48 protein-coding genes and 3 pseudogenes (2 of these 51 running past the window's edge) are annotated in these 57,245 nt (G+C 74.0%); 30 read left to right on the top strand and 21 right to left on the bottom strand.

Annotated features, from left to right (window positions below):
• The 7 genes from IG86_RS0110980 to fxsT form a co-directional block, all read left to right on the top strand.
• Positions 1-1,052, top strand: partial view of a VMAP-C domain-containing protein gene (locus tag IG86_RS0110980; RefSeq protein ID WP_030896515.1) — the final stretch only. Its footprint begins 1,147 nt before the window's first position; the window shows 1,052 of its 2,199 coding nt (coding positions 1,148-2,199); its start codon lies beyond the left edge, outside the window; the stop codon is at positions 1,050-1,052.
• 40 nt (positions 1,053-1,092) lie between these two features.
• The gene (locus IG86_RS0110975) at positions 1,093-2,193 is read left to right on the top strand and encodes an AAA family ATPase (protein ID WP_030896513.1); all 1,101 of its coding nucleotides are present in this window, start codon (positions 1,093-1,095) and stop codon (positions 2,191-2,193) included.
• A gap of 6 nt (positions 2,194-2,199) precedes the next feature.
• On the top strand, positions 2,200-5,562 hold the full coding sequence (locus tag IG86_RS0110970; RefSeq protein ID WP_051785085.1) for an SAV_2336 N-terminal domain-related protein: 3,363 nt from the start codon (positions 2,200-2,202) through the stop codon (positions 5,560-5,562).
• Positions 5,563-5,663: 101 nt separating this feature from the next.
• The gene (fxsA, locus tag IG86_RS0110965; RefSeq protein ID WP_030829434.1) at positions 5,664-5,861 is read left to right on the top strand and encodes an FxSxx-COOH cyclophane-containing RiPP peptide; all 198 of its coding nucleotides are present in this window, start codon (positions 5,664-5,666) and stop codon (positions 5,859-5,861) included.
• Between the two features lie 567 nt (positions 5,862-6,428).
• Positions 6,429-7,814 (top strand): FxsB family cyclophane-forming radical SAM/SPASM peptide maturase, encoded by a 1,386-nt coding sequence (locus tag IG86_RS0110960; RefSeq protein ID WP_244305827.1) that lies wholly within the window; start codon positions 6,429-6,431, stop codon positions 7,812-7,814.
• Positions 7,811-9,067, top strand: coding sequence for an HEXXH motif domain-containing protein (locus IG86_RS0110955; protein WP_045937311.1), 1,257 nt, complete (start codon positions 7,811-7,813; stop codon positions 9,065-9,067). The genes IG86_RS0110960 and IG86_RS0110955 overlap by 4 nt, the downstream gene beginning before the upstream one ends.
• A gap of 64 nt (positions 9,068-9,131) precedes the next feature.
• Complete coding sequence (gene fxsT, locus IG86_RS0110950) at positions 9,132-12,161, top strand: FxSxx-COOH system tetratricopeptide repeat protein (protein ID WP_030833004.1); 3,030 nt, start codon at positions 9,132-9,134, stop codon at positions 12,159-12,161.
• Positions 12,162-12,657: 496 nt separating this feature from the next.
• On the opposite strand, the gene IG86_RS42930 is transcribed toward fxsT, so the two are convergent.
• Positions 12,658-12,813, bottom strand: coding sequence for a hypothetical protein (locus IG86_RS42930; RefSeq protein ID WP_167751143.1), 156 nt, complete (start codon positions 12,811-12,813; stop codon positions 12,658-12,660).
• On the opposite strand from IG86_RS42930, the pseudogene IG86_RS41035 reads away from it, so the two are divergent.
• Positions 12,807-12,992 (top strand): annotated as a pseudogene (locus IG86_RS41035) (GNAT family N-acetyltransferase); the annotation flags it as partial. The gene IG86_RS42930 and the pseudogene IG86_RS41035 overlap by 7 nt on opposite strands.
• A gap of 17 nt (positions 12,993-13,009) precedes the next feature.
• Here the strand turns inward: IG86_RS41035 and IG86_RS38585 are convergent.
• The 6 genes from IG86_RS38585 to IG86_RS0110910 form a co-directional block, all read right to left on the bottom strand.
• Positions 13,010-13,420: an HIT family protein gene (locus IG86_RS38585; RefSeq protein WP_030833007.1), complete on the bottom strand. Its 411-nt coding sequence runs from the start codon at positions 13,418-13,420 to the stop codon at positions 13,010-13,012.
• Between the two features lie 72 nt (positions 13,421-13,492).
• Positions 13,493-14,215 (bottom strand): dienelactone hydrolase family protein, encoded by a 723-nt coding sequence (locus IG86_RS0110930; RefSeq protein ID WP_030833010.1) that lies wholly within the window; start codon positions 14,213-14,215, stop codon positions 13,493-13,495.
• 235 nt (positions 14,216-14,450) lie between these two features.
• The gene (locus tag IG86_RS0110925) at positions 14,451-18,317 is read right to left on the bottom strand and encodes a multifunctional oxoglutarate decarboxylase/oxoglutarate dehydrogenase thiamine pyrophosphate-binding subunit/dihydrolipoyllysine-residue succinyltransferase subunit (protein WP_030833012.1); all 3,867 of its coding nucleotides are present in this window, start codon (positions 18,315-18,317) and stop codon (positions 14,451-14,453) included.
• A gap of 271 nt (positions 18,318-18,588) precedes the next feature.
• Positions 18,589-19,629, bottom strand: coding sequence for a HAMP domain-containing sensor histidine kinase (locus IG86_RS0110920; RefSeq protein ID WP_030833015.1), 1,041 nt, complete (start codon positions 19,627-19,629; stop codon positions 18,589-18,591).
• 47 nt (positions 19,630-19,676) lie between these two features.
• Positions 19,677-20,417, bottom strand: coding sequence for a response regulator transcription factor (locus tag IG86_RS0110915; RefSeq protein WP_030028984.1), 741 nt, complete (start codon positions 20,415-20,417; stop codon positions 19,677-19,679).
• Positions 20,418-20,630: 213 nt separating this feature from the next.
• A complete protein-coding gene (locus IG86_RS0110910; RefSeq protein WP_030896505.1) occupies positions 20,631-22,388 on the bottom strand; it encodes a glycoside hydrolase family 3 protein in 1,758 nt (585 codons plus the stop codon).
• Between the two features lie 133 nt (positions 22,389-22,521).
• Here IG86_RS0110910 and IG86_RS0110905 point away from each other — a divergent pair, with 133 nt between their 5' ends.
• A complete protein-coding gene (locus tag IG86_RS0110905; RefSeq protein WP_030833021.1) occupies positions 22,522-23,157 on the top strand; it encodes a TetR family transcriptional regulator in 636 nt (211 codons plus the stop codon).
• On the opposite strand, the gene IG86_RS0110900 is transcribed toward IG86_RS0110905, so the two are convergent.
• Positions 23,144-23,731: a hypothetical protein gene (locus IG86_RS0110900; RefSeq protein ID WP_030896503.1), complete on the bottom strand. Its 588-nt coding sequence runs from the start codon at positions 23,729-23,731 to the stop codon at positions 23,144-23,146. The genes IG86_RS0110905 and IG86_RS0110900 overlap by 14 nt on opposite strands.
• 36 nt (positions 23,732-23,767) lie before the next feature.
• Here IG86_RS0110900 and IG86_RS0110895 point away from each other — a divergent pair, with 36 nt between their 5' ends.
• Together IG86_RS0110895 and IG86_RS0110890 are read left to right on the top strand one after the other, a co-directional pair.
• The gene (locus IG86_RS0110895; RefSeq protein ID WP_030896502.1) at positions 23,768-25,159 is read left to right on the top strand and encodes a glycosyltransferase family 39 protein; all 1,392 of its coding nucleotides are present in this window, start codon (positions 23,768-23,770) and stop codon (positions 25,157-25,159) included.
• A gap of 401 nt (positions 25,160-25,560) precedes the next feature.
• Positions 25,561-26,496 carry a sulfurtransferase gene (locus tag IG86_RS0110890; RefSeq protein WP_051785084.1) on the top strand — a complete coding sequence of 312 codons (936 nt, stop codon included), beginning with the start codon at positions 25,561-25,563 and terminating at the stop codon, positions 26,494-26,496.
• Here IG86_RS0110890 and IG86_RS0110885 read toward each other — a convergent pair.
• Entirely contained in the window at positions 26,458-26,802 is a 345-nt protein-coding gene (locus IG86_RS0110885) for a hypothetical protein (RefSeq protein WP_030896498.1), read from the bottom strand. The genes IG86_RS0110890 and IG86_RS0110885 overlap by 39 nt on opposite strands.
• Positions 26,803-27,044: 242 nt before the next feature.
• Between IG86_RS0110885 and IG86_RS0110880 the strand changes: the two genes are divergently transcribed.
• The 3 genes from IG86_RS0110880 to IG86_RS0110870 all read left to right on the top strand — a co-directional run bounded on the left by IG86_RS0110880 (position 27,045) and on the right by IG86_RS0110870 (position 30,911).
• Positions 27,045-27,803: a DUF4097 family beta strand repeat-containing protein gene (locus IG86_RS0110880; protein WP_030896496.1), complete on the top strand. Its 759-nt coding sequence runs from the start codon at positions 27,045-27,047 to the stop codon at positions 27,801-27,803.
• A gap of 122 nt (positions 27,804-27,925) precedes the next feature.
• Positions 27,926-30,331, top strand: a complete 2,406-nt coding sequence (gene lon, locus IG86_RS0110875) for an endopeptidase La (RefSeq protein ID WP_030896494.1) — start codon at positions 27,926-27,928, stop codon at positions 30,329-30,331.
• A 139-nt stretch (positions 30,332-30,470) separates the two neighbouring features.
• A complete protein-coding gene (locus IG86_RS0110870; protein ID WP_030658953.1) occupies positions 30,471-30,911 on the top strand; it encodes a MarR family winged helix-turn-helix transcriptional regulator in 441 nt (146 codons plus the stop codon).
• Between the two features lie 67 nt (positions 30,912-30,978).
• On the opposite strand, the gene IG86_RS0110865 is transcribed toward IG86_RS0110870, so the two are convergent.
• On the bottom strand, positions 30,979-31,752 hold the full coding sequence (locus tag IG86_RS0110865) for a protein phosphatase 2C domain-containing protein (RefSeq protein ID WP_030896493.1): 774 nt from the start codon (positions 31,750-31,752) through the stop codon (positions 30,979-30,981).
• Positions 31,753-32,151: 399 nt separating this feature from the next.
• Between IG86_RS0110865 and IG86_RS0110860 the strand changes: the two genes are divergently transcribed.
• From IG86_RS0110860 to IG86_RS0110840, 5 genes are read left to right on the top strand one after another with little or no spacing between them, the layout of a single operon-like run.
• Positions 32,152-35,118, top strand: coding sequence for a sensor histidine kinase (locus IG86_RS0110860; RefSeq protein WP_030896491.1), 2,967 nt, complete (start codon positions 32,152-32,154; stop codon positions 35,116-35,118).
• Entirely contained in the window at positions 35,115-35,603 is a 489-nt protein-coding gene (locus tag IG86_RS0110855) for a roadblock/LC7 domain-containing protein (RefSeq protein ID WP_030658957.1), read from the top strand. The genes IG86_RS0110860 and IG86_RS0110855 overlap by 4 nt, the downstream gene beginning before the upstream one ends.
• Positions 35,600-35,989 (top strand): DUF742 domain-containing protein, encoded by a 390-nt coding sequence (locus tag IG86_RS0110850; protein ID WP_030833049.1) that lies wholly within the window; start codon positions 35,600-35,602, stop codon positions 35,987-35,989. Before IG86_RS0110855 ends, IG86_RS0110850 begins: the two co-directional genes overlap by 4 nt.
• Positions 35,970-36,590, top strand: coding sequence for a GTP-binding protein (locus IG86_RS0110845; RefSeq protein WP_030833053.1), 621 nt, complete (start codon positions 35,970-35,972; stop codon positions 36,588-36,590). The genes IG86_RS0110850 and IG86_RS0110845 overlap by 20 nt, the downstream gene beginning before the upstream one ends.
• A gap of 13 nt (positions 36,591-36,603) precedes the next feature.
• Entirely contained in the window at positions 36,604-37,863 is a 1,260-nt protein-coding gene (locus tag IG86_RS0110840) for a styrene monooxygenase/indole monooxygenase family protein (RefSeq protein WP_030833056.1), read from the top strand.
• Here IG86_RS0110840 and IG86_RS0110835 read toward each other — a convergent pair.
• The 3 genes from IG86_RS0110835 to IG86_RS0110825 form a co-directional block, all read right to left on the bottom strand.
• Positions 37,815-38,975: a C40 family peptidase gene (locus IG86_RS0110835; protein WP_030896489.1), complete on the bottom strand. Its 1,161-nt coding sequence runs from the start codon at positions 38,973-38,975 to the stop codon at positions 37,815-37,817. The two genes, IG86_RS0110840 and IG86_RS0110835, sit on opposite strands and share 49 nt — an antisense overlap.
• 214 nt (positions 38,976-39,189) lie before the next feature.
• Positions 39,190-39,579, bottom strand: a complete 390-nt coding sequence (locus IG86_RS0110830; protein ID WP_030834068.1) for an SHOCT domain-containing protein — start codon at positions 39,577-39,579, stop codon at positions 39,190-39,192.
• Positions 39,579-39,986, bottom strand: coding sequence for a DUF6325 family protein (locus tag IG86_RS0110825; RefSeq protein ID WP_037850027.1), 408 nt, complete (start codon positions 39,984-39,986; stop codon positions 39,579-39,581). Before IG86_RS0110825 ends, IG86_RS0110830 begins: the two co-directional genes overlap by 1 nt.
• Before the next feature lie 106 nt (positions 39,987-40,092).
• On the opposite strand from IG86_RS0110825, the gene IG86_RS0110820 reads away from it, so the two are divergent.
• Both IG86_RS0110820 and IG86_RS0110815 read left to right on the top strand, forming a co-directional pair.
• Positions 40,093-41,463, top strand: a complete 1,371-nt coding sequence (locus IG86_RS0110820) for an FtsW/RodA/SpoVE family cell cycle protein (RefSeq protein WP_030834071.1) — start codon at positions 40,093-40,095, stop codon at positions 41,461-41,463.
• Positions 41,460-42,920: a penicillin-binding transpeptidase domain-containing protein gene (locus IG86_RS0110815; protein WP_030834073.1), complete on the top strand. Its 1,461-nt coding sequence runs from the start codon at positions 41,460-41,462 to the stop codon at positions 42,918-42,920. Before IG86_RS0110820 ends, IG86_RS0110815 begins: the two co-directional genes overlap by 4 nt.
• Before the next feature lie 126 nt (positions 42,921-43,046).
• Here IG86_RS0110815 and IG86_RS0110810 read toward each other — a convergent pair whose 3' ends face one another.
• Entirely contained in the window at positions 43,047-44,165 is a 1,119-nt protein-coding gene (locus IG86_RS0110810) for a ferritin-like domain-containing protein (protein WP_030834075.1), read from the bottom strand.
• A 168-nt stretch (positions 44,166-44,333) separates the two neighbouring features.
• Here IG86_RS0110810 and IG86_RS0110805 point away from each other — a divergent pair, with 168 nt between their 5' ends.
• The 3 genes from IG86_RS0110805 to IG86_RS0110795 all read left to right on the top strand — a co-directional run bounded on the left by IG86_RS0110805 (position 44,334) and on the right by IG86_RS0110795 (position 46,346).
• Complete coding sequence (locus tag IG86_RS0110805; protein WP_030834077.1) at positions 44,334-45,263, top strand: AurF N-oxygenase family protein; 930 nt, start codon at positions 44,334-44,336, stop codon at positions 45,261-45,263.
• 86 nt (positions 45,264-45,349) lie between these two features.
• Positions 45,350-46,063, top strand: coding sequence for a TetR/AcrR family transcriptional regulator (locus tag IG86_RS0110800; protein WP_030834079.1), 714 nt, complete (start codon positions 45,350-45,352; stop codon positions 46,061-46,063).
• Between the two features lie 10 nt (positions 46,064-46,073).
• Positions 46,074-46,346 carry a hypothetical protein gene (locus tag IG86_RS0110795; RefSeq protein WP_030834081.1) on the top strand — a complete coding sequence of 91 codons (273 nt, stop codon included), beginning with the start codon at positions 46,074-46,076 and terminating at the stop codon, positions 46,344-46,346.
• Positions 46,347-46,482: 136 nt separating this feature from the next.
• Here the strand turns inward: IG86_RS0110795 and IG86_RS0110790 are convergent, their stop codons facing one another.
• The 3 genes from IG86_RS0110790 to IG86_RS0110780 all read right to left on the bottom strand — a co-directional run bounded on the left by IG86_RS0110790 (position 46,483) and on the right by IG86_RS0110780 (position 49,471).
• A complete protein-coding gene (locus tag IG86_RS0110790; protein ID WP_385872672.1) occupies positions 46,483-47,769 on the bottom strand; it encodes a histidine kinase dimerization/phospho-acceptor domain-containing protein in 1,287 nt (428 codons plus the stop codon).
• Entirely contained in the window at positions 47,766-48,650 is an 885-nt protein-coding gene (locus tag IG86_RS0110785; protein ID WP_199814513.1) for a hypothetical protein, read from the bottom strand. Before IG86_RS0110785 ends, IG86_RS0110790 begins: the two co-directional genes overlap by 4 nt.
• A 164-nt stretch (positions 48,651-48,814) precedes the next feature.
• Positions 48,815-49,471 carry a hypothetical protein gene (locus tag IG86_RS0110780; RefSeq protein WP_030834094.1) on the bottom strand — a complete coding sequence of 219 codons (657 nt, stop codon included), beginning with the start codon at positions 49,469-49,471 and terminating at the stop codon, positions 48,815-48,817.
• Positions 49,472-49,657: 186 nt separating this feature from the next.
• On the opposite strand from IG86_RS0110780, the gene IG86_RS0110775 reads away from it, so the two are divergent.
• Positions 49,658-50,512 (top strand): nuclease-related domain-containing protein, encoded by an 855-nt coding sequence (locus tag IG86_RS0110775; RefSeq protein WP_063761509.1) that lies wholly within the window; start codon positions 49,658-49,660, stop codon positions 50,510-50,512.
• A gap of 486 nt (positions 50,513-50,998) precedes the next feature.
• Here the strand turns inward: IG86_RS0110775 and ku are convergent, their stop codons facing one another.
• A complete protein-coding gene (gene ku, locus IG86_RS0110770) occupies positions 50,999-52,117 on the bottom strand; it encodes a non-homologous end joining protein Ku (RefSeq protein ID WP_030896484.1) in 1,119 nt (372 codons plus the stop codon).
• A 31-nt stretch (positions 52,118-52,148) separates the two neighbouring features.
• Between ku and ligD the strand changes: the two genes are divergently transcribed.
• Together ligD and IG86_RS0110760 are read left to right on the top strand one after the other, a co-directional pair.
• Positions 52,149-53,045 carry a non-homologous end-joining DNA ligase gene (ligD, locus tag IG86_RS0110765; protein WP_030826935.1) on the top strand — a complete coding sequence of 299 codons (897 nt, stop codon included), beginning with the start codon at positions 52,149-52,151 and terminating at the stop codon, positions 53,043-53,045.
• Entirely contained in the window at positions 53,045-53,938 is an 894-nt protein-coding gene (locus tag IG86_RS0110760; RefSeq protein WP_030896482.1) for an ATP-dependent DNA ligase, read from the top strand. Before ligD ends, IG86_RS0110760 begins: the two co-directional genes overlap by 1 nt.
• A gap of 48 nt (positions 53,939-53,986) precedes the next feature.
• Here IG86_RS0110760 and IG86_RS0110755 read toward each other — a convergent pair whose 3' ends face one another.
• A complete protein-coding gene (locus tag IG86_RS0110755) occupies positions 53,987-54,382 on the bottom strand; it encodes a DUF6479 family protein (RefSeq protein WP_030826928.1) in 396 nt (131 codons plus the stop codon).
• A 78-nt stretch (positions 54,383-54,460) separates the two neighbouring features.
• Positions 54,461-55,333: an XdhC family protein gene (locus tag IG86_RS38580; RefSeq protein ID WP_244305825.1), complete on the bottom strand. Its 873-nt coding sequence runs from the start codon at positions 55,331-55,333 to the stop codon at positions 54,461-54,463.
• A gap of 347 nt (positions 55,334-55,680) precedes the next feature.
• On the opposite strand from IG86_RS38580, the gene IG86_RS0110740 reads away from it, so the two are divergent.
• Entirely contained in the window at positions 55,681-56,328 is a 648-nt protein-coding gene (locus IG86_RS0110740) for a hypothetical protein (RefSeq protein ID WP_045937464.1), read from the top strand.
• Between the two features lie 80 nt (positions 56,329-56,408).
• Positions 56,409-56,888 carry a DUF4240 domain-containing protein gene (locus tag IG86_RS0110735; RefSeq protein ID WP_030826911.1) on the top strand — a complete coding sequence of 160 codons (480 nt, stop codon included), beginning with the start codon at positions 56,409-56,411 and terminating at the stop codon, positions 56,886-56,888.
• On the opposite strand, the pseudogene IG86_RS44260 reads toward IG86_RS0110735, so the two are convergent.
• Positions 56,878-57,216, bottom strand: a pseudogene (locus tag IG86_RS44260) (UTRA domain-containing protein); the annotation flags it as partial. The gene IG86_RS0110735 and the pseudogene IG86_RS44260 overlap by 11 nt on opposite strands.
• On the opposite strand from IG86_RS44260, the pseudogene IG86_RS44255 reads away from it, so the two are divergent.
• Positions 57,190-57,245, top strand: a pseudogene (locus IG86_RS44255) (tyrosine-type recombinase/integrase) (its annotated part continues 367 nt past the right edge of the window); the annotation flags it as partial. The pseudogenes IG86_RS44260 and IG86_RS44255 sit on opposite strands and share 27 nt — an antisense overlap.

The raw sequence follows: 57,245 nt of genomic DNA, 5'->3' as shown, positions 1-57,245 counted from the left end.
AGGAACTGTGGGACTGGGTACGGGCCACCGCCGAGCGGCTGTGGCGGCCCCTGCGGCGGGAACTCGGCGAGCGCCACGAGCGGGGCCTCGCGGAGCGGGAGCGCCGCCGCCGGGCCTCGGCCGGACGGGCGGCGGGCGGCCCGGCCCGGCGGGCCGGCGGACTGCCGCCCGGCGCCTCGGTCCTGCTGGAGGTGTGGGCGCACGGCTGGGAGCACCTCTACGACTGGCGGGTCTCCGTGCTCGCCGGCCCGGCCCACCCCGGGCGGCTGACCCCCGTGGACTCGGGCGTACGGGCCACCGTGGCCGGTCTGCCGGAGCGGTTACGGGCCCCGCTCGCCGAGGCCTTCCGGCGGTGCGACACCCACGTCGCGGCGGCCCTGCTCGAAGTGGCCGTGGCCCCCGAGCTGTTCGGGCTGGCGGTGGAGGACTGGGTGGTGGCCGGCGGAGTACCGCTGGGCGTGCAGAGGCCGGTGGTGCTGCGCCACCCCGGAGGCCGCAGCGCCGCCCCCGGTCCGGCCCTCGGCCCGAACGGCCCGGGCACCGGCCCGGGCGGTCCGGACATCCCTCCGGGCGGTCCGCAGGCGCACCCGGCGGACCACGAAGCCGGCCGGGCCGCCGCCCGGTGGGCCCGGGTACAGGCGGGACCGCTCCAGGACGAACGGGCCGACTGCGCCGGGGGCCGCCCGCGCGCACCCTCCGCCGAATGGCTGTCGGGCCTGCCGGACACCACCGTCCCCGTCCACTGCCGGGCCGCCGACCAGGAGCCCACGCTGGGGTCGCTGCACGCCGTACGGGACGCCGGCTACGGGGTGGCCGTGACCCGCAGGCCGCCGCCGGACCCCGGGGTGTCGTGCGCGCCGTTCCACCGCGGGCTGCGGGAGGAACTGGCCGACGCGGGAAGGGCGGAGGTGCTGCCGGTGCGGCTGCAGACGTTGCGGGGCCGGGCGTACGGGGCGGACCCCGACGCGTACTGGGCGGCCGGGGCGGGGCTGGTGTGGGAGGACCCGGCGCGGCCGCTGCCGGACGTCGAGCCCCTCCACGGCGACCTGTGACGGCGCCGGGCCCGGCGGATTCGAGGGAGGGACACGCACCATGAACGACGAGTGGCTCATCTACCGCGGGGCCGGCGAGCCCCACGACGGGATCGACGCCCTGCCCGACCCGCCGCCCTGGCGCGACTTCGACGGCGGGCCGCTCGTGGACCCGGGCCGCGCGGCCGTGGCCGCCGAGGGCAACGTCGCCCGGCGGCTCGGGGCCCACCGGCAGGCCGCCGAACTGCACCGGCCGGAACCGGAGGAACTGGAGGTCATCAACGCGGCCCTGTACCTTCGGCGGCCGCTGCTGGTGACCGGCTTCCCCGGAACGGGGAAGTCCACCCTCGCGCACTCCGTCGCCCACGAGCTGAAGCTGGGGCGGGTGCTGCGCTGGCCGGTGGTGTCGCGGACCGTGCTGCAGGACGGGCTCTACCGCTACGACGCCCTCGCCCGGCTCCAGGACGTACAGCTCGCGGCCGGCGGCGCCGCGGCCGCGGGGGCTGCGGGGGCGGGGGCTCCGGGAGCGGGGACTCCGGGCTCGGGGACTCCGGGCTCGGCGGGAACGGGGCCGGGGGGAACGGTCGCCACCGTCCCCGGCATCGGGAAGTACATCCGCCTCGGCCCCCTCGGCACCGCCCTGCTGCCCACCGCACGGCCCCGCGTGCTCCTGATCGACGAGCTCGACAAGAGCGACATAGACCTCCCCAACGACCTCCTGAACGTCCTGGAGGAAGGGGAGTTCGCCCTCCCCGAGCTGGAGCGGGTCGCCGACACCGAGCCCGAGGTCGAGGTGCTCACCGACGACGGCACGAAGGTGACCGTACGGGGCGGCCGGATCCGCTGCAGCGCCTTCCCCTTCATCATCCTCACCAGCAACGGGGAACGGGACTTCCCCGCCGCCCTGCTGCGCCGCTGCATCCAGCTCAAGCTCGGGCAGCCCGGCGAGAAGCGCCTCGCCACCATGGTCCGCGCCCACCTCGGCGAGGAGGCCGCCCGGCTCGGCGGCGACCTGATCCGCGAGTTCCTGGGCCGCTCCCAGTCCGAGCTGGTGGCCGCCGACCAGCTCCTCAACGCCGTCTACCTCACCCACTACGCCTCCCCGGCGACCCGGGAGGACCTCGCGGACCTGCTCATCCAGCGCCTCGACCGCCCGAGGTGACGGACCGTGCCCGAACCCGCCCTGCCCGAACCGAGCGTGCCCGACCCCGCCGTGCCCGAACCCACCGCGCCGTCGTGTTCCCGCGCACCGGCGCCGCAGCCGCCCGCGCCACCCGCCGCGCCCGGCGTCCGTGAACTGGCCGCGCTGCTGCGGGCCGCCGGCCTCGACCCGTCCGCCGAGGAGCTCGCCGACGCCCTGTGGCTCGCCGGGCACATCCGCGGACCCGGACCGGCCCTGCCCGGCGCCCGGGGACCGGGCCCCGAGACGGACCCCGAAGACCCGGCCGCGGAACCCGCCGAGCCCGTACGGGCGGACACGGACGCCGAGGACCCCGTACGGCTCTACGCCCCCGGGGCACACCACGCGGGCGAGGCCGAGGGCGGGACGCCGGACGAGTCGCCCGAGGAGTACGGCATACCCGTACGCGTGCCCGGGGCCGCCGCCCTGCCCCGCATCCTCGACGTGCAGCGGGCCCTGCGCGCCCTCCAGCGGCACCGCCCGCCGGCCCCGCCCACCCGGCTGGTCATCGACGAAGGCGCCACCGCAGACGCCAGCGCCCGCGCCCTCGGGCTGCTCATCCCGGTGCTCCGGCCGGAGAGCCGGCGCGAGGCGACCGTACGGCTCGTGATGGACGCCTCCCCCTCGATGGCCGTCTGGCAGGACATGTTCGAGGAACTGCGGTCCGTCTGCGAGCGGCTGGGGGCCTTCCGGGACGTCCAGGTCCACTACCTGCACCGCCGCCCGGACGGCACGGCCGCGCTCGGACGCGGCCCCGCACCGGGCGCCGGGCTGCGCTCCGGGGACCAGCTGCGCGACCCGACCGGCCGCGCCCTCACCATGATGGTCTCCGACTGCGCCGGACCGCTGTGGCGCGAGGGGGCGGCGCAGCGGCTGCTGCACCGCTGGGCCCAGTGCACGCCGTGCATGGTGGTCCAGCCCCTCCCGCAGCGGCTGTGGGGGCGCAGCTGGCTCCCGACCGAGCGCGGCACCCTCGCCCGCCTGGAGGGCGCCGGACAGAAGCTGCGGTTCCGTCCGGACCGACCGGCGATGCCCGGGCGGCCCACGGGCGGACTCGCCGTACCGGTGCTGCCGCCGAGCCCGGCCGCCCTCGGGGCGTGGGCCCGCCTCGTCGCCGGCCTCGGCACCGGGCCGGTGGCCGCAGAGGTCGGCCGCGTGCTGGCCGACCACCCCGCCGCCCCCCTCCCGCCGCCGCCCGCGGTCCGGCCCCCGCGCGAACTCGTCGCGCGGTTCCGCTCCTCGGCCGCGCCCCGCGCCGTACAGCTGGCGGTGTACCTGTCGGCGGCTCCGCTGACGCTGCCCGTGATGCGGCTGGTGCAGCGCACGATGCTGCCCGACTCCGAACCCTCGGACCTGGCGGAGGTGCTGCTCAGCGGGCTGCTGAGGCGCAGCGGACCGGGGCCGGGGCACTGGTACGAGTTCGTCCCCGGGGTACAGGACGTGCTGCTGGGGCCGCTGGGACGGGACGAGGCGGCGCTGGTGCTCAAACACTGCTCGGAGTACGTACGGGCGCACTTCGGGTCGGGCGTACGCAACTTCCCCGCGCTCGCGGTCGCCCAGCTGACCGGCGTACCGCCGACGGCGACGACGGAGGGCCCCGGGGGCGACGACGAGGAACGCTATCCCGAGGGGCGCCTCCCGCAGGCCTTCGCGCAGGTTTCGGCCAAAGTCGTACGCCGCTACCTGCCCGGGATGCCGCCGGACGGGCAGCCCGTACGGCAGCCACGGGCGGCCCCACCGATCGCCCGGGCCGGGGCGGTGCGCGCCGCCCGCGACCGGCTCGCCGACGCGGACGCCGACGGCGACGCGGGAGCACGGGCCCTGCACGAGGCCGTGGCGGTCCTGCGGCGGGCCGTGACGGCCCCGGCCGGGCCCGCGGACCCGCCGGAGGAGGCCGAGACGGAACTGGCGGGGGCGCTGCTGAGGCTGTGGGCCGCCGAGCGGGATCCGGAACTCCTCGCCGAGGCGGAGCGGGCCCTGACCGGGCTGCGGACGGCCGCGGCGTGGGCGGCGCGCGGGCGGGTCCTGTACGAGCGGGCGCTGGCCGCCGGCCCGGACCCCGAACTGCTCGCGGCGGCCGACCGGGAGTTCGCGGCGGCGGCCGCGGCCGCCACGGCCGAACCGGAACTGCGGCGGGACTGCGCGGTGCGGCGGGCCGAGACCCTGATCCGGCTCAGCGGGCTGCGCGAGGACCCGGGCGCCCTGCGCGAGGCCCGCGCGGCCCTCGAACCACTGGCGGGCCCGGTACCGGGCGGCCCCGGCGGGGACCCCGGCCCGGACCCGGACGCGGACCCGGTGGCCTCCGCCGGGCCGTATCCCGAACTGCACCTGGCCCTCGGCCGGGTCCTGCTGGCGCTCCTGCCCCGCACCCCCGACCCGGCCGAGCGCGCCGCCCTGGCCGAACAGGCGGCGGCCCGCCTCGCGGCGGTCCTGGCCGCAGCCCCGCCGGGCACCGCGCAGGTGCGCGTGGAACTCGCCGACGCGCTGCGGTACCTGCCCGCGCGGCTGGAGGAAGCCACCGGTCAGCTGGCCACCGCCCTGGAGGAGACGGGCGGCGAGCCGGAGCTGCGGGTGGCCGCCCTGCTGTGCCTGGCCCGGGTCCACCGCGAGCGGTACGCGCGGGACGCCGACCCGGCGGCGCTGGAGGAGGCGGCCGAGGCGTACGGCCGCGCCCGGCGGCTCGTACCCCGCGACGGGGAGGCCTTCGGGGAACTCCTCCCCGAGTGGGGCGACGTACTCCTGGACCGGGCCCGCAGCGCCGGCGGACGCCGGTTCACCGGGGCGGCCGTGCGCGTCCTGCGCGAGAGCCGGGCGGCGGTCCCGCAGTCCGACCCGGGGGCCGCGCACCGCCTGATGCGGCTGGCCACAGGGCTGCGGCTGCGGCACGCCTACGAGAACGACGCGGTGGACCTGCGGGAGGCGGAGTACCTCCTCGAACTGGCCGTCCGCAACAGCCGCGGCCCGCTGGAACGGGCCCGCGCCTGGCGCGACCACGGCGACGTCCAGCAGGAGATCCACGGCCACACGCGGGCCGCGGACCGCCTCGACCGGGCGGCCGAGTCCTACCGGCTGGCCTGGCGGGCCGCCCTGGAGGCCGACCGCGAGGGCCGCGACGACCACGAGGGCCGCGAGGAGCACGACGGCCGGGCGGGCCGCGAGGACACCGCCCTGCGGCTGGCGGCGCGCGTGCAGGAGTCCCGCGGGGAGGTGCTGGAACGGCTCGCCCGGCCCAGGGCCGCCCTGGAGGAGTACCGCGCGGCACTGCAGCTGTGGAAGCGGATCGGCACCGACCCCGACGCCCGCTCCGAGGGGCTCCGCGCGCGGGTACGGGCCCTGGAGGCGGGACGGTGACGACCGCGCCGCGGGCGGGGCGGGCTGTTTCCGCCGACCGGGCGGAGGGCAAAGGGCAGGGGACCGTCCGGAATGCGACGCGACAGGGGGAACGGCGGCACATGGTGACGAAACGTCGGGACACGGCACCGGCCACCGCCCCGGGATGCCCCGGCCGGCTCCCGGACCTCTCCGGCCTCGACCTGGCCGCCCTGCGCGGGATCGACCACCCCGTACTGGCCCGGGTGATCGAGGGCCTGGTCGAACGCGTGACCCACCCGGCCGAGATCCTCAACGCCTTCGACTCCAGCGCCGCCTAGCTCCCGCTGGGGGTGCCGACTCCGGTCGGCCGGTGGTGCTGGGGCTCTGCCCCAGGCCCCGCGCCTCAATCGCCGGCGGGGCTGGGTGGTGCGGGGTGGTGCCCCGCCGGAGTGTCTCCTCGGCTCGCGCGGTACCGCATCTCGCGGCTGTGCTCGGTGGTGCGCGCTCGTCCTGCGGGGACACTCCGCCGTGTCCCCACCCCACGGCAGTGCTCCGGCAGTGCCCCGGAGCCCGCCCGACGCGTGGGAGCGGGGACGGGGAGGGGTGTCCCCGCAGGACGAGCGCGCGACCGCCGGGTACTGCCGCGATGGCCCGCACGCGCCGAGCCGAGGAGACACCCCTCCCCGTCCCCGCGACCGACCCGCACCATCAAGCCCCGCCGGCGATTGAGGCGCAGGGTCTGGGGCGGAGCCCCAGCAGCACCGGGGCCGGGGCCGCCCCGGACCGCTACCCCCGCGGGAGCGGCCGGGTTGACCACTTTCCGCCGTTAGCCGGGACCGGCGGAAGGGCAGGGATGGACCGTCCGCCGGGGCGCCCCCGGCGGCGGGGCGGGGAGGAGTACGGCGATGCGGCGAGCGATCACGAACGGCTCCCCGCTGCCCGCGCCCGCCCAGCCGGCGGATGCCTCCGGGGGTCCCGGCGACGGCCCGCGGTCCGGTCCCGCCGCGCACGCGGCCCGGCACGCCCGCAACGCCCCCTGGCCCTACACCCGCCTCGACGTCGCCGCCGCGCGCGCCGCAGGCCATCCGCCCCGTCCCATCCGGCAGTTCGTACTCAAGACCCGCAGCCGCTGCAACCTCGCCTGCACCTACTGCTACGTCTACGAGATGGCCGACCAGGGCTGGCGCGACCAGCCCGTCGCCATGGCCCCCGCCACCACCGCCCGCGCCGCCCAGCGGATCGCCGAGCACGCCGCCGCCCACGACCTGCCCCGCGTCGACCTGGTCCTGCACGGCGGCGAACCCCTCCTCACCGCCCCCGCCGCGCTCGCCGCACCCGTCGAGGCCGTACGGGCCGCGCTCGCCGCCACCGCCCCCCGCACCCGCGTCACCGCCACCGTGCAGACCAACGGCACCCTGATCACCCGCGGCCGCCTCACCGCCCTGGCCGCCGCCGGCATCCGCGTCGGCGTCAGCCTCGACGGCGGGCTGCCCGCGCACAACTCCCGCCGCGTGGACCACGCCGGACGCCCCGGCTTCGGCGCCGCCGCCCGCGGCCTGCGCCTGCTGGCACGCCACCCGGACAGCTACGCCGGGGTGCTCTGCGTCGTCGACCTCGACCAGGACCCGGTCGAGACGTACGAGTCCCTGCTCGCCTTCGCCCCACCCACCGTCGGGCTGCTGCTCCCGCTCGCCAACTGGAGCGCCCCGCCGCCCCGCGGCCCCGGCCGGCGCCCCGGCGGGCCGGGGACCCCGTACGCCGACTGGCTCCTCGCCGTCTTCGAGCGCTGGTGGCACGACGGGGAACGACGCACCCGCATCCGGCTCTTCGAGGAGATCATCGCCCTGCTGCTCGGCCTGCCCGCCACCACCGAGACCCTCGGGCTCGCGCCCGCCGCCACCGCCGTCATCGAGACCGACGGCTCCATCGAACAGGCCGACTCCCTGAAATCCGCGTACGAGGGGGCCGCCGCCACCGGCATGGCCCTCGCCACCCACAGCTTCGACCAGCTCCTCGACCACCCCGGCTTCGCCGCCCGCCAGCTCGGACGCGACGCGCTCGCCGCCGGCTGCCGCGCCTGCGACCTCGTCGAGGTGTGCGGCGGCGGCCACTACCCGCACCGCTACCGCGCCGGCGAGGGCTTCCGGCAGCCGTCCGTCTACTGCGCCGACCTCCAGGTCCTGATCCGGCACATCGCCACCGCCGTCCAGCACGCCGCCACGACCGCCGGCCGCCGCCACGCCACCGCCGCACACCCCCCGGTCGCCCACCCCCCGGCGGCCGCCTCATGACCGCCGCCCTCGCCGCCTTCACCGTCTCGTCCCACACCCTGCGCGCCCTCGCCTCCACCGAGCCCTCCCCGGAAGGCACCCGCCTGGTCCGCGACGTACGCCGCTCCAAGCGCCTCGTCCTGCTCCGCGCCGTCCTCGACGCCGCCCCCTGCGGCCGGTCCGGCCAGACCGCCGACCACTGGGCCCTGCTGGAGGAGGCCGAACGCCACGACCCGGCCGCCGTACGCGACGTACTGCACTACCCGGCCACCGGCGTATGGGCCGAGGAAACCCTGCGCCGGCTGCACGCCCCCTTCGGCCCGCCGCCGGACCTCGCCCACCTCGGCGCCCTCGCCGCGGCCGCCGCCCTGCGCTCCGGGATCCCCTTCACCCACACCCTGCGGCCCGTGCACGGCCGCCTCGTCCTGCCCACCCTCGGCCTGCTGCGCCCGGACCGCCCCGGCCCCCTCGTCCTCACCGAACGCTCCTGGGACCCCGACGACCCCGCCACACTGCCCCTGCACGCACTGCCCGGCGGCCGCACCGCCCTCGACGACCTCGACCCCTACCGGGCCCCCGGCCCCGCACAGCCCGCCCCCCTGCGCCCCGCCCGCCGCCTCACCCCCAAGGGCCACAAGCGGTGGGACACCCAGTGGTCCGGCGCCCTCACCCTGCTCCAGCGCTACGACACCGTCCGCGCCGAGGAGACCGGACAACTGCTGCGCTCCCTCGTACCGCTCGCCGGCGGCTCCCGCTCCAGCGGCGCCACCCTCCCCGCGGCCGCCGGCTCCGTACTGGCCCGCGCGCAGGCCCCGCCCGCCCTCGCCGCGACCCTCGTCCACGAGGTCCAGCACGGCAAACTCACCGCCCTCGCCGACGTCCTGACCCTGCACACCGCCGACGCCGTGCCCCGCCACTGGGCCCCCTGGCGCAGCGACCCCCGCCCGCTGGAGGGACTCCTGCACGGCACCTACGCCCACCTGGCCCTCGCCGGGTACTGGCAGCGCGCCGCCCTCTACGGCGCCCGCGGCGCCTGGGCCCAGCACGCCCGGATCCGGGCCCAGGTCGCCGCCGTCCTGCCCGCCCTGCGCGCACACGACCGACTGACCTCCGCGGGACGGGAGTTCACCGACGGCATGGCCGCCGCCGAACGGGCCATGGACGACCTCCCGCCCCCCGGCGACCAGCACGCCGCGGCCCGCCGGGCCGTCGACCGCGAGCGCCGCGCCTGGTGCGAGGCACACCCCGAACTCGCTCCGTTCGCACAGGTCTGACGGACCGTCCGCTGCGGTACCTTTTCAGTCCCGTCCACTGCCCGCAGCCCAGGGAGACGGCCGCATGACCACCGGTAGCCGGCAGGACCGCGAATCGGCGCAACAGCCCCAGCAGCCACCCCAGCCCCAGCGGCCGCAGCGCTTCGTCATCAGCTTCGCCGGCTTCAACCGCCCCTGGGCCGTGTGGATCGCCCACCGCCTGGAAGAACACGGCCACCGCGTCGCCCTCCAGCGCTGGGACCCGCAGAACAGCCCCGGCCTCACCCAGGCCCTCGACGACCTCGCCCGCTCCGGCAGCCGCGTCCTCCTCGTCCTCAGCGAACGCTACTTCTCCGCCGGCACCCACACCGACGAAGAGTGGAACACCGCCCTGCGCGCCGTCACCGACGACCACCCGGACCGGTTCGCCGCCGTCTGCCTCACCGACGCGCCCCTGCCCAGCGCCGTCGCCGTCCTGGAGAAGACCGACCTGTGGGGCCTGGACGCGTACGAGGCCGAATACCGCGTACTGCGCCGCCTGGAACTCCCCACCGAACGCATCGGCACCGAAACCGGCCGCCGCGGCCCCCGCTTCCCCAACGACCCGCCCGAGATCTGGGGCCGCGTCCCGCGCCGCAACCCCCGCTTCACCGGCCGCAACGACGTCATCGGCACCCTGCGCCAGGCCCTCGCCGAAGCCCCGCCCGGCGCGTCCACCGTCACCCTGCTCGGCCTCTCCGGCGTCGGCAAGACACAGGTCGCCACCGAGTACGCCTACCGCTTCGCCTCCGAGTACGACGTCGTGTGGTGGGTCCCCGCCGAAGACCGGCCCACCCTCCGCGAGCGCCTCGCCGACCTGGCCCCCGCCCTCGGCCTCCCGCGCGGCGCCGGCAGCTACGGCGAGCAGATCCGGGCCGTCCTCGAAGCGCTGCGTCGAGGAGCCCCGTACAGCCGCTGGCTGATGGTCTTCGACGGCTGCGACAACCCCGACGACCTGATCGACCTGCTGCCCTCCGGCGGCGCCGGCGACGTCATCATCACCTCCCGCAACCGCGAATGGGCCGCCCGCCACACCAGCCTCGTCGAGGTCCCCCTCTACGCCCGCCCCGAGTCGATCACCTTCATCCGCCGCCGCGCCCTGCGCCTCACCGCCGACGAGGCCGACCAGCTCGCCGAGGCCCTGGAGGACTACCCCCTCGCCCTCGACCAGACCGCCGGCTGGCTCGCCGACTCACCGCTGCCCGTCGGTGACTACCTCGCCCTGCTCCAGCGCCGCATGGACTCCCGCGAGGCCGTCACCCTCTCCGAGGACTACCCGCTGCCCTTCCCCACGGCCCTCGCCATACTCCTCAACAACGTCCGGGAGAACTTCCCCGACGCCCTCGCCCTGCTGCGGCTCTTCGTCTTCTTCGCCCCCGGCCCCGTCCCGCTGCGCCTGCTGCGCGAGTTCCCCGCCGACGACGTCCCCGAACAGCTCGCCGGACTCATCAACGACCAGATCCGCTGGAACGCCGCCCTCAACAAGCTCGTCCAGTTCTCCGTCGTACGGCTGGAGTACTCCGACCTCCCCGTGGAGGAGGGCGGCGGGCTGGAAACCGTACAACTGCACCGCATGGTCCACGGCATCGTCCGCGAGAACCTCTCCGAGGACGAGGCCGAACCCCTCGCCCGCGCCGTCCGCCAGGTCCTCGCCGCCGCCGACCCGGGCCGGCCCTCCGACTCCCGGCTCTGGCCCCGCTACGCCGAGCTCGTCCCCCACCTCACCCCCTCCGGGGTGATCACCAGCAGCAACCCCCGCATCCAGAACTTCCTGCTGCACTGCCTGCGCTACCTGATCCTCGCCGGGGAGTACCGCACCTGCCTGCGCCTGTGCGAGGAAACCGACCAGATCTGGCGGGCCCGGCTCGGCGAGGACCACCCCAAGGTCCGCGAGCTCAGCTACCAGTACGGCAACTCCCTGCGCAACCTCGGCCTGTTCCGCCGCGCCGAGATCCTCACCAGGGCCGTCGCCGACCGGCTCACCGGCGAACGCGGCGACCAGGACCTGGAGAGCCTGCGCGCCACCAGCGCCTACGGAGGCGTCCTGCTGTGCATCGCCAAGTTCGAACCGGCCCGCGAGATCTTCGAGCACTGCCTGGCCACCTACCGCGAGCTCCTCGGCGAGGACGACTCCATCACCCTCGACGCCCAGAACAACCTCGCCGCCACCTACCGGCTGCTGGGCCGCTACCAGGACGCCTACGACCTCGACCTCGACACCCTGCGCCGCCGCGAACGGGTCCTGATGCCCCTGCACATCTCCACCCTCGCCTCCGGGATCGCCTGCGCCATGGGGCTGCGCCTCATGGGCCGCTACCGCGAGGCCCAGACCCGGCAGGAACAGGGCGTCAAGCTCAACACCCAGGTCCTGGGACTCGGCCACCCCCAGACCCTGCGCGCCGAACACAACCTCGGCCTGTGCCTGCGCCGCTCCGGCGACATCCCCGGCGCCGGCCTGCGGCTGCGCACCGTCTGGGAGCGGGCGACGCGCGTCTTCGGCGTGGACTACCCCTGGACGCTGATGGTCGCCTCCGACTACGCCACGTACCTCAGGGAGTACGGCGACATCGGCGAGGCCCGCCGCATCTCCGAGGACGTGGTGCGCGGCTACCAGTCGCAACTCGGCCTCGCCCACCCGTACAGCATCGGCACCGTCGGCAACCTCGGCCTGGTCCTGCGCGCCCAGGGCGAACGCGCCGAGGGCCTCTCCCTCGCGGAACAGGCCCTCGTCGGCATGCGCGGCGCGCTCGGCGGCCGCCACCCCTGGACGCTGGGCTGCGCCCTCAACGCCACCGGCCACCGCAACATCACCGGGCGGCTGGAGGACGCGCTGGACCTGAGCCGCGAGACGCTCCGCACCGCAGAACGCGTCCTGGGCCCCGACCATCCGATGACGCTGAGCGCCCAGATCGCCCTGGCGGCGGACCTGCGGTCCGTACGGGAGGACACGGAGGCGGGCAAACACGAGGAGGCGGGCATCAAGGGCCTCACCCGCACCCTGGGCCCGCAGCACGTCCACACGGTCTCGGCGAAACAACGGGCGCGCCCGTACTGGGACTTCGAACCGCAGCCGTAGGGGGGTACGGGGGTTCGCGTGCTCGGCGCCTTCACCCCCGCGGCCCCGCCGGTGTCGGTCGGTGGCTGCCCACCCGCCCCCATCAGTGCCGGGGCGGAGCCCGGTCGGCTGCTGGACGGGGGCTTCGGTGAGGCTCGTTTGGCCAGCCGGGATCGGAAGGTGCTGGGGGTTTCCCGTCAGTCCCATCGTCTCTCCGTGTCGGGCCGGTCCCTCAAGGGCGCTCGTTCCTCGCGTCGCTGCGCGATGGCCTTCGGCCACCCTTGACCGACCGTCCCGCCACGGAAATCCGAAAGACTGCCGGGAAGCCCCCAGAGGGACGGGCCGGGGGACCGAGACAGGGGAGGGGCGTCGGAGATGCCCGGCCGGAGCCCCGGGCGCCCCAGATCGCTACGCGCTCCTGTCCGACGGCGTCTGCGACCCCCTGTGGCTGGGCATGGGCCGCCCACGATCGCTACGCGCTTCTCCCTGACCGCGTCCGGCCCTCGTTCGGGGCTGGTCAGGTGAGTTGATGCGGGTGCAGTTCGACCGGCTCGATGTTGTCCACTGCTGTGGAGAATTCGCGGCCGCACGGGCCACGGACGTAGGCGAGTGCAATCCAGTGGGGGTGGAGCCCGGCGGACACGTTTTCGTTGATCACGGCCATCAGTTCCAAGGCGTCTGCACGACGGCCTGCTCGACGGTGTCGGCGTGGAGCGGGTCCTGCTCAATGTGCACCCGGCGAGCGGTGCGGCCGTGGCCGCCTATCGGGCCTGGGGGTACCGGAAGGTCGGCGAGGCGCGTCCCGGGGGTGGCGTGGACCTGTTCGACGTGATGCTGCTCGATCTCCGTTGACCTGCCTGGGGTTTGCTTCAGGCCTGCTTGAGGGCGTCGGCCAGTAGCGTGCTCGGGTCGCCGGTGGAGTGGCGGCGGGAGGGGCCGGACGGCCACGTGGTGATCCCGTCGTCCTCCCAGCGCGGGACGACGTGGAAATGCAGGTGGGGAACGGACTGTTCGGAGCCCGGGCCGCTGGCGTTCAGGATGTTGACGCCCGTGGCGTCCAAGGCGGTTCGCATGGCTGCCGCGACGCGCTGGACCAGCGCCATCGACGTGGCCAGGACATCGGGCGGCGTGTCGAAGACGCCGACGTGGTGACGGGTGGGAACCACCAGGGTGTGCCCCGGTGCCAGCGGGTTCAGCGGGGCGAAGGCACACGCCTCGGGCTCTCGGGCCACCCAGCGGGCGGTGCCCTCACGTATGAGGCGGCAGAAGACGCAGTCCATGCGGCCAACACTGGCACAGGACGCTGCGGCCGTCGGGCCGGCACCGAACGGTGTCGGCCCGACGGTGCGGGCTCACTTCAGGTGGCGGTCCAGGAAGCGGCAGCCGTCCTCCAGTTCGAACCAAGGGGTGCCGGTGTGACCGCCCAGGTTGGCGTGCAGCGTCTTCTCCTTCGTGCCGAAGGCGTCGAACAGTTCCAGGGCCCGCTCTCGGGGGTTGCCCTCGTCGTCCCACTGCAGCAGGAACAGCAGTGGGATGGCGACCTGCCGGGCCTCCTCGCGCTGGGCGCGGGGCACGTAGCCTCCGGCGAAGAAGCCGGCGGCCTTGATGCGCGGTTCCACCACCGCCAGCCGGATGCCGAGGGCGGTCCAGCCCCCGGAGTATCCGACCGGGCCGCCGATGCCGGGGAGGGCGAGGACGGCGTCCAGCGTGGTCTGCCATTCCGGGACCGCGTTCTCGACGAGGGGGCCGATGAAGGACTCGAAGATCTCGTCGACCGGCTCACCCGCCCGCATCGCCCGGCGGAGTTCGGTGCGAGCCTGCTCGTCGGCGGCGGAACGGGGCCGCTCGCCGCATCCGGCGGCGTCGATGGTGGCCACCGCGTAGCCGCGCGCCGCGGTGTACCTGGCGCGGGCCACCAGCCGGGGGTCCGACTTGGGCAGGCCGTTGTTGTGCGCCATGAGGACCAGCGGGACCGGGCCGGCGGATTCAGGGGTCCACAGGGTGCCGGGGATCTCGCCGAGGGTGAATTCGCGTTCGAGGACGTTGTCGTCGAGGCGTTCGGAAGTGAACTGCACGGTCGTGCCTTTCGGGAGTGCGCTTGAACGGCGCTCCCGGGCGACCTATCGCCCGACCGTGACCCCGCAGGAGAGCACCCATGTCGATACTGCGTTCACGGGTACCACCTCCTCGTTCTCTCGCACGGCCACCGGCAAGGTAGCAGTGGCCGTCGTGGACCACCAAGGGAATTGAAGCCGGAAGGCCCGGTCCCCTCGTGGGGGCCGGGCCTTCCGTGAACCGGTGCACCGAGGCTTACGCCTCGAAGACCTCGTTCAGCAGGAGCTGCTGCTCCGCCTGGTGGCGCTTCGCGGAGCCCACCGCCGGGGACGAGCCGTGCGGGCGCGAGATGCGCCGCAGGCGCTCGCCCGCCGGGACGTCCGCGCCGACCGCCAGGTCGAGGTGGTCGATCAGGTTCAGCGCGATGAACGGCCACGCACCCTGGTTCGCCGGCTCCTCCTGGGCCCAGATGTACTTCGCCGCGTTCGGGAACTTGGCGATCTCGGCCTGGAGCTCCGCACCCGGGAGCGGGTACAGGCGCTCGATGCGGATGATCGCGGTGTCCGTGATGCCGCGCTTCTCGCGCTCGGCCTCCAGGTCGTAGTAGACCTTGCCGGCGCAGAAGACGACCTTGCGGACGGCGTTCGGGTCCACCGTGCTGTCGCCGATGACCGGACGGAACGAACCGGTCGTGAACTCTTCCGCCTTCGACGCCGCGGCCTTCAGGCGCAGCATCGACTTCGGGGTGAAGACGATGAGCGGCTTGTGGTGCGGGTTGTGGACCTGCCAGCGCAGCAGGTGGAAGTAGTTCGACGGCAGGGTCGGCATCGCGACCGTCATGTTGTCCTGCGCGCACATCTGCAGGAAGCGCTCGGGACGCGCGGACGAGTGGTCCGGGCCCTGGCCCTCGTAGCCGTGCGGGAGGAGCAGCGTGACGCCGGAGGTCTGGCCCCACTTCTGCTCGGCCGAGGAGATGAACTCGTCGACGACGGTCTGCGCGCCGTTGACGAAGTCACCGAACTGGGCCTCCCAGAGGACCAGCGCGTCCGGGCGGGCCAGCGAGTAGCCGTACTCGAAGCCCATGGCCGCGTACTCGGAGAGCAGCGAGTCGTAGACGTTGTAGCGGGCCTGGTCGTCGGACAGGTAGAGCAGCGGGGTGTAGTCCTCGCCGGTCTCCCGGTCGATGAGGACCGCGTGGCGCTGGCCGAAGGTGCCGCGGCGGGAGTCCTGGCCGGACAGGCGGACCGGGGTTCCCTCCATCAGCAGCGAACCGAAGGCCAGGGTCTCGCCCATGCCCCAGTCGATGGTGCCCTCGTCGATCATCGCCGCGCGGCGCTGCAGCTGCGGCAGCAGACGCGGGTGGACGGTGACGCCCTCGGGGATGGTGACCTGGGACTCGGCGATCCGCTTGACGACGTCCTGCGAGATCGCGGTGTTCACCGCGACCGGGAAGTCGGCCCGGTCGGGCGCCGGCGCCGCGGAGACCGCGGGCTGCGTGGCGGCCTCGCGGACCTCCGCGAAGACCTTCTCCAGCTGGCCCTGGAAGTCCTGGAGCGCCTGCTCGGCCTCTTCCAGCGTGATGTCGCCGCGACCGATGAGGGACTCGGTGTAGAGCTTGCGCACCGAGCGCTTCTTGTCGATCAGGTCGTACATCAGCGGCTGCGTGAAGGCCGGGTTGTCGGACTCGTTGTGGCCGCGGCGGCGGTAGCAGATGAGGTCGATGACCACGTCCTTGTTGAACGCCTGGCGGAACTCGAAGGCCAGACGGGCAACGCGGACGACGGCCTCGGGGTCGTCGCCGTTGACGTGGAAGATCGGCGCCTCGATCATGCGGGCCACGTCGGTCGCGTACATCGAGGAACGCGAGGACTCCGGGGCGGCGGTGAAGCCGACCTGGTTGTTGATGACGACGTGCACGGTGCCGCCGGTGCGGTAGCCGCGCAGCTGCGACATGTTCAGCGTCTCGGCGACGACGCCCTGGCCGGCGAAGGCCGCGTCGCCGTGGAGCGCGAGCGGGAGGACCGTGAAGTCCGTGCCGCCCTTGTTGATGACGTCCTGCTTGGCGCGGGCGACACCCTCCAGGACCGGGTCGACCGCCTCCAGGTGGGAGGGGTTCGCGACGAGGGAGACCTTGATCTGCTCGCCGTCGAGGCCGGTGAAGGTGCCCTCGGCGCCCAGGTGGTACTTGACGTCGCCGGAGCCGTGCATGGACTTCGGGTCGAGGTTGCCCTCGAACTCGCGGAAGATCTGCGCGTACGACTTGCCGACGATGTTCGCCAGGACGTTCAGGCGGCCGCGGTGGGCCATGCCGATGACGACCTCTTCGAGGCGGGCCTCGGCGGCCGAGTCGATGACGGCGTCGAGCAGCGGGATGACGGACTCGCCGCCCTCCAGGGAGAAGCGCTTCTGGCCGACGTACTTCGTCTGCAGGAAGGTCTCGAAGGCCTCGGCGGCGTTCAGGCGGCGCAGGATGCGCAGCTGCTCCTCGCGCTCCGGCTTGGTGTGCGGACGCTCGATGCGGTCCTGGATCCAGCGGCGCTGCTTGGGGTCCTGGATGTGCATGAACTCGACGCCGGTGGTGCGGCAGTACGAGTCGCGCAGCACGCCGAGGATGTCGCGGAGCTTCATCATCGACTTGCCGGAGAAGCCGCCGACGGCGAACTCGCGCTCCAGGTCCCACAGGGTGAGGCCGTGCTCGGTGATGTCGAGGTCGGGGTGCTTGCGCTGCTTGTACTCCAGCGGGTCGGTGTCGGCCATGACGTGGCCGCGGACCCGGTAGGAGTGGATCAGCTCGAAGACGCGGGCGGCCTTCGTGACGTCGTCGTCGTGCGAGGCGTCGATGTCGCGGTTCCAGCGGACCGGCTCGTACGGGATGCGCAGCGACTCGAAGACGGAGTCGTAGAAGTCGTTCTCGCCGAGGAGCAGGTTGGCGACGATGCGCAGGAACTCGCCGGAGGCGGCGCCCTGGATGACCCGGTGGTCGTAGGTCGAGGTCAGGGTCATGACCTTGGAGATGCCCAGCTTGTTCAGGGTGTCCTGCGAGGTGCCCTGGAACTCGGCGGGGTAGTCCATGGAGCCGACGCCCATGATGACCGACTGTCCGGGCATCAGGCGGGGCACGGAGTGGACGGTGCCCAGGCCGCCGGGGTTGGTGAGGGAGCACGTCACGCCGGTGAAGTCGTCCATCGTCAGCTTGCCGACGCGGGCGCGGCGGACGATGTCCTCGTAGGCCTGCCAGAACTCGAAGAAGTTGAGGGTCTCGGCCTTCTTGATGCCGGCGACGACGAGCTGGCGGTCGCCGTTGGGCTTCACCAGGTCGATGGCGAGGCCGAAGTTCACGTGGTCGGGCTTGACCAGGGTCGGCTTGCCGTCCTTCTCCGCGAAGGAGTGGTTCATCGACGGCATGGCCTTGATGGCCTGGACCATCGCGTAGCCGATGAGGTGCGTGAAGGAGATCTTCCCGCCCCGGGCCCGCTTGAGGTGGTTGTTGATGACGATGCGGTTGTCGAACAGCAGCTTCACCGGGACGGCGCGGACGGACGTGGCCGTCGGGACGTCGAGGGAGGCGTTCATGTTCTTCGCGACGGCAGCCGCCGGGCCGCGGAGCGTCACCAGCTCGGGGCCCGCGGGGGCCTCGGTGGCGGGCGCGGCCTTCTGCGGGGCTACGGAGGCGGGGGCGGGCGCGGCCGGTGCGGCGGCCGGGGCCTGGGAGGTGACAGTCACAGCAGGGGCACCAGAGGGGATGGCAGGAGCAGGGGCAGGAGCTGACACAGGCGGAGGAGTCGGCGTCGCGGAGTGCGCGGGCGCGGCGTCCGCCGCCCCCGTGGCGGCGTCGGCGACCTGCGGGGTCCGGGCGACGGCGGTGGCGGCCTGTGCGGAGGCGCCGTCCGTCGGCGTGGACTTCTCGGGACCGGCCGACGTCACCGGAGCGGCAGCGCCCCCCGGCTTGTAGTCGGCGAAGAAGTCCCACCAGGCCCGGTCGACCGATTGCGGGTCCTGGAGGTACTGCTGATAGATCTCGTCGACGAGCCACTCATTCGCGCCGAAGCCTGAGGCAGGGTTCTTCCCGCCCTCTGCTGCTTCGGTCGTGGTGCTCGAGTTACTGGGGGACTGTGGCGACACGGCGGCAACCGCCCTCTTCCGCTTCACAAGGTATGGACAGCGGGAATAAAGGCTACGCCTCCTCGGCCGCTGCATGCAGGCCGGGCGGGACTTACGTCGTGCAGGTCACATCGAACGGCGGGTTTCGTGACGTGGAATGGCGGGAAACCAGCCTGGTTCGGGTAGGGGGCACCGAGGTTGCGGCCCCCTTGGCTTCGCACCCCTGACGGACCCCGGGTACGTGTGGCCGAGATCATGTCCTTCCCACTCGAACCCTACGTCAACACGGCACCTATGAGCTGCCCGGAAGCGTGACGAGGATGCGGCAGCCACGTGACGATTCGGCCACCCCGATCCGGCCGCCGTGCAGCTCCACGGCCCAGCGGGCGATCGCCAGGCCCAGTCCGGTGCCTCCGTCGCCGCCGCGGGCGCTGCCCCGGTTGAACCGCTCGAAGACCCGGTGGCGCTCGGCCTCCGGGATGCCGGGGCCCTCGTCGCGGACCTCCAGCACCAGGCCGCCGGGCGCCTCGCCCGCCCGGGCCCGGACCGTGACCCGCCCGTGCGGGGGGCTGTGCTTGACCGCGTTGTCGATCAGATTGGCGACCACCTGGTGCAGGCGTTCGGCGTCGGCGTACGCGCACAGTTCCGGCGGGAACACGTCCAGGTGCAGGTGCACGTCGTTGCGGGTGTGCCCGCCCGAGCCGGAGAGCAGTCCCGGCCGGCCGGCGGCGGCCAGCCCCGACTCCTTCAGCACTCCGGAGAGGTACGGCCACACCTCGAAGCGGCGGGCCTTCAGCGGCACCACTCCGTTGTCCACCCGGGAGAGGTCCAGCAGGGTCTCCACGAGCCGTCCGAGGCGCTCGGTCTGCTTCAGCATGGTGCGCATGGTCTCCGGGTCGGCGGCGGAGACGCCGTCGACGACGTTCTCCAGCACCGCCCGCAGCGCGGCGATCGGGGTGCGCAGCTCGTGCGAGACGTTGGCGACGAGCTCCTTGCGGTGCTGGTCCACGGCCTCCAGGTCGTCCGCCATCAGGTTGATGGTGGAGGCCAGGTCGCCCAGCTCGTCGCGGCGTCCGGCGCCCCGCACCCGACGCGTGTAGTCGCCGTGGGATATCGCCCGGGCCACCGTGGTCATGTCGTCCAGCGGGGCCGTCAGGCTGTGCGCCACGAACTGGGTGATCAGCATCGAGGCGATCACCGAGAAGACGGTGATGAACCGCAGCTCGGTGTCGGTGCGCAGGGCCACCAGCAGCAGGCCGGTGGTGATGAAGACCGAGACCACCACGAGCGTGCCGAGCTTGGTCTTGATCGAGAACGGCGAGAAGGGCCGCAGCCCTCCGGTGGGCCGCTGGCGCTGGCGCTGCCCCTCCGCCCTGCCGTTCACGGCTGGGCCGGGGTCTCCAGGGCGTACCCGACGCCGTGGACCGTGCGGATCCGCTCGGCGCCGATCTTGCGCCGCAGGGCCTTGATGTGGCTGTCGACCGTACGGGTCCCGGACGCGTCGGCCCAGTCCCATACCTCCGCCAGCAGCTGCTCCCGGGAGAGCACCGCCCGCGGGGTCCCGGCCAGGCACACCAGCAGGTCGAACTCGGTCGGGGTCAGGTGCACGTCCTCGGTCTGCACCCGGACCCGGCGCTGGGCGTGGTCGATCTCCAGGTCGCCCAGGCGCAGGGTGGCGCCGCGCGGGGTGTGCGCGGCGATCGTGGCCCGCTCGACCCGCCGCAGCAGTACGTGGACCCGTGCGGCCAGCTCGCGCATGGAGAACGGCTTGGTCATGTAGTCGTCGGCGCCGACGCCCAGCCCGACCAGCATGTCCGTCTCGTCGTCCCGGGCGGTGAGCATCAGCACCGGGACCGGGCGCTGGGCCTGGACCCGGCGGCAGACCTCCAGCCCGTCGAAGCCGGGCAGCATGACGTCGAGGACCAGCAGCTCGGGCAGCCAGCTCTCCGCCGCGGCGACGGCCGCGGGGCCGTCGGTGGCCGTCTGTACCTGGAAGCCCTCGGCGCGCAGCCGGGCCGCGATGGCCTCGGCGATGGTGCGGTCGTCCTCGACGACGAGCACACGCCGCTGGGCGCCGGGTGTTGCCGCGGCGCCGGTGTGGGTGGTGTGTGTCTGTTCCATGTCCGCCCCTGAAGATCCCGCTGAATGGGGTGCAGCGTAGAGGAGGCTCCGGCCTGCGGCTACGTGGGGTTCGGACACGGCATATGCGTTGGACCTGAGTAAATGGAATGGGATGTACCGGGTGCCGGACCCCCCACGGGACCGGCACCCGGCGGGTGGGGCGGTCAGGTGCCCCACCGGCTGTGACCTCGTCGGATCCCTCTTGGAGGGGACCTACAAGGCCAGTCCGTGGCCGTGCGGGAAGACCGGGTCGTGAGTGTCGTTCGGCACATCCGCCCGGGAGGCGGCGACCGCGGCCATGGAACGGGGCAGTTCGAAGGGCAGCCGGCCCTCGGCGGCGGCCCGGCCGAAGGCCACGTCGAGCAGTGCCGCGTCCGAGGCGCCGTAGTCGGCGATCAGCGCCGCGGCGCGTTCGGCGATCTCCGGGATGACGGCCGCCCGCTCCAGATTGATGCAGACCAGGGTGGGCACGCGGTCCAGGAGGTCCAGGATCGCGGCCAGCTCGGGCTCGGGGAAGGCCAGGGAGCCGGAGTGGAAGAAGGACTCGAAGACGTTCTCCCGCGGCTCGTACGGGGTCCGCAGCCGCAGGACGGCCAGGTCGGCGTCGGCCGGGTCGGCGACGACCTCGCCGTAGGCGGCGGCCACGGCCTCGTCCACGCCCCGTACGCAGAGCCTGGGCCCCGCGGCGAGGGGGAGCAGGCCCGAGGGGTTGGTGAGGACGGTGAGGGAGCGCCGCTGGGCGGCCGCGCCCAGCGCCGTGAAATCGGCCCGGCCCACCGTCTCCTCGGCCAGGTCCGGGTCCACGTACGGGTTCTCGAACAGGCCGAGCGTGAACTTCTCGCGCAGCAGCCGGCGCACGGACGCGTCGATCCGGGACGCGCTGACGCGGCCCGAGCGGACCAGCTCCACGACGACCTCGGGGCACTGCTCGCCGCCGAACTGGTCGCAGCCGGCCTCCAGGGCGCGGGCCGCCCGCTCGGCCGTGCTCAGGTGCTCCAGGCCCCACGCGCGGGCCGGGTGCGTCTGCCCGAAGATCGTGGCGTCGTTGAGCAGGCCCCAGTCGGTGCACACGATGCCGTCGAAGCCGAGCTCCTCCCGGAGCAGGCCGGTGACCACGCCCTTGTTGAAACCGAAGCCGACCTCCTCCCAGTCCGTGCCGACCGGCTGGCCGTAGTACGGCATCATCTGCGCGCATCCGGCGGCGATCGCCGCCCTGAACGGCTCCAGGTGGTGCTCGCGCATGCCGCCCGGGTAGACCTGCTCCTTGCCGTGCGCGAAGTGCGGGTCCTCGCCGTCCTTCTGCGGGCCGCCGCCGGGGAAGTGCTTGACCATCGCGGAGACCGAGCCGGGCCCGAGCGCCGGGCCCTGCAGGCCGCGTACGTAGGCGCGTACGAGCTCGCCGGTCAGGCGGGCGTCGGAGCCGAAGGTGCCGGACTGGCGGGCCCAGCGGGGCTCGGTGGCCAGGTCGATCTGCGGGTGCAGGGCGACGCGGAAGCCGACGGCGAGGTACTCGCGGCGGACGGTGTCGGCGAACCGGTGGACGAGCCCGGGGTCGCCGATGGCGGCCAGGCCCAGGGCCTCCGGCCAGGCGGAGAAGGCGCCGGCGTTGAAGGAGGCGCCGATGTTGTCGGTGAAGGTGTGGCGCGGGTCGGTGGACAGGGTGACCGGAATGCCCAGGCGGGTGGCGGCGGCCATCTCCTGGACGGCGTTCTGCCAGCGGGCCATCTCGCGGGCCCCGTAGGTGCCCAGCAGGTTGAAGTGGGAGAGGAAGCGGTCCTCGATGAGCTCGGGCGTGGTGAAGGGCAGCATCGAGCCGTCGGTCTCGGTCACCGGGGTGCCGTCCGCGTTCATCATCAGCATGGAGTGGAAGAGCTGGCCGGCCTTCTCCTCCGGCGTCATCCGCGCGAGCAGGTCCTCCACGCGCCGGTCGACGGGCAGCGAGGCGTCCTTGTAGGCGGGCGTTGCGTTCATGGCGGCTCCTGGACCACGTGACCTGCGGCGGATCGGCAGGGTCAACGCAGAACCGAAAACCGTGTGGGTGCTAGGTTTTCGTGGGTGACGCGGGTCACAGGCCCCGGGTGCCGGCGCCCGTAGGGTGGGCCGCATGGCACAGGACAGGCCGCGAGCGGCCGCGAAGGGCTCGGGGCGGGGGACCTACGCCGTCGGTGACGCGCGCCGGCAGAAGATCCTCGACACCGCCGTCGAGCACTTCGCGCTGTGGGGCTTCCACGCCTCTTCGCTGGCCCGGATAGCGGCCGCCTGCGGGATCACCCAGGGCGGCCTGCTGCACCACTTCCGCGGCAAGGAGGACCTGCTGCTGTCGGTCCTCGCCCAGAGCGAGCAGCACGACGTCCAGCGGCTGTTCGCCACGCCCCCCGAGTCGGTCGCCGCCCACTTCGCCACCGTCGTCGCCCTCGCCGAGGACAACGCGCGGCGGCCCGGCCTCGTCCGCATGTTCAACACCCTGGTGGGCGAGGCGGCCAACCCCGGCCACCCCGCACACGAGTACTTCAGGCAGCGCTACGCCCGGGTGCTCGACCACACCGTGGAACTGCTGCGGGCGGGCGTCGCCCGCGGGGAACTGCGTCCCGGCACCGACTGCGAGGCCGCCGGCCGGGAGATCCTCGCCGTCATGGACGGACTCCAGATCCAGTGGGTGCTCGCACCCGAAAGCGTGGACATGCCGGCCCGGCTGCGCGGCTTCCTGGACCGGCTGCTGCGGGAGCTCAGCGCGCCGTGAACGGCGGCAGCGCTTGCGCCACCCGCTCCAGGGCGGGCGGCAGGGACCCCTGCTCGCCGGCGACCTCGTACCCGCCGTGCGCGAAGGCGTAGAAGAACCCGTCGTAGATCTTGGGACCGCCCGTCGCGATCCTGGGCAGACGGGCGAAGTCGGCCTCCCGGAGCGCCGTGCGCAGGGCCGCCAGCTCCTGCTCCGACAGCTTTCCGGTGCCCTCCGGCTGCGCCTTCCCGTCCAGCCGGGACCACGAGCCGTCGCCCTTCACCACGAGGGTGTGGGTCTCGCCGGCGAAGCCACCGCTGCGGGTGACCCGGACCAGGGTGTCGCCGGGGGCGGGAACCGCGCTCGGGCCGGTGCCGGTGCCGGTTCCGGTGCCGGTTCCGGTGCCGGTGCTGGGGCTCGGGCCGGTGCTCGGGCTCGCGGCGGGGCCGGCGCCCGTACTCGTACCCGTACTCGTGGCCGGTTCCGCGGAGCCCCCCGGCCGTGCGTCGTCGGCGCCACCGGAACCGGACGGTCCGCACCCCGCCAGGACCACCGCGCTCAGAAGTACCGCCGCCACCGCCCGGAACGCGCGCACACCCACCTCCGCAGACACTCGGGTCCACCCCCGAGTATGGAGTCCGCACCCCCGATCCGACAGCTTCAGGAGGCCGCCATCCGCCGCATCGCGCCATGGCGCCCGCTCCCGCCGCTGCTCGCCGCGGTCCTCGGCCTCTGGGGCCTGGAGCGGGGCGGCGGCATGTGGCGCGACGAGTCCGTCACCTGGCAGGTGGCGCACCGGTCGCTCGGCGGGATAGGGGACCTCCTCGGCCGGGTCGACGCCGTGCACGGCCTCTACTACGTCCTCATGCACGGCGTGTTCCAGACCTGGGACGGCGGCCTGTGGGCACTGCGGCTGCCCTCCGTCGCCGCCACCGCCCTCGCCGCCGCGGGGGTGGCCGCCGTCGCGCACCGGCTCGTGGGGGAGCGGGCCGCCCTCATCGCCGGCTGCGCGTACGCCGTGCTGCCCCCCGTCCAGATGTACGCGCAGGAGGGCCGCTCGTACGCGCTGGTCGCCGCCGCCGTGGTGTGGGCGACGTACCTGATGCTGCGCGAGCGGTGGGCCGCCTACACCGTGGTGCTGCTGATCGGCTGCTGGCTCCACGAGTTCGCCGCGCTCGCGCTGCTCGCCCACGCCTTCACCGCCCGGCACTCCCGGGGCTGGCGGCGGAGCGCCGCGACCGTCGCCGTCCTGCTGCTGCCGCTCGCCGTCGTGAGCGTGCGCCAGGCGCACCAGCAGCTCGGCTGGCTGGGCAGGCCGAGCTGGCAGGACTGGGCCGCGTACGCGGTGGTCGGCGCCGCCTCCCTGCTGCTCGCGCGGGGCGCACCGAAGGACCTCGTACGGGTGGCGCTGCCCCTGGTCCTGCTGCCGCCCGGACTGCTGATGGCGATCTCGCTGCTCAACCCCTGGTACGTCGACCGGTACGTGCTCTACGCGCTGGCCGGGCCCGCCCTGCTGGCCGGCGCACGGCTGGCCGCCGTCCGCGGATGGCGGCCGTGGGCGGCGGCGGTCGTCCTCCTCGTGCCGTTCGGCCTGTGGTCGGCGTGGCTGCGCACCCCCGAGAGCCGCAAGGACGACGTCCTCGCGGTGGCCGCCGCGGTACGGGAGCGGGCCCGGCCGGGGGACGCCGTGGTGTTCATGCCTTCCCGCAGGCGCGAGTGGCTGCTGTCCTCGCCGGACGTCTACGCGGGCCTGCGCGACCCCGCCCTGGCAGCCTCCCCGGCGGCCTCGCACAGCCTCCAGGGCACCGAGCTGCCCCCGGAACGGATCCGCGCGGCCCTGCTCGCGTCGCCCCGGGTGATCGCCCTGCTGGACCCGGTGGGCGAGCCGCTGGACCCGTACCCGCGCGAGGCGGCCAAGCGGGAGGTGCTGGCGGGCTCGTTCGACCTCTGCTCGGTCACCGGCGTGCGCGGAGCCCGGGTAGCGGTCTACGCCCGCCCCGGCGGCTGCGCGGACACTTCCTAGGGCGTGATCTGCGGACCGGGCCGGGTTCGCACCGCCGGTACCCCCTCGTCCCCGGACTCCGTCAGGAGGGATCCCGGGCCGCCCCCGGTCTGCGCGTCCCGCGTCGCCCCCGGCCCGCCAGGCGTCGGGCACGCCCCGACGCGTCCGGTGGACGCGCGCGGCCCCTGGCCTTGCAGGGGTTTCGCCCGGGGTGATCCCCCGGCGTCCGCCGTGCCGGTGCGCGCACGGACTTCGCCGGGTCCCCGCGCGGGTGGACGGTGCGGCAAGCCCGCGCCGCACGGGGGCGGTTGCCCGCCGGGTGGGGGCGCGCCGGAGGATGGGGGCGACCGCGTCGCTCAGCCGGCGGGCCGCCCCGCCCCCCTCGGGCGGGTGCGGCAAGCCGAGCCTCCAGGAGGTGCCGTATGCCCACGTCCGACCACCCCGCGTCCCGCGCGCCCGGGCCCGCGAACCCCGGACCGCTGGTCGGGGCCGACTGGCTGGCCGCCCGGCTCGGCGCTCCCGGACTGGTCGTCTTCGACGCCTCCGTCGGCGCCCACCGCGCCGCGGGCCACCGCATCCCCGGCGCCCGCCCCTTCGACCTCGACGGAGCCCTCTCCGACCACGCGGCGCCCGCCCCGCACACCATGCCCGGGCCCGCCGGGTTCACCGACGCGCTGCGGTCCCTCGGCGTCGACGACACCGACACCGTCGTCGTCTACGACGGCGCCGGCATCTACTCCAGCGCCCGCGCCTGGTGGATGCTGCGCGCCATGGGCTTCGACCGGGCCGCCGTCCTCGACGGGGGACTGCCCGCCTGGACGGCCGCCGGCCTGCCCGTCGAGGCCACCGCCCCGGCGTACGGGGGCCCGCGCGGCACCTTCACCGCCCGGCCCCGCCCGGGGCTGTTCGTCGACGCCCGGACCGTCGCCGCAGCCCTGTCCGACCCGGCCGCGGCCGTCCTCGACGCCCGTACCCGCGAGCGCTTCGAAGGCACCGCCCCCGAACCCCGTCCGGGCCTGCGCGGCGGCCACATGCCGGGCGCCGCCGGCCTGCCGTTCGGCGAACTCCAGAGCCCCGACGGCCTGATGCGCCCGGCCGGGGAACTCCGCGCGGCCTTCGAGGCGGTTACGGGCGGGCGCGAACGACTCCGCTTCAGCTGCGGCTCCGGGGTGACCGCCTGCGTGCTGGCCCTCGGCGCCGAACTCGCCGGCTACCGGGACCTGGCGGTGTACGACGGCTCCTGGAGCGAGTGGGGCCTAACCTCCCCGCTGCGCCCGGTCGTCACCGGCCCGGGCGCGGGCGTGGGCGCCGCCCCGGCGTCAGCCGAAGACGACGGAGCGCACCTTCAGGCGCTCTGACGCCCCGCCGGTGTGGGGCCGCAGCCGGAAGGAGGGCCCCTCGCAGTCGGTGTCGGCGAAGACCGTGGCCCAGGCGTCGGTGCGGTTCCTCGGCGAGTGACCGGGCTCGGGGTTCTCCTGGCCGACGCCGGGGAGGTTGAAGCACTGGTCGTCCGCCGGGTCGTTGAGGAAACCGGTGGCCTCGTAGCCATCGACGGTCACGTACTCGTACAGGAACCGCCCCGAGGCGGCGGAGGCGGAGGCCGGGACGGCGACGAGGAGCAGGGCGGCGCCGAGAACGGCGGTGAAGGCGGAGCGGAGACGCATCAGCTGTTCTTTCTACGGGTGGGAACGTTGCCGCAGCCACCTCTGCCCGGGCGGCGGGCGCGCATCCACGCGTCACGCGTACGGATGAGGAGGAAACGACCCTGCTCGGACCGAACGGCCGAAGCCGGCCCGGCCCGGCCCGGCGCGCCGGGTCCGGCCCGCCGGACCCGGGGGATAACCCCACACCGGATCCGGGTACCGGCACCATCGGCCGCGCGGCGCCGGCACCGCAGGATCGGGGCATGACTTCCCACCCCACCGCGGCCCGGGCCGCCCGCGCCACGGCCGTCGCCCTCGCGGCCGGCCTCGTCCTGGCCGGATGCTCCTTCACCGACGGCCCGCGCAGGACGGCGAGCGCCGACACCACGGTCACCGAGGCGGTCACCGCCGTCGAGGTGACCGGCGCCCGGGCCGGGTCGATCGAGATCACGCCGGGGACCGGTCCCGGCGTCACGGTCCGCCGTACGGTCCACTACCGCGGCGACACCGTTCCCACGCCCGGCCAGCAGGTCAGCGGGGGCGTGCTCACCTTCACCAACGGCTGCTCGGCGAGCTGCTCCATCGACTACCGGCTGGAGGTCCCCGCCTCCGCGAAGGTCACGCTGGAGAGCGACAGCGGCGACATCAGCGTGACGGGCGTCGCCGCCGCCGAGGTGGAGGCCGACTCCGGCGACGTCCGGGCCGAGGGCATCACCGGACCCCTGGAGATCAGCACCAGCTCGGGCGAGATCACCGCCACCGGACTGTCCGGCCCGGACACGTCGGTGCGCTCCGACTCGGGCGACGCGCGCCTGGACTTCGTGAAGGCACCCTCCTCGGTGCTCGCCGAGACGACCTCCGGCGACGTCAGCCTGAAGGTGCCCCACGCCCCCTACCGGCTCGCGGTCTTCACCACCTCGGGCGCCCGCCACGTCTCCGTCCCCGACGACGCCTCCGCCCCCTCCCGCCTGTCGGCGAAAACCACCTCCGGCGAGGTCACCATCTCCCCCCTGAACGGCTGACCGCCCCCGGTCCGGGAGGCGGCCCGGGCGCGTTCGCCCCCGGCGAACGGGCGTTGGGGAACATCGGCAGGCGCAGATGCATTGAGTCGGGATAGCTCAACTTCACTGCCGGAGGGAAGATCATGGCTTCGACGTCCGTAACGCTCACCCTGCCCGTACTGCCGCTCGACGACGAGGTCGTGCTGCCCGGAATGGTCGTTCCGCTGGACCTGTCCGACGCCGAAGTGCGCGCCGCCGTGGAGGCCGCGCAGGCCGCCGCCGGAAAGAACGGCAGCGGAAAACCCCGGGTGCTGCTCGTGCCGCGGATCGACGGGAAGTACGCCGCGACCGGTGTGCTCGGAACCGTCGAGCAGGTCGGCCGGCTCTCCGGGGGCGACCCGGGCGCGCTCATCCGCGGCCTCGGCCGCGTCCGCATCGGCGCCGGCACCACCGGGCCCGGAGCGGCGCTCTGGGTCGAGGGCGAGACCGTGGACGAGACGGTCCCCGATCCGCTGCCGGGCGCCGTCGCCGAGCTCGTCAAGGAGTACAAGGCGCTCGCCACCAGCTGGCTCAAGAAGCGCGGTGCCTGGCAGGTCGTGGACCGCGTCCAGCAGATCGAAGGGGTCTCCGCCCTCGCCGACAACTCCGGATACTCGCCGTTCCTGACGGTCGAGCAGAAGGTCGAACTCCTGGAGACGGCCGACCCGGTCGCCCGCCTCAAGCTCGCGATCAAGGCGCTCAGCGACCATCTCGCCGAACAGGACGTCGCCGAGTCCATCGCCAAGGACGTCCAGGACGGCGTCGACAAGCAGCAGCGCGAGTTCCTGCTGCGCCGCCAGCTGGAGGCCGTACGCAAGGAACTGCGCGAGCTGAACGGCGAGAAGGACGGCGAGGAGTCCGACGACTACCGGGCCCGCGTCGAGGCCGCCGACCTCCCCGAGAAGGTCCGGGAGGCCGCCCTCAAGGAGGTCGACAAGCTGGAGCGCTCCAGCGACCAGAGCCCCGAGGGCTCCTGGATCCGCACCTGGCTCGACACCGTCCTCGAACTGCCCTGGAACGAGCGCACCGAGGACCAGTACGACATTCAGGGCGCCCGGGCGGTCCTGGACGCCGAACACGCCGGTCTCAGCGACGTGAAGGACCGCATCACCGAGTACCTGGCCGTGCGCAAGCGCCGCGGCGAGCGCGGCATGGGCGTCATCGGCGGCCGCCGCGGCGGCGCCGTCCTCGCGCTCGTGGGCCCGCCCGGGGTCGGAAAGACCTCGTTGGGCGAGAGCGTGGCCCACGCCATGGGCCGCAAGTTCGTCCGCGTCGCCCTCGGCGGTGTCCGGGACGAGGCCGAGGTGCGCGGCCACCGCCGGACCTACGTCGGCGCCCTGCCGGGCCGCATCGTCCGGGCCGTCAAGGAGGCCGGGTCGATGAACCCCGTGGTGCTCCTCGACGAGATCGACAAGGTCGGCTCCGACTTCCGCGGCGACCCCGCGGCCGCCCTCCTGGAGGTCCTCGACCCCGCCCAGAACCACACCTTCCGGGACCACTACCTGGAGGTCGAACTGGACCTGAGCGACGTCGTCTTCCTGGCCACCGCCAACGTCCTGGAGGCCATCCCCGAGGCACTCGCCGACCGCATGGAGCTCGTCCGCCTCGACGGCTACACCGAGGACGAGAAGGTCGTCATCGCCCGCGACCACCTGCTGCCCCGCCAGCTGGAGCGCGCCGGGCTCGCCGCCGATGAGGTGGTCCTGGAGGAGGACGCCCTGCGCAAGCTGGCCGGGGAGTACACCCGCGAGGCGGGCGTCCGCACCCTGGAGCGGGCCGTCGCACGCCTGCTGCGCAAGGTCGCCGCCCAGCACGAGCTGGGGGAGCGGGAACTGCCCTTCAGCATCGGCGCCGACGACCTGAGGGCCCTGATCGGACGCCCGCACCACGTGCCGGAATCCGCCCAGGACCCGTCCGAGCGGCGCACCGCCGTCCCCGGCGTGGCCACCGGCCTCGCGGTGACCGGCGCGGGCGGCGACGTGCTGTTCGTGGAGGCCTCGCTGGCCGACCCGGAGACGGGCGCGGCCGGACTGACCCTCACCGGCCAGCTGGGCGACGTGATGAAGGAGTCGGCGCAGATCGCACTGAGCTTCCTGCGCTCGCACGGCGCCGAACTGGAACTCCCGGTCGCCGACCTCAAGGACCGGGGCGTGCACATCCACTTCCCGGCCGGCGCGGTCCCCAAGGACGGTCCGAGCGCGGGCATCACCATGACCACCGCCCTCGCCTCGCTGCTCTCCGGGCGGCAGGTGCGCACGGACGTGGCCATGACCGGCGAGGTCTCGCTGACCGGGCGGGTCCTGCCCATCGGCGGGGTCAAGCAGAAGCTGCTCGCCGCCCACCGGGCGGGTCTGACCACCGTCATCATCCCCAAGCGCAACGAGGCCGACCTGGACGACGTCCCGGCCGAGGTGCTGGAGGGGCTGGAGGTGCACCCGGTGACCGATGTGCGCCAGGTGCTGGAGCTCGCCCTGGACGGCGCGCAGGTGCCGGTCACCGCCGTCGCCTGACCCCTCACCGAAGGGCATGGTCCGGCCTCCGGACGGCCCGGTTCCCCGCTCCGGCGGGGCCCCGGGCCGTCCGCACACCCGCTGCGAAATACTGGGCCCCCACCCACCGGGGTGCCACACAGCGAAAAAGGAGCGGTACGTGCACGGGAGTGAAGACCAGGAGTTCCTTGCCCTGGAGCGGGAGCTGTCCGTCTTCCTCCGGCGGGCCCGCGCCTCCTCCGGGGAGATGGCCCGCGAGCTCCACCCCGAGCTGGAGCCCGCCGCGTACGGGCTCCTCGTGCGGCTGGAGGCGGCCGGCCGGCAGCGGGCCACCGACCTCGCCGCCTACTTCGGCGTCGGCAAGGCCACCATGAGCCGGCAGCTGCGGGCCCTGGAGGTCCTGGGCCTGGTGGCCCGCGAGCAGGACCCCGCCGACGGGCGGGCCTTCCTCGTCGGGCTCACCGAGGAGGGTCGCGAGCGGTTCCTGCGGGTCCGGGGCGCACGGCGCGAGCAGTACATGCGCAAGCTCGCCGGATGGGACCGCGGAGAGGTCGCGGAACTGGCCCGCCTGCTGCACCAGTTGAACGCCGGCGCCGAGTAACGGAACCCCGGCGCCGCACCGCCGGCGCCCCAGCGCCGCAGCGCCCCAGCGCTCGACCGCGGGCCTCTCAGAGCTCCGCGTAGACCGCCGACGCGTCGTCGTGCCGCTTGTACCGGGCCGGCGGGCGGGCCGGGTCGGACTCGACGGCGCGGACCCGGCCGATCAGACCTTCCGCGCCCTCCTTCCGCAGCACCGCCAGGCACTCGGCCCAGTCGCCCTCCCCGAACGTGTCCGTCCACCGGCTCGCCCCGTCCGTGAGCGCCGCCACCGCCCGCACCCGAGCGCGCGGGGTGCGCCCGGTGACCGCCCGGGCCGCCACCGACGGGTCCGCGGCCGCCGTGAAGAAGCCGCCCTCGGCGTTGCGCAGGGCGTCCGTCGCCGCCACCGAGCGCAGCACCTCCGGCGGCACCCGGTCCAGCCGGTCGTCGAGCACCGCCGTCACCCCGCCCCCAGGCGCCTGGAGGAGCAGCACGGAGTCCGAGAGCACGAGGTGCTCCACGTACGCCTCGTCCCAGCGGACCACGACGACCGTCGCCTGCGGGGTGCGCACGTGAGAAAGGTCACACGTGTCCCCGTGGGCCTCGGCCGTGGCGCGGACGGCCTCGGCCAGGATCCGGTCCAGCGGCATGTCCCGTCGCGATCCGGACAGTTCGGTCAATCGGCCGCCGAGCCGGGCCACGAACCACGGCACGCCGTGCACGCATCCGCCGCCGCCCGCGGGCGGGGTGACCCCGTCCAGGACGACCAGGACCCCGCCCCCCGGAGCGGGCGCCGACGCCGACACCCAGTCCTCATTGGGGCGTTCCTGACTGCCGGGGGCCGTGGCGAGGTCGATGCGCATGCGGACATTCTGCCCGCCGGGCGCCCGCGGACCCGGGAAGGTACGGACCAAAGGGGGAGGGGTGGGCGGACCGCGCACGCGAGGCGCCCGGACCCGGCCCGGCAAGGCCCCGGCGCAGGACGGGCGATGTGGGCGGGGCATACTGCCAAAGGCCGCATCGATCTTTCAACCACCTGTCCACGGACCCGCCCTGGGGCCGGGTGCCCGAGTTGGTCGCCAACTCATCCGTGATGTTCACTCGTTCGAGTGGCCGGGTGGGCGATGTGCGGCTCTCTCCCCAACACGCTGCAAAGGTCTGAGGCGGTACGAGGGGGCAGGGGGCGTTTACTTGTTGACCGGCCGTTACCTCGGCCACACGAGTAGACGAGCAAAAGCACACGTACAGGATTGCGAGCACCGGTGCAGAAGAAGCGGTCTCGGAAGAACGGCACCGCCGCCGAAGGCCCGGCCCCCGCAGGACGCCGCGTCCGCGTGCGCAGCCGGCTGGTCGTCGGCGTCGCCGTCGCAGGGCTCACCGTCCTCGCGGCCGGCACCCCCGCCGTCGTCACCGCCGCGAGGGAGCTGAACGACTCCCAGCGGCTGGTCACCCTCGCCGAGCAGACCGGCCAGATCCTCACCCTCACGCACGTCCTCGCCGACGAGCGCGACGCCGTGGTCGAATACGCCGCCAAGGGCCGCCCCGGCGCCGCCAAGGCCGGCCTCCAGGACCGCGTGCTGCGCACCGACCGGCAGATCGCCGAGGCCGCGACCGAGGTCGACGAACCCCTCGCCCTGGCCCTCGCCCAGATCCAGGCCGTCCGCACCGAAGCCATCGACGGCAAGGGCACCCCCCTCGCCGCCCACCAGGCCTACACCGGCGTCATCACGGAACTCCTCGCCCCCGGCACCCGGCTCGCCGAGCTGACCCCGCCGCGCGCCGAGTCCGCCCTCGCCACCACCCGCCCGCTGGCCCCCCTGGGCCAGGCCGTGGAACAGGCCTCCGCCACCCGCGGACTGCTGCTCGGGGCACTGTCCGTCCCCCGCGGCGAGCAGCCCCCCGGCTCGACCACGGTCGACGAACTCACCACCGCCGCCCAGCGCACCCGCGTACGCGAGCAGGCCGCCCTCGACGACTTCGCGCGGGTCGCCCGGCCCGACGTACGCCAGACCCTCGCCGCCACCGTCACCGGCCCCGAGGTCAAGGCCGCCGACGACTACCTCAAGCGGCTCACCGACCGGCCCACCCTGACCGCCCCCGACCGCAAGACCGACGGCGCCGCCGTCGGCGCCGCGCTCACCGCCCGCATCGACCGGATGCGCACCGTCGAGGCCACCCTCGCCGGCCAGCGCGCCTCCGCCCTCGCATCCCTGCGCGACGACGACGTGACCCGCCTGGAGATCCTCGTCGCCCTCATGGGCCTGCTCTTCCTCGGCGCCGTCGGCTTCTCCACCGCCGTCGCGCGCTCGCTCACCCGCCCGCTGTCGGTCCTGCGGCGCGGCGCGGAGCGCCTCGCCACGCCCGAGGGCTCGGTGGAGCCGGTGCGGTTCACCGGCCGCAACGACGAGTTCGCCGAGGTCGTCCGGCACCTGAACGCCGTGCGCGACCAGACGGTCTCCCTGCACACCCGGATCGCCGGGCTCGACGCCGACCGGCGCCGCATCATCGGCCGCAACGAGGCGCTCGCCTCCGGCAGGGAGGTGCTCGAAGAGGAGCTGACGAAGCTGCGCGAGGGGCTCGAAGAGCACCGCCGCATCATGTCGACGACCTCCGTCTCGCTGTCGCTGCGCACGCTGGGCCTGGTGGAACGCCAGCTCGCCGTCATCGAGGAGCTGGAGTCCAAGGAACAGGACCCGGACCGGCTCGCGACCCTCTTCAAGCTCGACCACCTGGCGACCGTGATGCGCCGGCACAACGAGAACCTGCTGGTCCTCGCCGGGCAGGAGCACGGCCACGGGCAGGGGCTCCCGGTGGCACTGGTCGACGTGATGCGGGCCGCCGTCAGCGAGATCGAGCGCTACGAGCGCGTCGACCTCGCGGCGCTGCCCTCGTACACGCAGGTCGCCGGACACGCCGCCGACGACATCTCCCACGTCCTGGCCGAACTGCTGGAGAACGCGACGACGTTCTCGCCGCCGGACGTCAAGGTGAAGGTGTCGGGCTGGACCCTGGACTCCGGCGACGTGGTGCTCTCCGTCGTCGACGAGGGCATCGGCGTCACCGACGACCGCCTCGAAGCGCTCAACGCCCGGCTGTCCACGCCCGAGGCGTACGACGAGGAGCCCGAGGAGGAGCACGGCCTGGGCCTCGGCCTGTACGTGGCCGGGCGGCTCGCGGCACGGCACGGGGTCACCGCGGAGCTGCGCGGCGCGCGGCACGGGGGGACCGAGGCCCTGGTCGTCATCCCCGCGACGCTGCTGCCCGCCACCCCGCCGGCCTCGCCCGTCCACACCCTGGCCGTACCGGGCGCGCCCTCGCTGCACCTGCCGGGCGTGATAGCGGAGGCGAACGAGAACACCCTCCAGGCCCGCCCGCGCGGTGCCCACGCAGCCCCCGAGGCCGAGGCCCCGGCCGCCGAGCCGGTGGCCGAGCCGGTGGCCGAGCCGGTCACGCCGGTCACCCTGGCCGAGGCCCTCGCACCCCCCGCCGACGAGCCGTCCACCGCCACCCCGGCCCCGGACACCCTTCCGGCGGACGAGGCCTTCACCACCGAGCCCCCCGCAACGGACCCGGCCGACCAGGTGTTCACGGCGCCCCCGGCCACGGACGCCCCGCCCGCCGACCAGGTGTTCACGGCGGCTCCGGCCGCCGACGCCCCTCCGGCCGACGAGGTCTTCACCGCGGCTCCGGCCGCCGACGCCCCTCCGGCCGACGAGGTCTTCACCGCGGCCCCGGCCGCCGACGCCCCTCCGGCCGACCAGGTGTTCACCGCGGCCCCGGCCACGGACGCCCCTCCGGCCGACGAGGTCTTCACCGCCGAGCCCCCCGCAGGGGACCCGGCCGCCGAGGCCCCGCCCGCGGAGCAGGCCTTCACCGCCGAGCCCCCCGCAGGGGACCACGCACACGCCCCCGCCGAGGCCGACTGGCTCCCCCGCCAGGGCAGCCACCCCGCCGACCCGTCCGACGGCGGCGGCCCCGTCACCGACAAGGGCCTGCCGAAGCGCACCCCGCGCACCGTCGCCGCCCCGCGCACCGAGGACGTACGACCCCAGCCGCCGCGCCGGGTCGACGCCGAAGAGCTGCGGCGCCGACTCGGGGGCTTCTACCAGGGAGCCCAGGACGGCCGCCGCGTCGTCGCCGCCGAGCTCGCGCAGGACCGGGACCCGGACCGGGGGCAGGAACAGAGCAAAACCGACCAGGGGGACAGCGCACAGGAGGCACGCACATGACCGCGCCCAGTACGTACGGACTGAGCACCCAGGCCCGCAACCTGCAGTGGCTGCTGACCGACCTGGTCGAGGAGGTGCCCGGCGTCAACTCCGTCGCCGTCGTCTCCTCGGACGGGCTGCTGCTCCTGTCCTCCGACCCCGGAGCGGGCGGCGCGGGCGAACCACAGGCGACGCCGCGGCCCAAGGGCCCACGGGGGGCGTCCGCCGACCTCGCCACCATCGTCTCCGGCCTCGGCAGCCTCACCACGGGGGCGGCCGCCCTCATGGAGTTCGGCGCCGTCAAGCAGACCATGGTGGCGATGGAACACGGCTCCGTCTTCGTCATGGCCATCAGCGACGGCTCACTGCTGGGCGTGCACGCCACGCCCGACTGCGACATGAGCGTCGTCGCCTACCACATGGCCCTGTTCGTCGGCCGCGCCGGCCACGTCCTGACCCCCGAAGTCCGCAGTGAGCTGCGCCAGTCGATGGAGAACACCCCGTGAGGAGACCGGCCGCCGACCGACTCCCGATACGCGGAGCCGACCGCCGACCCGCCCGCGTCCGCCCGTACTCCCTGACGGGCGGCCGGACACGGTTCACCCAGGTCCTGCACGTCGAGACCTTCGTCGCCGCCCTGGACACCAAGGCGTCCGAGCCGCAGAAGCCCGACCGCATGCCCGAGATGCCCGCCATCGTCGAGGTGTGCCGCCGCATGCGCACGATCGCCGAGATCGCCGCACTGCTGAAGCTCCCGCTCGGTGTGGTCCGCGTCCTCGTCAGCGACCTCGCCGACCAGGGCAGGATCCGTGTCTACGCGACGGGCAACGGCACCGGCCGGCCCGAACGCGCGCTGCTGGAAAGGGTGCTCGGTGGCCTTCGCCGTCTCTGACAAGCCCGTGGTCGACGACGAACCGGCACAGCCCTGGCAGTACGACCGCTCCCGCGCGCCCGTCGCCGTCAAGGTGCTGGTCGCGGGCGGCTTCGGCGTCGGCAAGACCACCTTCGTCTCCTCCGTCTCCGAGATCACCCCGCTGCGCACCGAAGCGGTGATGACCCAGGCCAGCGTCCCGACCGACGACCTGTCCGGCACCCCGGACAAGCACACCACCACCGTCGCCATGGACTTCGGCCGCGTCACCCTCGACGACGACCTCGTCCTCTACGTGTACGGGACCCCGGGCCAGGAACGCTTCTGGTTCATGTGGGACGACCTGGTGCGCGGAGCCATCGGCGGCCTCGTCATGGCCGACACCCGACGCCTGCGCGACTGCTTCCCCGCCCTCGACTACTTCGAGAGCTCCGGGCTGCCGTACGCCGTCGCCGTCAACCACTTCGAGGGCTCGCAGTCGTACGAGCCCGAGGACGTGCGCGAGGCCCTCAGCGTCCCGCCGCACGTACCCGTGGTGATCATGGATGCGCGAGAGCGCCGGACGGTGGTCGAATCCCTGCTGGCGCTCGTGGGGCACGCCCTCGACAGCACTCCCGAATAAGAGGACTTGAGAGATGCGCAGGATACTTGTCGTCGGAGCCGGCCAGTCCGGTCTCCAGCTGGCCCTCGGACTCCAGTCCAAGGGGTACGAGGTCACCCTCATGTCCAACCGGACCGCGGACGAGATCCGCACCGGACGGGTCATGTCCACGCAGTGCATGTTCGACACCGCCCTCCAGCACGAGCGCGACCTCCAGATCAACTTCTGGGAGCAGCAGGCGCCGAAGATCGAGGGCCTCGGGGTCTCGGTCGCCGCACCCGACGGTAGCCGCCCCATCGACTGGCTCGGCCGGCTCAAGGGCCACGCGCAGTCCGTCGACCAGCGCGTGAAGATGGCCGGCTGGCTGGACACCTTCGCGCAGCGCGGCGGGCAGCTCGTCATCCACGGCGCGTCCGTCGCCGACCTCGACTACTTCTCCCGCACCTACGACCTGGTGCTGGTGGCCGCCGGCAAGGGCGAGCTGGTGTCGATGTTCGGACGGGACGCGGCGCGTTCCCCGTACGACACCCCGCAGCGCGCGCTGGCCGTGGCGTACGTGCACGGGCTCGGTCCGCGCCCCGAGCACCCGGAGACGGAAGCGGTCCGCTGCAACCTCGTCCCGGGCGTCGGCGAGCTGTTCGTGATGCCGACCCTGACGACCTCGGGCCGGGCGGACATCCTCTTCTGGGAGGGCCTGCCCGGTGGTCCGCTGGACGTCTTCAACGGCGTCAAGGACCCCGCCGAACACCTCGCGCTCACGCTGGGGCTGATGGAGAAGTACACGCCGTGGGAGTACGCCCGGGCGACGAAGGTGGAGCTGACGGACGCGGGCGGCACGCTCGCAGGCCGGTACGCTCCGGTCGTCCGCAACCCGATCGGACGCCTCCCCGGCGGTGGGCTCGTCCTCGGCGTGGCCGACGTGGTCGTCGCCAACGACCCGATCACGGGCCAGGGTTCGAACTCCGCGGCCAAGTGCGCGGCCTCGTACCTCTCCTCGATCCTCATGCACGGGGACAAGCCGTTCGACGAGGCGTGGATGAAGGCGACCTTCGACAAGTACTGGTTCACCACGGGCAAGCCCGTGACCCAGTGGACGAACGCGATGCTCGGCGTCCCGCCGGAGCACGTGCTCAACCTGATCGGCGCGGCCGGGCAGCTCCAGCCGGTGGCGAATCGATTCGCCAATGGCTTCGACAACCCGGCCGACTTCGACGCCTACTTCTACGACCCCGAGGACACGGCCGACTACCTGGCCGAGGTGGCCGCGTCCGCGGGCGCTTCCTCCGAGGAGTAACCGGCATCGTCCCCCGCCGTCGCCGTGCCCGAGGCCTCGGGCAGCGGCGGCGGGGCGAACGCCGCGAGCGGCGTCCCGTCCGGGTCCGGCCGGACCGCCCCCAGCAGCGGGTTCGCGGCGACCGGCGAGACCTTCACGACGGACCCGGGCCGCGGCGCCTGGATCACCTTGCCGTCACCGACGTACAGGCCCACGTGCGTGGCCTTGGGGAAGTACACCACCAGGTCCCCAGGCCGCAGCTGGTCCAGCGGCACCTTCGGCAGCCGCGCCCACTGCTCCTGACTGGTCCGCGGGATCGCGCGGCCCGCATGCGCCCAGGCCCGCGAGGTGAGACCGGAGCAGTCGAAGGACCCGGGCCCCTCGGCGCCCCAGACGTACGGCTTTCCGATCTGGGCCGCCGCGTACCGGAGGGCCGCGCCACCGGCGGCCGTGGGGGTGCCCGTGCGCGTGGGCAGGGCTCCGGAGGTCACCAGGTCCCGCTGCGCCGCCGCGGTCTTCTCCTCCTCGCGCGCCCCGAGCCGGGCGAGCTGCTCGGGAGTCAGCGAGGCCAGCAGCCGCTCGACCTGCCTGAGCTGCGACGCGACCTCCTCCTTCTGGACCTTCTGGCGTTCGGCCAGCGTCTGCCGGGTGTCCAGGGCCTTGCGGGCCCGTACGGCGAGTGCGTCGGCCTCCTTCTCGCCCTTCGCGAGGCGGCCCAGCGCCGCCGCCCGGCGGGCGCCCTCGCGGGCGGCGAGCCGACGCTGGTCCAGGGCCGCCTGAGGGTTCCCGGCCAGCAGCATCCGGGCGTAGGGGGACAGGCCCTGGCTGCCCTGGTACTGCTCGCGGGCGAGCCGCCCGGCGAGGGCCCGCTCGGAGTCGAGGGCCGTACGGGCCCTGCCGAGCGCGGCGTTCCGCAGCCGCTCCTCCCGCCGGCTCGTCTCCAGGGCGTCCTCCGTGGACTTGTACGCCTCGGAGGCCTCCTCGGCCTTCTGGTACAGGCCCTGCAGGCGGGTGAGCAGCGCGCCCACGTTCTCCCCTTCGGGCAGACCGGGCTCGGCGCCGGCATCCTGGACCGGTCCGGCGACGAGGAGCGCTACGGCGACACAGGCAGCGCGAAGCCCCCGATATGACATGGAATCACCTCCGAGACCGCCGAGCCTGCCACGCCCGGTATGACAAATCCCCCAACGGAGTCGGCCGGTCGCGCGCGGCCACCCGGTTGGGGGATGGGGCGGGGGCTTCGGTGGGGCTGGGGGCTTCGGCGGGACGGACCCACTCGGGCGGGGCCGGAAGCCCCCGCCCCGCCCCGCCCTCCCGGTCCCGTCCGAGTGGATCCCCCCACCCCCCTCAGTCGTTCAGCAGGCGGGCCTTCGCCGTCGTGAACTCCTGGGGGGTCAGCAGGCCCTCGCGGGCCAGGTCGGCCAGTTGGCGTAGCTCCGTCACCAGGCCCGCCGGGGGAGTGGGGGCGGGCTCCGGGTGGGTGTCCGTGTCCCAGTACAGGGCGTCGATCGGCTCGGGCTCGTCCATCGGGTCCGGCTCGGGCTCCTCCATCGGCTCCGGTTCCGCCGCCCGGACGGCCCGGGCCGGCGGGAACCCGTGCGGTGGTTCGTCCGGGCGCACCGCGCCCGCCGTGTCCTGCGCCGTCCCCGACGCCCGGGCCAGCAGGCCCCGGAGCAGCGGGGACCCCGCCGGGCGGTTCGCGGCGTGGACCGTCACTCCCATCGGGCGGATGAACATCAGGCCACCCCTGCCCGGGGGTCCGCCGGTACCCGGTCCGGCGGGATGCGGACCGAGCCCACGATCCGCCCGCCCGCCGCCCGTACGGCCACCGCGGCGTCCTCGGCCCATACGTGTTCGACCACCAGGAGCAGCGCGCAGCTGCCGCGCTCCAGCAGGTCCGCCGCCTCGTGCACGTCCTCCGGTCCGATCAGCCGGGCCGCGTCCCGCCCCGTCAGCAGGCCGTGCAGTTCGACGAACTCGTCGAACTCGGCCGCGAGGACCTCGCCCGACGCGGTCTTCGTGGCGACGAGGCCGTCGATCAGCCGGACCACCCCCGTCTTGCGCAGCCCCATCACGGCCTCGACGGCCGGCACCCGCAGCTGCTCCTCCGGGAAGGCGAGGACGATGAATTCCACAGGTCCCATGCGCCTCGGCTCCTCACTTTCGGTACTTTCGACCGTTTGTGACGACTCTTCGGCACACTATGACATAAGCGGACATACCATCCGTCTGCTTGCTACGTTTCGGGGTATGACCGCTCTGACGGCGAAGGTGGCGGAGCCAACCCCGCCCCCGCCACCCGCAGCCGGCGCGCCCAAACGCCGCGGAGTCGAGCTGGCGCTCCTCGCGGGCGCCGTCCTGATCTCCGTACTCGGTCACCTCCTCGTCGGCCTCGCGACCACCGGCCGCATCCCCGATCCCGCCGACCGCTACGCCGTCGGCCTCGCCGCAGCCGCGCTGCTCGCGCACCTGGCCGTCCGGCTCGGGGCCCCGTACGCGGACCCCCTCGTGCTCCCCATCGCGGTCCTGCTCAACGGCCTCGGCCTGGTGCTCATCCAGCGCCTCGACGCGACCACCCCGGGCCACCCCACGGCGGACGACCAGCTCCTGTGGTCCGCCCTCGGCCTGGTGCTCTTCGTCCTCGTCGTCGCGCTGCTCCGCGACCACCGGGTCCTGCAGCGCTACGCGTACCTGTCCGTCGCCACCGCCCTGGTGCTGATGCTGGTGCCCGTCTTCTTCCCGGCGGTCAACGGCGCGCACATCTGGATCCGCTTCGCCGGGCTCTCCTTCCAGCCGGGGGAGTTCGCCAAGATCCTGCTCGCCGTGTTCTTCGCCTCCTATCTCGCCGCGAACCGCACGGCCCTGGCCCTGACCGGCCGCCGGCTGTTCTGGAAGCTGCGCCTCCTCCCCGGCCGCGTGCTCGGCCCGATCCTCGCGATCTGGCTGCTCAGCGTCGGTGTGCTCGTCCTGGAGCGGGACCTCGGCACCTCGCTGCTGTTCTTCGGCCTTTTCGTGATCATGCTGTTCACCGCCACCGGGCGGATCGGCTGGATCGCGATCGGACTGCTGCTCGCCGCCCTCGGTGCGTACGCCGTCGGGACCTTGGAGCCGCACGTCAACAGCCGCGTGGACGACTGGCTGAATCCTTTCGCCTCCATCGAGCGCGGCGAGGGCCCGGGCCAGCTCGCCCAGTCCCTCTTCTCCTTCGGCGCCGGCGGCCTGCTCGGGGCCGGGCTCGGCCACGGCCAGTCCTTCCTCATCGGGTTCGCCGCGAAGTCGGACTTCATCCTCGCCACCGCCGGCGAGGAGCTCGGACTCGTCGGCCTGACGGCGATCCTGCTCCTCTACGGGCTCCTCGTCGCCCGCGGCTTCCGCGCCGGGCTCGCCCTGCGCGACCCCTTCGGACGGCTGCTCGCCACCGGCCTCGCCTCGATCATCGCGCTGCAGGTGTTCGTCATCGCGGGCGGTGTCACCGGGCTGATCCCGCTCACCGGCATGGCCATGCCCTTCCTCGCCCAGGGCGGCTCCTCCGTCGTCACCAACTGGATCATCGTCGCCCTGCTGGTCCGGCTCAGCGACAGCGCCCGCAGACCCCGTCCCGCGCAGGAGGCGGCCGAGTGATCCGCTACATCCGCTGGTGCGCGTACTTCTGCGCGCTGCTGCTCCTGGCCCTGCTGGTCAACATCGCCCGCGTCCAGGTCTGGGAGTCCGCCGCCTACGGCGCGAACCCGGCCAACAAGCGCACGGCCATCGAGCGTTACGCCGAGCCGCGCGGGGACATCCTCGTCGACGGACGGCCCGTCACCGGCTCCCGGGACAGCGGCCAGCTGCTGCGCTACGAGCGGTCCTACACCAACGGCCCGCTCTACGCGCCCGTCACCGGCTTTTCCTCCCAGACGTACGGGACCAGCTTCGTCGAGCGCGCCGAGGACGCCGTCCTGTCGGGCACGGACCCGGGGCTGTCGGCGTTCCCGCTCTGGTACGACCTGGCGCGCGGCCGCCCCGCCGGCGGGAACGCCGCCACCACCGTCCGCGCCGCCGTGCAGCGGGCCGCGTACGCCGGACTCGGCGGCAAGCGCGGTGCGGTGGCCGCCCTCGAACCGGCCACCGGGAAGATCCTCGCGCTGGTCAGCAGCCCCTCGTACGACCCCTCCGTGCTGTCCGGCACGGGTGCGAAGGCGAAGGGGGCCTGGACGGCGCTGAACGCGGACCCGGCCAGGCCGATGCTGAACCGGGCGCTGCGCGAGACGTACCCGCCCGGCTCCACCTTCAAGATCGTGACGGCGGCGGCGGCGCTCGACGCGGGCGTGGTCACCGATGTGGACGCGCCGACCCGGACCCCGGACCCCTACCCGCTGCCCGGGACCAGGACCCTGCTGCCGAACGCGGCGACGGGCTGCGAGGACGCCTCCATGGCCGAGGCCGTGCAGTGGTCGTGCAACACGGTCATGGCGAAGATCGGGGTACAGGTCGGGCTGCGCGGGATGGTGGAGGCGGCGCGCCGCTTCGGTTTCAACACGGAGGGGCTGCGGGTGCCCTCGTGGGTGTCCCGGTCGAACTTCGACACCGACATGAGCCTGGACCAGCTGGCCCTGTCCTCGATCGGGCAGTTCAACACCACGGCGACACCGCTGCAGATGGCGATGGTGGCCGCGGCCGTCGCGAACGGCGGTGAGCTGGCCTCTCCGTACCTGGTGGAACGGACCACCCAGGACGACGGTTCCCCGGTGCGGCGCGGCGACCGGCGCAGCCTCGGGCGGGCGATGAATCCGGCCACCGCGCTGCGGATGCAGGAGCTGATGGTGAAGGTGGTGGAGAACGGCACCGGCAAGAACGCGGCGATCCCGGGCGCGGTGGTCGGCGGCAAGACCGGCACCGCCCAGCACGGCGTCGGCAACGCGGGGACCCCGTACGCCTGGTTCATCTCCTGGGCCCGCGCCGAGGGCGCGGCGCTGCCGGCGGTGGCCGTCGCGGTGGTCGTGGAGGACGCCTCGGCGGACCGGGGCGACATCAGCGGCAACGGCGCCGCGGCGCCGATCGCCCGGGCGGTGATGCAGGCCGCCCTGGCCGCCCGGTGAGACTCCCGCCGGGCGTCCCGCGCCGGCCGGCGCGCGCAGTCGCCGGCCCGGGGCGGACCACGGGTCCAGGGTCGGCGGGGTCGGGTCGGCGGGGTCGCGCCGGCGGGGTCGGGCCGGCGGGTCGGGTCAGCGCTCCGGACCGCGGCCACCGCCGTCGGAGATGGCGGCCTCGACCTCCGCCACCCGCGCCGCCTCCTCGGCCGCGAAGCGCTCGCGGTCGAGGGCGTCGGCGACCTCCTCGTCCTGGCTCATCAGCAGGTCCAGGTTGGAGTCGCCCATGTGGAAGACGCCCAGGTCCACGTACGCCCGTTGCAGCCGCTCGCCCCACAGTCCGATGTCCTTCACGCACGGCACGATCCGGCTGAAGAGCAGCTTGCGGAACAGGTGCAGGAACTCCGACTGCTCGCTGAGCCGCTCCGCCTCCTTCGGCGGGATGCCGAAGTTCTCCAGCACCTCCACCCCGAGCAGCCGGTCCCGCATCAGGTGGCAGCCCTCGATCACGAACTCCTCGCGCTCGCGCAGCTCGGCGTCCGTCAGCTGCCGGTAGTAGTCGCGCAGCGCCATCCGCCCGAAGGCCACGTGCCGTGCCTCGTCCTGCATCACGTACGCCAGGAGCTGTTTGGGCAGCGGCTTGGCGGTCGTGTCCCGGATGAGGCCGAAGGAGGCCAGCGCCAGCCCCTCGATGAGCACCTGCATGCCCAGGTACGGCATGTCCCAGCGGGAGTCGCGCAGGGTGTCGCCGAGCAGTCCCTGGAGGCTGTCGTTGACCGGGTAGAGCATCCCGACCTTCTCGTGCAGGAAGCGCCCGAAGATCTCGGCGTGCCGAGCCTCGTCCATGGTCTGCGTGGCCGAGTAGAACTTCGCGTCGAGGTCCGGAACGGACTCCACGATGCGCGCCGCGCACACCATCGCGCCCTGCTCGCCGTGGAGGAACTGGCTGAAGTTCCAGGCGGTGTAGTGCCGGCGCAGCTCGCCCCTGTCCTTCTCGGTGAGTTTGGACCAGTGCCGGGTCCCGTACAGCGGAAGGGCCTCGTCGGGGGTGCCCAGCGGATCGTACGGGTCCACCTCGATGTCCCAGTCGATGCGCTTGGCGCCGTCCCACTGCTTGTCCTTGCCCTTCTGGTAGAGGGCGAGGAGCCGCTCGCGGCCGTCGTCGTACTCCCAGCTGAAGCGGGCGGAGCCGGAGGCGGGGATCTGCCAGACGGCCTCGCCCGGGTCCTCGGTGTAGAGCTCGTGCGTCGACACTGACGCCCCCTCGTCTCACGTACTGCGGTGCAGGACCGGACAGTTGGCAGAGTCACACGTTGGTAGACGCGGGGTCAACAAGTCGTGCGCGGGGGATTGACGACCTTGCTGACAAGCAGTCTCATAAGAACTGACCGCCGGTAACTCGACGACGAGGTGTCCGAAGCCATGACGACCGTGACCGAACGAGCCGCGCTCAGGGACGCCCTCGGCCTCCTCAAGGACCGGGAGCAGATAGCCGAGCGCCTGCTGGAATCCTCGGCCAAGCACTCCTTCGACCCCGACAAGGAACTCGACTGGGACGCACCCATGGTCGAGGGGAAGTACTACTGGCCGCCCGAACTGCTCTCCCTCTACGACACCCCGCTCTGGAAGAAGATGGGCGAGGAGCAGCGCATCGACCTCTCCCGCCACGAGGCGGCGGCGCTCGGCTCGCTCGGCATCTGGTTCGAGATCATCCTCATGCAGCTGATGGTCCGCCACATCTACGACAAGTCGCTGACCAGCAAGCACGTGCGCTACGCGCTCACCGAGATCGCCGACGAGTGCCGGCACTCGATGATGTTCGCCCGGATGATCCAGAAGAGCGGCAGCCCCGAGTACCCCGTCTCCCGCCTCAACCACAACCTCGCGCGGATCCTGAAGACCGTCTCCACCACGCCCGGTTCCTTCGCGTGCACCCTGCTCGGCGAGGAGATCCTCGACTGGATGCAGCGCCTGACCTTCCCGGACGAGCGCATCCAGCCGCTGGTCCGCGGCGTCACCCGGATCCACGTCATCGAGGAGGCCCGGCACGTCCGGTACGCGCGCGAGGAGCTGCGCCGCCAGATGCTGACGGCCCCGCGCTGGGAGCAGGAACTCACCCGGATCAGCTGCGGCGAGGCCGCCCGCGTCTTCTCCCTCGCCTTCGTCAACCCGGCCGTCTACGACAACGTCGGCCTGGACCGCCGCGAAGCGGTCGCCCAGGTCCGGGCCAGCGGCCACCGCCGCGAGGTCATGCAGACCGGCGCCAAGCGGCTCACCGACTTCCTCGACGACATCGGCGTACTGCGCGGCGTCGGCCGGAGGCTGTGGCAGAGCTCGGGACTGCTGGCGTAGCCACGGCAGGGGCCCGGGCGGCCGGATCGGGCCGGGACTTCGCGGACGCCGGCCGCGGCCGGCCACTCGCGGGCTACCCTGCGGTCATGACCGTACGCGCGTACCGCAGGCTGAGCGTCGAGGAGCGGCGGGCCCAACTCCTCGACGCGGCCCTCTCGCTGTTCGCGCACCGGGCTCCGGAGGAGGTCTCGCTGGACGACGTCGCCGAGGCCGCCGGAGTCTCGCGCCCGCTCGTCTACCGCTACTTCCCCGGCGGCAAGCAGCAGCTCTACGAGGCGGCCCTGCGCTCGGCGGCCGACCTCCTCGAACTCTGCTTCGCCGTACCCCAGGAGGGCCCCCTGACCCGGCGGCTGTCCCGGGCCCTGGACCGCTACCTCGCCTTCGTCGACGAGCACGACACCGGCTTCGCGGCCCTCCTCCAGGGCGGCAGCGTCGTGGAGACCTCCCGGACGACGGCGACGGTCGACGGCATCCGCCGGGCCGCGGCCGACCAGATCCTCCTCCACCTGGGGGTCCCGGCGCCCGGGCCCCGGCTGCGCATGATGGTCCGCACGTGGATCACCGCGGTCGAGGCGGCCTCCCTCATATGGATCGACGAGGGCAAGCAGCCCGAGGTCGACACCCTCCGGGACTGGCTGCTCGACCAGTTCATCGCCCTGCTGACGGCCACCGCCGCCACGGATCCGGAGACCGCCGCGGCCGCCCGGGCAGCCCTGGCCATGGAATCGGCGGACGGCCCGGTCGGGGCCCTGGCCCGGCGCGTGATGCCGGTGGTCTCCGAGGCCGCCCACCTGCTGTGACACTGGTGGGGTGAGAAGCCAACCGACCCCGTTCGAGGGCGGCCCGATGGACGGCCGGGTCCTCCCGATCCTGCTCGGCCCGACCGGACACCCGCCGAAGTGGTACGAGATTCCCGTCCCGACGCCGGACGGCCCGCCGACGGTGCTGCTGTACGAACGCGTCCCGTCGGGCTACTCCAAGCGGCTGGGCCTGCAGAAGGGCTGGAAGTACGCCTTCCGCCCCTCGGGCACCAAGCCCCGCCCCCGCTGGCCCTGGACCAGAACCCCCCGCCCCCAGGACTGACCCCGGCCCGTCGCCCCGGCCGGCGGGCCGTACCCCCTGACCGCGGTACCCGCGGCCCGGGCCGGGCAGGGGGCTGCGCCCGCGTGCGCCGCGGCGGCGCCCGGGGACGGGGCGCAAGCGGCTGCCGGGCGGTGTGTCAGGAGCCCGGGAGGGAGAGGACCGCCAGGCCGCCGCCGGTCTCCGCGGTGTGGAAGCGCAGCGTCGCGCCGATCGCCTCCGCCTGGCCCACGGCGATGGTCAGGCCCAGCCCGTGGCCCTTCCCGCCGCTGCGGAAGCGCTGCGGGCCGTGCGCCAGCAGGTAGTCGGGGAAGCCGTCCCCGTGGTCCCGTACGGTCACCACCGGCCCGTCCACCGTCAGCACCACCGACGGCCGGCCGTGCTGATGGGCGTTGGCCACCAGGTTCCCCAGGACCCGCTCCAGCCTGCGCCGGTCCGTCTCCACGTGGGCGTCCCGCAGGACGACCACCTCCGTGTCCGTCCCCGACGCCCGCACCACGCGCCGGGCCAGCCGCCCCAGCTGGTGCAGGTCCGTCTCCACCGCCTCGCTGCCCGAGTCCAGCCGGGAGATCTCCAGCAGGTCCTCCGTCAGCTGCCGCATCGTCCGTACCCGTTCGCGCACCAGCTCCGTCGGCCGGCCCTCCGGCAGAAGCTCCGACGCCGCCTGCAAACCGGTCAGCGGCGTGCGCAGCTCATGAGCCACGTCCGCCGTGAACCGCCGCTCGCTCTCCAGCTTCGACTGCAGGCTGCCGGCCATCGTGTCCAGCGCCCCGGCCACCGTCGCGACCTCGTCCTGGCGCCGCGACGGGTCCTTCGTGCGCGGGTCGTCCACCCGGGCGTCGAGATCTCCCTGGGTGATCCGCCGCGCCACGGTCGCCGTCTGGTGCAGCCGACGGGTCACCCGGGTCACCGAGAAGGCGCCCACGAGCAGCGTCCCGCCGATCGCCAGCACCGACGAGCCGATGATCGCGTTGTCCAGACCGCTGATGGTGCGGGCGCTCTGCCCGTAGTCGACGGCGGTCGCCAGCGCCCGGCCGTCCGCCGGGGCCGCCGCCCACATCGTCGGCCGGCCGCGGTGCTCCGCCACGACCGTCCCGCGGTGGCCGCTGACCGCGAGCGCCCGCAGTTCCGGCGGCAGCCCCACCGGGTCCAGTCCGGAACCGGGCGGCAGGTTCTCGCCCGCCTCGTAGGCGCTCGCCACGTCGTTCAGCTTGCCCAGCGCCTTCTCACGGGCCGTGGCCACCGTCTGGCGGGTCACCTCCACGTGCACGAGCGCGCCGAGCACGGCCGCCAGCGAGCAGCACATCACCACGATGAAGCACGCCGACTTCCAGGTCAGCGTGGCCGTCCAGGAGGGTAGCCGGAGCCGGCGCCGGAGCCGGAGCGGCAGGCGCCGCCCGGGGCGTCGCCCGCGGTCCTCGCTCACGGCCGGTCCGGTGCGGGACCGGGACCGGGACCGGACCCGGGACCGAGACCGGCGCCGGATCCGGGGCCGAGACCAGGGCCGGATCCGGACCCCGGACCGCCCCCGGTACCGCCCCCCGGACCGCCCCCGGGTCCAGGTCCGGGTCCCGGGCCGCGGTCGGCCGGGCCCTGCGGATTCGCGGGCACCCGTACGATCTGCTCGCGCGTCGGCAGCATGGTGCGCTGCTTCTCCTCCCAGGACCAGGCGGTGATCAGCTCGTAGCCGCGGTTCCCGCTGGGCACCCGCAGGACCACGTCCCGCCCGGCCAGTTCCACCGAGACGACGGTCTGCGTGGTCGCCATGATCCGGTTGAGCCGCCCGTCGCGGTCCGCCGTGTAGACCCGTACGGACATCTTCCGGTCCGGGAACTCGATGCCCACGATCAGCTCGTCCTTGCCGTTGCCCGTGAGGTCCCGGTAGTACGGCGACAGCACCGGGCAGGCCCCTGGGTCCGCGTCCCCCTTCTTGCAGGCGTTGATCGCGGCCGCGGTCTGGGCCGGTATCCCGTCCGCCCCGGCCCCGGCCTTCGGGTGGACCCGCAGTTCCGCCTGGACGAGGGCCACCGGATCGACCGCGTGCACGTCCTCGTCGCGGACGGGCGGGATCCCCTTCACGTACTCGGGCGGGGCCCCGGCCGGATCGGCCGGCGGTACGGTCGCCCCCTGGCGGTCGGGCCACAGGTGTACGGGCCCGCTCGCGGTCGCGGTCGCCCCCGCGGCGACCAGCCCGCCGGTGTCGCCGCACCCCGCCAGCAGCGGGAACACGGCGAGGACCAGCAGCGGGACGACGGCGGGAGCGGGGGAGCGGCGGTGCCCGGAGCCGCCGAAACCGAACCTCTTCACGGCCCCCCTGTCCACAGCCCCCGTGCCCTTCTGCCCGCGTTGCGCCGTCGGTCGATCAGGCCCACCATATGCGGAGGTGCGCCCCTTTTGCCCATGCGGGTGTCGATGCCGGTACCGGTACCGACCCCCGGCGCGCGCCGGTCATCGGGTACCCGGTGTCCCGGTCAGCCGTCCGTGCGTCCCCTGCGCAGCATGGCGAAGCCGAGCCCGGCCGCACCCACCGCCGCGATACCGCCGCCCGCGGCGAGCAGCAGTACGCCGTCGCCGGGTCCGTCGGCCAGCGTACTCAGCCGCCGCCCCTCGGCGGAGGCGGCCTCCAGGGCGCGCGTGTCGCCGGAGGCGGCCCGCTGCTCGGCCGAGACCGGGACGACCTGGCCGTTGCGCTGCCCGTTGCGCGCGGCGTCACGAGTGCCGGTCTTGTGCCCGGCGCCCGCGACGGCGTGGCCACCGTCCTGCGCGGAGGCGTCGCCCACCCAGGAGGTCAGCCGGCCCGCCGGGTCCAGGGCCGCGTGCAGTTCACCGGAGGCGCCGACGTCGGTCACCCCGTCACGGCTGGTCAGGGTGGTCGCCCTGGCGCCGTCGGCGGCCAGGATGTCGGCCTGGTAGCCGCCCTTGGCCGTCCGGTAGACCTTCGCCGTGGACACCCCGTCGGCCAGCGAGAGGCTCTTGACCAGGGTCCGCTGAGGGGCCGCGGAGTGCGCCGACGAGGCCGCCGGTACCCCTTCGGCCAGAGCGGCGGCGGTGGGCAGCGCCAGCAGGCTGCCGGCACAGGCGGTCACGGCGGCGGCGCGAACGAGAGTGCGGCGGCGGACGGTGCTCACGGGAAGTCCTTCGATGCTGGTCACGGCCTGGCGTCTCCAGGTGCGACCAACCTAGGGGGCGGCCGTTGCGGCGACACCCCGTTCGTGTAACAGCGAAGTCGCAACGTTCCGTCGGAGTCGTTACACAACCGAGGGATTGCCGTGCGGCGCCCCGGCTGCTCCCATGGACGGCGGGGGTGAGGGTGAATGCGCGGACTCAAGGTACTGCCCAGCGGCCGGCCCGGCCGTGGCCGACTGTACGTCAACCTGCCCGACGGACAGGCGGTCGCCTGGTACGACCGCCAGGCCAACCGGATCAGCGTGCTCGCGGACGACCACCGCGAAGCCGTCCTGGCGGTGCTGCGTCCCTACCTGAGCGGCACCGTGTCCATCGGGCCGCCACCGGTCCCCACCGCGGGCGACCTGCGCCGCCTCGCCCTGCCGCCGGACGCCGACCTGGCACCGAACCGCCCCGGCGAGACCCTGCTGGGGGAGCTGGAACACGGCGCCGCGGGCACCCGCGCCCGGCACCGGCTGCGCCAGGACCTGACGGCGCAGCAGCGGATGGGTGACGCCTTCGACGCCCTGGAGCCGGACGGCTGGCGGACCCTGCACTGCGTCCCGCTCCCGGGCTTCGGCCACATCGACCACCTGGTCATCGGCCCGGCGGGGATCTTCTGCGTGCGTACGGTCCCGGGGCGCCGTCAGCGGGCGGTCGTGGGCGACCTGTTGCTCACGGTCGGCCGTGCGGAACCCCGCCCGGACCCCCGCTGGATCCGCGGCGCGGCGGCCCGCGCGACGGCGCTCCTGGCCGCGAAGGTGACCCCCGCGCTGGCGGTGGTCGACGCCTCCCGCCTGGAGACGGCCCCGACGGTCCGCGACATCCGCGTCCTCCAGCCGCCGACGGCGACCCCGGACCTCGTCGCGTCCCCGACGGCCCTCAAACCGCCGGACGTCGAAGCCCTGTTCGCCCAGGCCCGGGACACCGCCACCTGGCTACCGGACACCGGCCGCGCCGGCGCTGAGGCGCCGGGCCCGGGACGGAGCCCCGGAAAACGCTGAAAGGGCGAGGCGGGCAGAGCCCGCCGCAGGCCTGCCCGCCCCGACTCCCGCACCCGCCCCGGCTCCCGCGCCTGCTCTCGCCCCCGGCCCGGCCCCCACACCTGCTCTCGCCCCCGGCCCGGCCCCAGCTCCCGCTCTCGCGCCCGGCCCCGGCCTCGGCCCGGCTCGGCCCGGCCCCGCCCGCCCGGCCCCGGCCCGGCCCCGGCCCGGCCCCGGCCCGGCCCCGGCCCGGCGTGGCCCTGTGTCGGGCGGAGGCCCGCTTCCGTGGCGTCACACCCGCACCCGCACCGGCACCCGCACCGGCGACCGCACCGGCGACCACACCCGCGCCCGTGCCTGCTCTCGTGCCTGCTCTCGTGCCCGCCCCCGGCTCGGCCCGCCCCCGGCTCGGCTCGGCCCGGCCCGGCTCGGCCCGGCCCCGGCCCGGCTCGGCCCGCCCCCGGCTCGGCCCGGCCCCGGCCCGGCCCGGCTCGGCCCGGTCCCGCGTCAGGCGGAGGCCCGCTTGCGTGGCGTCGCGGCCTTCTTCGCGCCCGCTCCGGTCTTCTTCGCACTCGCCGCCGAAGTCGACTTCGTCGTCCCCGACTTGGCCGCCGTCGACTTGGCGGTCGTCTTCTTCTTCGACGCGGCCGACGTGCTCTTCGCCGCCGCCGTCGCGGCGGTCTTCTTTGCCGAAGCCGCCGTCGACTTCTTGCCGCCCACGGCCTTCGGCGCGGCCGAGGTCTTGCGGCCCGCCCCGCCCCGCCGCATCGGCGTGACCTCGGCCCCTGCCTTCGTCTCCGGCTCCTCGGCACCGGCACCGGCACCGGCACCGGCCCCACCGGTCTCGCCCCGCGAGGCCTTCGCAGCCCGCACGCTCTTCTCCAGCGCCGCCATCAGGTCGATCACCTGCCCGCCGGCCGGCTCCCCCGGCGCCTCCGCCGGCTCGAACGCCCCACCCGCCTTCGCCGCGATCATCGCCTCCACCGCGTCCCGGTAGTCGTCGTGCAGCGACGCCATCTCCACCTCGCCGAGCGTCGCCATCAGCGCGTCCGCCAGGTCGAGTTCGGCGTCCCGGACCGTCACCTCCACGTCCGGAGCGACTCCCTCCGGCACCCGGATCTCGTCCGGCCACAGCAGCCCGTGCATCGCGATCACGTCGTCGACGACCCGCAGCATGCCCAGCCGCTCCCGCCCCCGCAGCGCGTACTTGGCGATCGCGACCTTCCGGCTCCGCTTCAGCGCCTCCCGCAGCAGCGTGTACGGCTTCGCCGCGGTCGCCCCGTTCGCCGCCAGGTAGTACGCCGCGTCCATCTGCAGCGGATCGATCTCCTCGGCGGGTACGAACGACATGATCTCGATGGTCTTCGCGGTCGCCAGCGGCAGCTGCGCCAGGTCCTCGTCCGTGATCGGGATGACGGACCCGTCCGCCTCCTCGTACCCCTTGCCGATCTCGGCGCCCGGCACCTCCTCTCCGTCCAGCTCGCACACCTTGCGGTAGCGGATCCGCCCGCCGTCGGCGAGGTGGATCTGACGGAAGGAGATCGAGTGGCTCTCGGTCGCGTTCACGAGCTTGATCGGAATGCTGACGAGGCCGAAGGAGATCGCTCCGTTCCAGATGGATCGCACGGTTCCTCCTGTTTCGTGGCAATCTCATCGTATGACGCCGATCACGTTGGTGGAGGGCCGTCGCATCTCGCTCAGCAACCTCGACAAGGTCCTCTACCCGGAGACCGGCTTCACGAAGGGCGAGGTGCTCCACTACTACGCCACCGTCGCGGAGCCCCTGCTCGCCCAGATCCACGACCGGGCGGTGTCCTTCCTGCGCTACCCCGACGGACCGGACGGCCAGCTGTTCTTCACCAAGAACCCGCCGCCCGGCGCACCCGACTGGGTGAGGACCACCCCCGTGCCGCGCTCCGAGGACCCTTCCGCCGAACAGGTGGTCGTCGCCGACATGGCCACCCTCATGTGGTCCGCCAACCTCGTCGTCGAGTTCCACATCCACCAGTGGCCGGCCGGCAGCCCCGCCGTCGCCGATCGCATGGTCCTCGACCTCGACCCCGGCGCGCCCGCGACCGTCGCCGAGTGCAGCGCCGTCGCCCTCTGGCTGCGCGAGCGCCTCGCCGCCGACGGCCTCGACGCCTACGCCAAGACCTCCGGCTCCAAGGGCCTGCACCTGGCCGTGCCCCTGGAGCCGACCCCGTCGTCGCAGGTGTCCGCGTACGCGAAGCAGCTCGCCCAGGAGGCCGAGCGCGAGCTCCCCGACCTCGTGGTCCACCGCATGGCCAAGGCCCTGCGCCCTGGCAAGGTCTTCGTCGACCACAGCCAGAACGCCGCCGCCAAGACCACCGCCGCCGCCTACACCCTGCGCGCGCGGGCCCGCCCCACCGTGTCCGCCCCCGTGTCCTGGACCGAGGTCGAGGCCTGCCGCACCCCCGCCGACCTGGTCTTCCTCGCCGACGACATCGGGCCGCGGCTCGACCGCGACGGAGACCTCTTCGCCCCGCTCGCCGACCCCGCGAGCGGCCGCCCGCTCCCCAGGGCCCGGCCGTGATCCGCGTCGCGCTGGCCGCCGCCGTACGCACCCTGCCGCGCGCGGCAGGACTGGCGTACGAGCCGAAGTTCGACGGGCACCGGCTCGTCGTCGTGCGCTCGGCGGCCGACGTGACGCTCCAGGCCCGCTCCGGCCGCATCGTGACCAGCGCGTTCCCCGATCTCGCGGCGGCGGCACTGCGGTTGCCCGCCGGGACGGTCCTCGACGGCGAGGTGGTGGTCTGGCACGGGGGCCGGACCGACTTCGCCCTGGTGCAGCGGCGCGCGGCGGCCACCCCCGCCCGGGCCGCCGTCCTCGCGCAGAGCCTGCCGGCCTCGTACGCAGCCTTCGACGTGCTGGAACTGGCCGGGCTGGACGTGCGCGGCCGCCCGTACGAACGGCGCCGGGCCCTCCTCGTCGACCTGCTCCTGCCGCTCGGGCCACCCCTCCAGCCCGTCCCGATGACGACCGACCCGGAACTGGCCGCCACCTGGTACGAGACGCTCCCCGCCAGCGGCATCGAGGGCCTCGTCGTCAAACGGCTGGACCAGACCTACCCGGCCGGGCGGCGCGGCTGGCAGAAACTGCGGCACACCGACGTCCGGGACGCGGCGGTGGTCGGCTACACCGGAACCCCGCGCCGGCCGCTCGCCCTGGTCCTCGTCCTGCCCGTCGGGGACGAGACCCCGCTGGTGTCGAGCCCGCTGACGGCGGCGCTGCGCCGGGAGGTGGCCGAGGCGGCCGCCGCGCGCGGTGGCGGCGAGCCGCCGGCGACCGCCACCGCCACCGTCACGGCCATCGGGCTCGGGGAGGTCCCCTACCGCGCCCTGGACCCGCCGCTCACGGCTGAGGTCCGCCACACCTCGGCCCGGCACCCGCCGCCGGAGGTGCTGCGGCTGCGGACAGACCTCTGACCCGCGCGGGAGGCGCGGGTCAGGCCGTCGTTCTGTCGTGTCGTCGGATCAGGCGTGCGCGCCGCGCCCGGCGTCCGGGGGAGCCCCGGGCTGCGGGTGAGGACCCGGCCCCTCGGGCAGCTTGTAGCCGGACTCGCGTTCCTTGCGGACCTCGTCCGGGTGGCTGGAGGTCGTCGAGCCGAAGTTCCCGTAGCCCTGCATCTCGTGCGGTCGCAGGCCGCCCTCGGGGATCTCCACCTGGTCCCGCTCCTCGCGGACCTCGTAGACCGCTCCGCCGTTCGGCAGGTGGGGCTGCTCCTCGGCGGCGGGGGGTGGCGGTTCCTTCGCCCGGACCAGCTGGCCCAGCTTGAAGCCGCCGAGCAGCATGGCGACGACGGCCAGTCCGATGACCGGGAACCACGCGACATCCGTGAGGATCGAGTCCACGCTCAGGATCATGTCCATACGGAGCATTTTCCCCCATGTCATCCTGTTATGCGCATTTCGGTGGCGCGGCAAGGACGTGCGCGGACCCGCCCCGGCTCAGGTGTTGATGGGCCCCTCGGTGTCCCGCAGCGCACCCGCCTTGCGGGATCCCAGCACCCCGAGGATCTCGGCGCAGATCGCCAGCGCGGTCTCCGCCGGGGTGCGGGCCCCGAGGTCGAGCCCGATCGGCCCGTGGACCCGGGCCAGCTCCGCCTCGGTGACCCCGGCCGCGAGCAGCCCCTCCCGGCGCCGCGCCGTCGTACGCCGCGACCCGAGCGCCCCGATGTACGGAACACCGGCGGCCAGCGCCGCCCGCAGCGTCGGCACGTCGAACTGCTCGTCGTGGCTCAGCACGACCACGCACGCGGAGTCCCGGCGCGCTTCGATCGCCTCGACCGCCGGCTCGGCCGCCTCGACCCGTACGGCCTCCCAGCCCAGCAGCAGCGCCTGCCGCTCGATGACGACGGCGAGCTCACCGCCGCCGCCGATGACCACGTACGGGGCCGACGGGTGCGCCTCGACCAGCACCAGGCCGGTTTCCCCGTAGAGGGCGTCCTTCCCGGCCCGCCGGGTGGCCAGCAGCTCACCGGCCCGCCGCCCGGCATCGTCGCCCGGCACCGCACCGGCCCGTACGACCTCGCTGGACGCCTGGTCGGCGGCCTCGTTCAGCCGGGTCACCAACGCCACCCCGGCGCCCTCGCCGAGCAGCTCCCACCACTCGGCGGGAATCGCCGCGAGCGGCTGGAGCAGCACCTCGGCCTGCCCGCCGCAGGTCAGCTTCGCCGCCACGGCCTCGTCCGCGGCCACGGACACCTCGCACACCCGCGCGGTGACCCCGGGCCCCATGGCCACGGCTTCGGCGACGAGCTCGGCGTCGAAGACCCCGCGGTACAGGCTGCCGACGCACTCCCCCCGCGCGTCGACGAGCACGGCTCCCGCGGGATCCCGCGGCCCGAAACCCTGCTCGGTGACGGGCCGGGCCAGATACCCCGCCCGCCCCCTCGGCCACCCACTGCTTCGCCGTCTCCACCAGCTCACGCATCCGTGCCGCCCCATCCACTCCGAGCTCTTTCCCGCAAAGCGCCAGGTCAGCGGCACGCTGCGGCTCAACACCCACCATAGGCAGCCACCGGCCCCCTCCCCACCCGACAAACCCACAGATTGCCCGGAGCAGACCTCGTACGGATGACCGGAACCGGGAGGGCCCCTGCGTGCCACACTGGCCCACGACTTCGGGGCATGCGGGGGACAGGGGAACAGTGGACGAGGTATCGCAAGTGGCCGACCGCGCCGTTCATCTGGCGCGCGAACCCCGAACCCGACGGTGGGCCCACACCTCCCTCTGCGTCCTGGACGCGGTCTTCTCGATCAACGCCGACTACGACCGGCACACGGCCCCGACCTGCCACCGCTATGCGACCTGGGCCGGCATCACCTCGTACCTCCCGGCCCCCGAGGAGCAGCCGCTCAGCCAGTTCGTGACCCATGTCCGGGCCGCGGGTGTGGAGGCCTTCTCGGAGCAGGTCCTGCGCAACCGCCAGCGCACGCGGGCACACCACGCAGCTCCACGAAAGACGGAGGCGGCCCTCCAGTACGCCGAGACCCTGGCGTCCCACGGCGTGAACACCCTCGCCGACGCCGATGCGCTCCTCGCCGACACGGACCGCCTGAAACCCGTCGAACACGCCCTCGCCGGCATCCCCGGCCACGGCTCGGGCGCCCGTCTCTCCTACCTGTGGATGCTGGTCGGCGCCGACGACCGCATCAAGCCGGACCGCATGATCCTCCGCTGGCTCGAAGACGTGCTGCACCGCCGGGTGACCACACCGGAAGCGACCCGCCTCATCACAGAGGCGGCAGCCCAACTGGGCTGCACCCCCTGGGAACTGGACCACGCGATCTGGAAGACCCAGCGCGGCCTCTGACCACCCCACCCCGGCGGCAGCTGCTCGCCCCGGGCCACGGGTCAGATGTCAGACCGCCCTGTCATCCTGCGCCGGTGAGAATGACATGGGCCGACTTCTGGGCGCTGATAGCCACCCTGAACGGCGAGGCCACCCAAGAGAGCTGTCAACATCTGGCGGAGGAGCTGAGCCGCCGCCCCGTCCCCGACATCATCGGATTCGCGGAGCGCCATGCCGAGGCCCTCTACCGCCTGGACCAGGAGAAGTTCGGTGTCCTCCCCGTGATCGACCTGACGGTTCGCGACGGCAGGCCGTTCCCGCAGTCGTCCGACGGCTTCCTGTACGCACGCTGCGCTGTGGTGGCCGCAGGGCAGTCCGTATGGGAGAGCGTCTTCTCCGATGCCGACAAGTTCGCTCCGTACACCTCCACCGAGTGCGACGGCGAATGGCTGCTGTACGTGCCGGACCGGGCGTACGAGCTGGCCACTGGTGATGAGTGGGACCGTACGACGCGGTACTGCTTTGAGAGCTGCTCCAACCGGGACGGTTGGCCGCACCTGCAGGACCGAACTACCCCCTGATGGGGATCTCGTAGACGACCTCGCACAGCGCAACGGGAAGGACGATGTCCGCCGTCTCTACGGGGCGGGCGCCCCTCGTGGCGGTAGTACGTCCGCCGTATGTGGGTGACCAGAGCACCCTTCTGGATCCCGAGGAGTGACGCCTCTCCGCGCTCGCCTGCCGCGGCTCCGGCTGCTCCACGGCGTGGCTCACGGTGATCCCAATCGCCGCCATCCGGTTCACGACGCCAACGCCGGCATGCGGCTCGCCTTCCGGCAGGACGACGAGCGTGCCCGCGGTGAGCTCGTACGGCTCCCAACTCGTCGACACCCGTTGGCGGCCGTCCGCCGGCAGAAGCCCACGGTCTCCAACGAGGT

The organism is Streptomyces virginiae (assembly GCF_000720455.1).
Classification (GTDB): Bacteria; Actinomycetota; Actinomycetes; order Streptomycetales; family Streptomycetaceae; genus Streptomyces; species Streptomyces virginiae.
The sequence above is the reverse complement of the archived record's forward strand: the minus strand, read 5'-3'. Positions and strand labels throughout refer to the sequence as shown.

Coding starts and splice junctions, on each gene's coding strand:
- IG86_RS0110865 (WP_030896493.1), bottom strand. CDS start 31,752: ATGCGCATCGACCTCGCCACGGCCCCCGGCAGTCAGGAACGCCCCAAT.
- IG86_RS0110835 (WP_030896489.1), bottom strand. CDS start 38,975: ATGTCATATCGGGGGCTTCGCGCTGCCTGTGTCGCCGTAGCGCTCCTC.
- IG86_RS0110805 (WP_030834077.1), top strand. CDS start 44,334: ATGACGACCGTGACCGAACGAGCCGCGCTCAGGGACGCCCTCGGCCTC.
- IG86_RS0110755 (WP_030826928.1), bottom strand. CDS start 54,382: ATGGACATGATCCTGAGCGTGGACTCGATCCTCACGGATGTCGCGTGG.
- ligD (WP_030826935.1), top strand. CDS start 52,149: ATGACGCCGATCACGTTGGTGGAGGGCCGTCGCATCTCGCTCAGCAAC.
- IG86_RS0110960 (WP_244305827.1), top strand. CDS start 6,429: ATGCGGCGAGCGATCACGAACGGCTCCCCGCTGCCCGCGCCCGCCCAG.
- IG86_RS0110775 (WP_063761509.1), top strand. CDS start 49,658: ATGCGCGGACTCAAGGTACTGCCCAGCGGCCGGCCCGGCCGTGGCCGA.
- IG86_RS0110735 (WP_030826911.1), top strand. CDS start 56,409: ATGACATGGGCCGACTTCTGGGCGCTGATAGCCACCCTGAACGGCGAG.
- IG86_RS0110895 (WP_030896502.1), top strand. CDS start 23,768: ATGGAGTCCGCACCCCCGATCCGACAGCTTCAGGAGGCCGCCATCCGC.
- IG86_RS0110905 (WP_030833021.1), top strand. CDS start 22,522: ATGGCACAGGACAGGCCGCGAGCGGCCGCGAAGGGCTCGGGGCGGGGG.
- fxsA (WP_030829434.1), top strand. CDS start 5,664: ATGGTGACGAAACGTCGGGACACGGCACCGGCCACCGCCCCGGGATGC.
- IG86_RS0110955 (WP_045937311.1), top strand. CDS start 7,811: ATGACCGCCGCCCTCGCCGCCTTCACCGTCTCGTCCCACACCCTGCGC.
- IG86_RS0110820 (WP_030834071.1), top strand. CDS start 40,093: ATGACCGCTCTGACGGCGAAGGTGGCGGAGCCAACCCCGCCCCCGCCA.
- IG86_RS0110855 (WP_030658957.1), top strand. CDS start 35,115: ATGACCGCGCCCAGTACGTACGGACTGAGCACCCAGGCCCGCAACCTG.
- IG86_RS0110830 (WP_030834068.1), bottom strand. CDS start 39,579: ATGTTCATCCGCCCGATGGGAGTGACGGTCCACGCCGCGAACCGCCCG.
- IG86_RS0110800 (WP_030834079.1), top strand. CDS start 45,350: ATGACCGTACGCGCGTACCGCAGGCTGAGCGTCGAGGAGCGGCGGGCC.
- IG86_RS0110885 (WP_030896498.1), bottom strand. CDS start 26,802: ATGCGTCTCCGCTCCGCCTTCACCGCCGTTCTCGGCGCCGCCCTGCTC.
- IG86_RS0110890 (WP_051785084.1), top strand. CDS start 25,561: ATGCCCACGTCCGACCACCCCGCGTCCCGCGCGCCCGGGCCCGCGAAC.
- lon (WP_030896494.1), top strand. CDS start 27,926: ATGGCTTCGACGTCCGTAACGCTCACCCTGCCCGTACTGCCGCTCGAC.
- IG86_RS0110910 (WP_030896505.1), bottom strand. CDS start 22,388: ATGAACGCAACGCCCGCCTACAAGGACGCCTCGCTGCCCGTCGACCGG.
- IG86_RS0110915 (WP_030028984.1), bottom strand. CDS start 20,417: ATGGAACAGACACACACCACCCACACCGGCGCCGCGGCAACACCCGGC.
- IG86_RS0110975 (WP_030896513.1), top strand. CDS start 1,093: ATGAACGACGAGTGGCTCATCTACCGCGGGGCCGGCGAGCCCCACGAC.
- IG86_RS0110880 (WP_030896496.1), top strand. CDS start 27,045: ATGACTTCCCACCCCACCGCGGCCCGGGCCGCCCGCGCCACGGCCGTC.
- fxsT (WP_030833004.1), top strand. CDS start 9,132: ATGACCACCGGTAGCCGGCAGGACCGCGAATCGGCGCAACAGCCCCAG.
- IG86_RS0110825 (WP_037850027.1), bottom strand. CDS start 39,986: ATGGGACCTGTGGAATTCATCGTCCTCGCCTTCCCGGAGGAGCAGCTG.
- IG86_RS38585 (WP_030833007.1), bottom strand. CDS start 13,420: ATGGACTGCGTCTTCTGCCGCCTCATACGTGAGGGCACCGCCCGCTGG.
- IG86_RS0110840 (WP_030833056.1), top strand. CDS start 36,604: ATGCGCAGGATACTTGTCGTCGGAGCCGGCCAGTCCGGTCTCCAGCTG.